The organism is Streptomyces musisoli (assembly GCF_016741855.1).
GTDB classification, from domain to species: Bacteria; Actinomycetota; Actinomycetes; order Streptomycetales; family Streptomycetaceae; genus Streptomyces; species Streptomyces musisoli.
On sequence record NZ_JAERRH010000022.1, the window covers coordinates 1 to 57671 of the forward strand.

Sequence of the window (57671 nt, forward strand, 5' to 3'; positions counted from 1 at the left end):
TCCGGGGCCAGGGCGGCGGCGAGCCGCCAGGCGGCCGGACGGTTCTCGTCGCGCAGGGCCGCCAGCGCGCCCAGGACGGGCCGCCGGTGTTCCTCCGGGACCCCGGCGGCGGCACGTTCGTGCAGCTGGGCGCCCTCGGCCAGGACCAGATCGCTGTCGATCCCCGCCGGGATCTTGATCCGGGCGTGGTGCCGCCAGGTGGTGAGCGGGTCCGACCACGCCTCCACCGTGTAGGTCCAGCGCCCGGGTTCTCCCGCGCTGACCGTGGCGCCCCAGCGGTCGGTGCCGGGGGCGAGTTCCCGCATCGGCGTCCAGGGGCCGGCCCGGCCCTCCGGGTCCCGCAGCACCACGTTCGCCGCGACGGCGTCGTGACCCTCCCGGAACACGGTGGCCGACACCTCGAAGGACTCCCCGGTCACGGCCTTGGCGGGCCTGCGGCCGTGCTGGACCACGGGACGTACGTCGAGGACGGGGATGCGGCCCACGGTGGTGGCCGCGTCCGGGGAGGACCGCTCCCCGGCGACGGGCTCGGCGGCGGCGCCGGACGGCGGCACGCCCTTCCTGCCCGTGGTCTTCCTGCCTGCTGCCTTGCTCGTGCTGCTTGTCGGGGGTGCTGACGAATGGTGCGTGGCGGGCATGACCGCTCCTGTCCGCTTCAACGTGGGTGTGGGCGGATGGATGTGGGGAGGTGGGTCCTGCGGCAGTGCTGTGGTGCGCCTGTGGGGTGTGTACCGGAGGAGCCTTCCCACCCGGTTCGGGTGGGCAATCCGGCACTTTGTTAACTACCCACGCGTATGTCTACGCACAAGACCGGTCCCTTTTTCCAGGTGCCCGGTGACCGGGTGTTGACGCACCCTCCGACACCCCGGCGGGCACGTCCCCACCGACCGCGCGGTAACCACTACCGTCGGAGGCGACGACGAGACGTACAGCTCGGTGCGTCTCACCGCAACGCGTCCCGAGGTAGGAATGTGAAGGCGATCCGTCGGTTCACCGTCCGTCCCGTTCTCCCCGACCCCCTCCGGCCGCTGAGCGACCTGGCGCGAAATCTGCGCTGGTCCTGGCATGCGGAAACACGTGACCTGTTCCAGTCCGTCGACGCCGAGGCCTGGGCCGCGGCCGGCGGCGACCCGGTACGGCTGCTGGGCAGCGTGCGGCCGGCGCGGCTGGCCGAGCTGGCCGGGGACCGGCGGTTCCTGCGCCGCCTCACCGCGGTCGCCGACGACCTCGACGACTATCTGACCGGCGAGCGCTGGTACCAGTCCCAGTCGGGCGGCCTGCCCGCCGCCGTCGCCTACTTCTCCCCGGAGTTCGGCATCACCGCCGCGCTCCCCCAGTACTCCGGCGGCCTCGGCATCCTCGCGGGTGACCACCTGAAGGCGGCCAGCGACCTCGGGGTCCCGCTGATCGGGGTCGGACTGCTGTACCGGCACGGCTACTTCCGGCAGACCCTGTCCCGGGACGGCTGGCAGCAGGAGCACTATCCGGTGCTCGACCCCAACGAGCTGCCGCTCACCCAGCTGAAGGAGCCCGACGGCACTCCGGCCGGGGTCTCGCTCGCGCTGCCGGGCGGCAGGGCGCTGCGCGCCCGGATCTGGCTGGCGCAGGTCGGCCGGGTGCCCCTGCTGCTGCTCGACTCGGACGTGGAGGAGAACGACTTCGGCGAACGCGGGGTGACCGACCGGCTCTACGGCGGCGGCAGCGAACACCGGCTGCTCCAGGAGATGCTGCTCGGTATAGGAGGTGTGCGGGCCGTGCGGACGTACTGCCGGCTCACCGGGCACCCGGTGCCGGAGGTGTTCCACACCAACGAGGGGCACGCGGGGTTCCTCGGCCTGGAGCGGATCTCCGAACTGTGCGCCGACGGACTGGACTTCGACTCGGCGCTGGAGGCCGTGCGGGGCGGGACGGTGTTCACCACGCACACCCCGGTCCCGGCCGGCATCGACCGCTTCGACCGGGAGCTGGTCGGCCGGCACTTCGGCCTGGACGCCGAACTCCCCGGCATCGACGTGCAGCGGATCCTGGCCCTGGGCATGGAGACCTACCCGGGCGGCGAACCGAACCTGTTCAACATGGCGGTGATGGGGCTCCGGCTGGCCCAGCGGGCCAACGGGGTGTCGCTGCTGCACGGGCAGGTCAGCCGGGGCATGTTCGCGGGGCTGTGGCCGGGATTCGACGCCGAGGAGGTGCCGATCACCTCCGTGACCAACGGGGTGCACGCGCCGACCTGGGTGGCGCCGGAGGTGCTGCGGCTCGGCGCCCGGCAGATCGGCGCCCAGCGGGCCGAGGACGCGCTGTCCGTCGGCGGTTCCGAGCGCTGGGACTCGGTCGCGGACATCCCCGACCAGGAGATCTGGGAGCTGCGCCGTACCCTGCGCGAACAGCTGGTGCTGGAGGTGCGGGAGCGGCTGCGTGTCTCCTGGCGGCAACGTGGCGCCGCCAACGCGGAGTTGGGCTGGATCGACGGGGTCCTGGACCCGGACGTGCTGACGATCGGCTTCGCGCGCCGGGTGCCGTCGTACAAGCGGCTGACGCTCATGCTGCGCGACCGCGACCGGCTGATGGAGCTGCTGCTGCACGAGGAGCGGCCGGTGCAGCTCGTGGTCGCGGGCAAGGCGCACCCGGCGGACGACGGCGGCAAGCGGCTGGTGCAGGAGCTGGTGCGGTTCACGGACGACCCGCGTGTGCGGCACCGGATCGTGTTCCTGCCCGACTACGGCATGGCGATGGCGCAGAAGCTCTACCCGGGCTGTGACATCTGGCTGAACAACCCGCTGCGGCCCCTGGAGGCGTGCGGCACGAGCGGGATGAAGGCGGCGCTCAACGGCTGCCTCAACCTCTCGGTGCTGGACGGCTGGTGGGACGAATGGTTCCAGCCGGACTTCGGCTGGGCCATCCCGACCGCCGACGGCGCCGCCACCGAACCCGACCGCCGGGACGACATCGAGGCGGCGGCCCTGTACGACCTTCTGGAGCAGCGGATCGCGCCGCGCTTCTACGAGCGCGGGCGCGGCGGGCTGCCCGACCGGTGGATCGAGATGGTCCGCCAGACCCTGTCCCTGCTCGGCCCGAAGGTGCTGGCCGGCCGCATGGTCCGCGAGTACGTCGACCGGCTCTACGCCCCCGCCGCCCAGGCGCACCGCGCGCTGGCCCCGGACACCGCGCGGGACCTGGCCGAGTGGAAGGCCCGGGTGCGGGGCGCCTGGCCGGGGGTGAGCGTCGACCACGTCGAGACGACCGCGACGACCGCGACGGCGGAGCTGGGCACGACGGTCGGCCTGCGCGTCCGGGTGGCCCTCGGCTCGCTGACCCCGGACGACGTGGAGGTCCAGGCGGTGTCCGGCCGGGTGGACGCGGAGGACCGCATCACGGATGCGACGGTGGTCCCCCTCAAACCGACCGGCACCCCCGACCTCGAGGGCCGCCTCGTCTACGAGGGCCCCCTCTCCCTGGACCGCACCGGCCCCTACGGCTACACGGTCCGCATCCTCCCCACCCACCGCCTCCTCGCCTCCGCCGCGGAACTGGGCCTGGTGACGGTGCCCTCGGAGGAGGTGGTGGAGGGGGCCGGGATGCTGCTGCGGTGAGATGAGCGCCGGGAGGCACCTTCGGCTCAGGACGCGCGGTGCGTTCCGGGGCCGGAGGTGCCGGCGCATTTCAGGGCCGGGGGACACCTTCGGTTCAGGACGCGTGGTGCGTTCCGGAGTTGGTGCCGGCGCCCTTCAGGGCCGGGAGGCACCTTCGGTTCAGGAGGCGTGGTGCGTTCCGGGGCCGGAGGTGCCGGCGCCCTTCAGGGCCTGGAGGAAGGGGGCGAAGGCGGTGGCGGGGAAGGTGAGGGGCGTTCTGGCGGGGTCCTTGGAGTCACGGACGGCTATGTGGGTGGGGCCCTTCGCGACCTCCACGCAGGCGTCTCCCTGCCCGCCGCCGGAGAAGGAGGACTTCTGCCAGGTGCCGGGGGTCAGCATGTTTCACAGCTCCTTCGCCAGGCGGTGAATGAAGTCACGCGAGCGATCAGGTTCGAGTGATGCTGCCTCCACCCTACGGAAGAGCGTTCGATACCGGCTGAGCTGGGCCTCGGCATCGATGTAGACGGGACCGTTCGGGCCGTCACGGACAACAGTGTCCAGCTTGGGCACCGGGCCACCCGCATAGACCATGGCGCTACCGGCACCGCCGAAGTCGTCCAGGTCGAAGGGGATGACACGCACGGTGACGTGGTCGGACTCGGAGAGTTCCAGGACTCGGTTGAGCTGACCGCGTGCCGTGGGGCGGTCCCCGACCCTGATCCGCAGAGCCGCCTCGTGGATCACTGCCTCGTAGGGGACAGGTTCCGCACGCTCGATGATGACCCTGCGCTTCATCCGATGCTCGACCCAGAGGTCCACATCGCTGCCCGAGAACTCCGGGTTGACGTAGGAGAAGAGACGCCGGGCGTAATCGGCGGTCTGGAGAAGCCCTGGAACGTGCAGGAACTCCACATCCCATCGGTAAGTGGCGTGGTGCTCCAACTCGGGCAGATCGAGGAAGGGCGTCGGTAGTTGGCCCCGGTACTCCTCCCACCAGCCCTGCGTACGATCGGAGGCGACTGCGGCCAGGGCGTCGATCAACTCTTGGTCCCGGCAAGCGTAGTTGCCCGCCATCCGACGCAGGCGTTGCTCGCTGACTCCTGAGGTGCCGGCCTCGATCTGGCTGATCTGAACGGAGTTCACGCCGAGCATCGCAGCCGCCTCCCGGGAGCTGAGCCCCGCTGCCTCGCGAAGCCTGCGCAGTTCCACGGCCAGCCGCAGTTGTCGCGCGGTGGGTTCGCGCTTGGTGCCCATCGGTGCTCCTCGCTGCAACGCACGTGCCGTCGTGACCCGTTCGTGTTCAGATTACGGGACTGGCTTGCTTGCCCTTAATTCTAATGTCTACCGTCGGTGACGTACCGCTTGCACAGCGGAAGTGCACCTCGCCGCTCTGCCACGGCACCCGCGGCGGGGCCACCGCGCGTGCGAAATCCCCTGTCATCGAACGGAGTTGCTGACGCATGCCCGAAAACGAGCCCTGGGACTACACGCTCTACATCCCGAACGACTTGAGAGCGGTGACGGTATGCCGCCGCACCCTGCGCCTCATCCTCACGCTGCACGGGCTGATCGGCCTGGTGGACACCGCGGAGCTGCTGGCGACGGAGCTGGTGTCGAACGCCGTGCGGCACACGAAGGGGCCGGCGGCGCTGAGGGTGCGCCGGACCCGGGAGGGGGTGGTGTGGATCGGGGCGTGGGACACGGACCCGGCGCCACCCCCTCCGCCCCGGATGCCGGGCCTGGCCGCAGGGCTGGAGGAGGAGGGGCGGGGTCTGGGCCTGGTGCGGGCGTGTGCCGACGGGTGGGGCTGGCAGCCGTCGGCGCGTTTCGGGGACCGGGGGAAATTCGTGTGGTGCGAACTTGCGGCGGCGTAGCTCGTTGATCACGTCGTACGGAAAGGAGAGCTGATGGTCGGCTCGTCGCACGAGGCGCTGCACCGGATCTTCCAGAAGGACCCGGCGCTGCTGACGAGGGCGTTACAGAAGGTCCTGCACGTGCCGTTCCCCGAACCGCGGGAGATCGCGGCGCTGAACGTGGACCTCACCGAGATCGAACCGGTGGAACGGCGGGTGGACACGCTGCTGCGGGCGGAGACGGACGAGGGCACGTACCTGCTGGTGGTCGAGTCCCAGGGGAAGGCGGACGAGCGGAAGCGGGGCAGCTGGCCGTACTACCTGTCCTACCTGTACGAGAAGTACCGATGCGAGCCGGTGCTGATCGTGATCACACAGAGCAGTGCCACGGCGAAATGGGCCTCGCGGCCGATCCGGCTCGGTTTCCCGGGCTGGGACTCGCTGACGGTGCGTCCGCTGGTGCTGGGCCCGGACAACGTGCCGGTGATCGCGGACGAGCGGCAGGCGGAGCGGGACGTACCTCTCGCAGTGCTGTCGGCCATGACACACGGGCGTGGTCCGAAGGCCCCGGCCATACTGGAGTCCCTGGCATCCGCCCTGCGGACCATCGACCCCGACAGTGCCGCGGTCTTCGTGCAGTTCGTCGACTCATGCCTGGCCGACCCCCAGGCGAAGCAGATGTGGAGGGACCTGATGACGGCGATCCAGTACTTCTGGCGACACCCACTGGCGGAGCAGGTGCGCGAGGAGGGGAGAGAGCAGGGGCGGGCGGAGGCCAAGGCTGAGATGATCCTGCACGTCCTGCAATGGCGCGGCATTCCAGTGCCCGACGCTGTCCGTGAGCGAGTCGAAGCGTGCACGGACCTGGACCAGCTGGAGGCCTGGGCTCAGCGGGCGGTGCACGCCACGGAGGCGGGGGAGCTGTTCACCGGGGAGTGAACGGGTGACCGTTGGGCCACTCGCTTCTCGGCCAGTGTCGTGCTTCCGCGAGCCGCGTCAAGGGCGCTCCCGTTCCGCTGCGCTCCACTCCCGCGTCGCCTTCGGCGATGGCCCTCCGGGCCACCCTTGACCCGGCCCGCTCCAGCACGGGGGAAGAAGCGAGCGAGCGGCCCGGAAGGGCGGTGGCCCAGCCCGGCACCGGGCCCTTGGGTGGGCCGAGGGCGTGCCGTAGGCGGAGGAGGCGCGGTCGCGTCTCGCATGGACGCCGGGGGCGTTCAGCGGACCACGGGCAGTGGGGGTGCGCGGTCGCGTCTCGCATGGACGCGGGTGGGCATGGCGGGGTGCGGCCGGTGGGTGGCGGTGCACGGGCCGCGCCTCACGGGAACGACGTGCCGGTGCGCAGCAGCCGGTCGCCCGGGCACGCCGAGTCCGGTGGCGGCTTGCGGCTCGTGGATGGAGGGCAGTGGTGATTGGCAGATGTGTGCCAGAGGGGGAGGGGTAAACCCGCTGGCAGGGGACTGGGGACGCCATGACGTGTGGCACGGATCTGCCAAATAGTCCGCGATCGCGGGGATGGGGGCTGATCAGCGGAAGGGGATGTTGAGCCAGGGGCTGCCGGGGCCGGACACGAGGATGCGGTGGGCCTTGACCATGTTCTGGTACCAGCTGCCGAACTCTTCTTCGTCGAAGTGGAGGGAGCGCCCGAGGATGAAGCCGGCGGCGAAGTCCTGCCACGACTTGTAGGCCAAGGCGGAGGCCCGCCCGGCCTGGATGACGGCGGACTCGGCCTCCTTCAAGGTCCCGAAACGGGCCGCGAGCCCCCACCGGGCCATGTTCGAGGCGCGCCCGAGATCCCAGGCGGCGACGGACGAGACGTACTGGTTTTCACCCAGGACACCGTCGGCGCGCATACGGGCCTCGTAGCGGGTGATCCGCCCGATGAGTCGTTGCACCCCCTCGATACCGGCCTCGACCTCGGACTCGGGCCGGGGTTCGGTCTTGGTGACGCCGTCCTCAGTGACCACGGCGGAGCCCTGGGAGTTCGCGCGGATGACGTTGGCCACGGACTGCTTCCAGTACCCCACGTCGACATGTCCGCCGAAGTCCCGGGCGATGGTGCGGCGCAGACCCATGGCGAAGTCCCATACCCTGCTGTGGGATTCAGCGGCGAGCAGGCCATTGAGAGCGGACAGCCACTCCTCGCGACTGGTGATGCCCCACCACTCCCGTAACTGTTTTCGTTCCCTGGGATAGCCCTCGCCGTGCGAGGCCATGCCGTTCCAGAAGGAATCGTTGTTCACGCACAGGAGGGCCCCACAGGCGAGGCCGTGGGCGGCGGGGCCGTACAGGGGGCCGCCGATACGAAGAGTGCGAAGGCGCGGCGACTGCTCCTGGGCGGGAGCCTGCTCCCCGTACCGGGCCCACGCCGCCGAGTGCGGGGGCGCCGAAGGGAGGAATGCCTCGCAAGGACTTCCGGGGCTGATGACGATCACCGGTGGATCGGTCGGCTGCCACACTTTGGCGAACCATTCCAGGTAGTTCCAGTCGAACACCCGGTGGGGTTCCGGCGCGGGCAGCATGCCCTCGGTGTACACGGCCCAGATCCGCCCGCCGGCGACGCGCGGGTCGTACCCGAAGACGGCGTACGTCGCGCTGGGTGTGGCATCCGCCTTGTCCTTCTGTATCTCGAAGAACAGCCTGCTATGCGCGAGCGTCCCGAAATACGCCGCCCAGTCCTCACGCGACTTCGCCTCGAACAGCGCCGGCTCGACCTCGGACGGAGGGGTCCAGGCGGAGGGCGGGGGTGGGGGAAAACCACCAGGCGGCGGACCGAACGTCACGGAATCCTTACCCTCTCGTCGAAGTCACACTGTTGCGGACTGTGATGATAGCTCCCGCTCTACAGGTCGTTGGTATCGTCACTCGGCGGACGGCATCTTGCCGAATCTTCCGATTTGGCTGATTCTTGTCTGCCATTCAGATACCTCGTGCCCCTCTTCGTCGACTGTGGATCGAGGTTCCATAAAGCGCCAAGGCTCGGAGGGGTCGAATTCTTCTGCCAGATCTTCGAGGAAAATGATCGAGTTCTGAACATGGGCGTTATCCCCGGACCTGTAGAGGGGCCAGCAGAAAATGAAGTTGATGTTCGCTGGGTCCGTGATGGATGAAATGAGACACGATGTGGCATCGTCTTCGCTTTCAAGCACTCTCAGGGACTGGGCCCAGCTTGTCTGATATTGCCCCACGTCCCAATAAGTCAGATCCATGGGAAAGGTCTCTTCGAAGTCTCCCACCGTGATGCACCCGATGGCGCCCTCGCCCGCTACGGCTCCGGATGCGGACGGCGCGGACAGCACCCGGATGGAAAAGGTGTCACTTTTTGATGTAGTTGAGGTCGCCTGTGGGCGGGGGAGCGACGCCGGTTGCCTTGGGGTGCGGGTCGGCCGGGAGCCGGGTGCCGAAGCAGTCGAAGTCACCATCGGTGACCGGCCCGTGAGGCCGTTCGCGTCGGGTGGGATTGGGCCACTAAGCATTTTCCGCTCGATTGAATGCGGTCCAGATATCGTCAACCGCTGCTCGCAGTTCTGCGTCGGACAGATCTCCTGGCTCGGCAAGATCGGGATCGACCGAGTAGTCCTCGAGAGTCATGAAGACCTGGTCGAACAGTTCCGCTAGGGGCCCTTGGACTCGTTCGCCTTTTGCTTGGGAGGCACGTCGGGCCTCCCACCAGCCATGAGCGAAGTCCGGTGCGGGCAGATTGGCCTGCGCGAAATCGTTCAGTAGCGCCAGTTGACGCGCTGCCGAACTCTGTGGGTCGACCTCAGCCGGATGAGACCACGCCGAGTGCGCTGGCGGGTAGGAGGCTGCCGTTACCGTCAGGGACGGGTGCCGGTCCGCGAGGGCGCGTGCCTGACGACCAAAACGTGCCCGTGCCGCGTCGACGCCTTCACCGACAGCCGCGGACATGAAAGTGGCAGTCCCAGCCACCAAAACGTAGCCCGGCTCCGGGAAAAGGACGGCCCCATCTCGCCGGGGCGTCCACAGGAGTGACGGTGGGCCAATGTCAGCTCTGTCCGCCCACACGGGAAGTTGGATCGCTCGGATCACTGGCGCGCCGGTGCCGGCGAGTTCAGCGCAGACGACGTGCGAGGCTCCGACGGCACGGCTGCCAGCCGTCACCCGGCGGCTCAGGGCGGCGTCCAGCTGCGTACCCACCGAGACTGGAGTCACTGTCTTGTCATGAAGCCAGTACGGGTTGAAGGTCAGGTCGTCACCCAGGAGGGCCGCGACATCTGCTAGTTCTTCTCCTGAATACGTCACCACAGAAATCCTTTGTCGACGATGCCTTGGAACTGCTTGTCCCCCAGTTTCCAAGCCGACCAGAACCTGCCGTCGGAGTGAAGCATTACCATCTTCTGCGATGCCGGGTCAATGAAGCCGATGGCTGGCCCCTGATTCCTGTAGTTGAAGCGATAAACCTTAGTGTCGCTATCGGTCATATGCTCGCGCATGGACTCTTCGAATCGATTCAGATTGGCTTTGTTCAGATTGCCTGGAGCGTCCAAGAAGTCACTCGCATGCGCGTGAAACTTCTTACTCATGACCTTCTGGCTGGAAAAGTCAGCTTTTTCGGCCCACGCGGACCGCGAACACGGAGAGAGCCCCAGAGGGTCGGTCCAGGTGTGCGGATTGTGGACGTAGGCCGTGGGGTTGGGCGCGGGAGTGAGCCCGAGCGGGTCGTGGGTGAGGTAGCGGGCGGCATCTGGGTCGTAGTGGCGGAAGTAGTTGTAGTGGAGGCCCGTTTCCGGGTCGTAGTACTGGCCTGGGAAGCGTAGGGGTGTGATGCGTTCGGTTTGGGTCAGGGGGCGTAGGCCCTGGTGGTCCCAGGTGATGGTGACCGGGTTCGGGAGGTCCTCGGACGTTGTGGTTTGTTCGCAGAGTGTTGTGCCGTCCCAGGTGAAGTCCACCCGCTCCACGATCGTTTCACCGTCGTCCGCCATGCGGAGCTTTGACGTGCGGCGGCCCAGGGGGTCGTAGGTGTAGCGCCAGCGGGTGCCGTCCGGGGTGATGACCGAGGTTAGGTGGTCCTCCGCGTCCCATTCGTAGCGCCAGGTGTCCGGCTTCCTCGATAAGCGGGTCTTCTGGCGGAGCGTGATGCGGCCCAGGGCGTCGTGTTCGTAGCGGATGTTGCCGGCTCGGGTGATGCGGGTTCCCACGTAGGAGCGGGGGCCCGTTGCCTCGCCGCCCGGGTGGTCCGACGGCCAGTTCGCCTCCGTCTGGTTGCCCGCCTCGTCGTATGCGTACCGCTCCGTCCAGCCCGACGCGTGCACCGCCGTCGAAGGACGAGACTCCGCCGATCGGGTCGGTGTGGCTGGTGCAGTTGCCCTCGCCGTCGTACGTCCAGGTCTCGGTCGTGCCGTCGGGGGCCGTGCGGCGGGTCAGCCATCCCTCGGTCGACCACTCCAGGCGGGTCGTGGCGCCGGTGGGGTCGGTGATCGCGGTCGGGAGGCCGAGGGCGTTCCGTGCGTAGCGGGTGGTCGCGCCCAGTGGGTCCGTCACCTCCACGGGGAGGCCCACGCGGTCACAGAGGACGTGCGTCGTGTTGCCCAGCGGGTCCGTCACCGACGTCAGGTGTCCGGCCTCTGTCCAGGTGAAGAGGGTCGTCTGGCCTGCCTGGTCCGTGACCGACGTGCGGTTGCCCCGGTCGTCGTACGTCTGGCGAACCACCGTGCCGTCGGGGTTGACCACCTTCACTGGGAGGCCGAGGTCGTTGTACTCCGCCTTCGACTCGCGGCCGTCCGGGCGGGTCACCCGCGTGAGGTTGCCCGCCTCGTTGTACTCGAAGGTGGTCGAGTGGCCCAGGGGGTCTGTCGTCGACAGCAGGCGGTTGTAGCGGTCGCGGACGTAGTGCGTGGTCGCGCCCACGGCGTCCGTCTCGGCGATGACCTGGCAGCGGCGGTTGATCAGGTAGTGGGTGGTGTGGCCGTGGGAGTCGGTGATGGTCGTCGTGTGCTCGCCGGTGTCCGGGTCGGCCGGGCCGTAGGTGAACGTGGAGCGGAGGTGGCCGGCGGCACCGGACTGGTGGGTGCACCGGTCCTCGTCGTCGTAGACGTAGGTGAAGTGACTGCCGTTGGTGTCCGTCCAGGAGGTGATGCGGCCGTCTTCGTCGTAGCCGAAACGGGTGGGGCGGCCGGAGGAGTTGACGACCTCCGTGAGGTGGCCGTCGGTGTAGCGGTACCGGGTCAGCTCCTGGTCGGTGCCGTCCGGGGCCGCGCCTGCCAGGTGCAGGGCGGTGACACGGCCGGCGGCGGTCGACAGCAGCAGGCGGTGACCGCCGCTGTGGACGATGGCCGAGGGTGTCCCCGCAGCGTCGTACTCGAAGGTGATCCAGTTGCCGTTGCGGTCGTCGAGCTGTTCCAGGAGTGCCAGGCCGCAAGAGCGGTCGGTGAAGTGTCGTACCTGGCCGGACTCGGGGTCGGTGAGGGTGTAGCCGTCGTCAGTGCGGTCCAGTGGCCAGCGTGGGCCGTGACTGGGCAGGGTCGGTATCCCGGGGGCCGGGTGGGGGTAGGCGAGTGTCACTCCGTCCTCGCCGACGAAGACGACGCCCTCCACGTCGATCTCCAGGCGCTGGTCGAGCGTGGAGGACCAGGCCGGGCCGAACCAGCCGCCGAGCCGGTACGACGACTCGAACTGGCGCTTGACCAGGAAGGGCAGCGTGCCGGGCAGGGAGACGTCGGTGGCCGGCAGCACCATCCGGCCGGTCGCGACGTCGACCGGGTCCTTCTCGCAGACCTTCTCGAGCGGGCGCCGCGAGACGTCCTCCGCGTCTTTTTCGACCGCGTTCCGGGCGGTCTTACGCATCCCCTGTTCGGCGAGTCCCTCCGCTCCCTCCTTCAGGCCGAGTCGCAGTCCGCCCCTGGCCAGTCCTGCGCCCTTGGTGCCGGCCATCTCGGGGAACATGCGGCCGAAGAACTCCGAGGGGTCCTTCTTGAAGCCGTCCACGGATGCCTGGACGGCGCGCTCGGGGTGGGAGACGGTGGAGACCAGGCCGGCCAGTGTCATGTTGACGTTCTGCAGGTAGGCGGCCGGGTGGGTGAGGTTGTAGGGGGCCATCGGGTTCAGGCCGCGGACGAAGTTGTACAGGCCGGCCGTGCCCTTCAGCGCGCCGCCCGCCACATGGGTCAGTTCGGTGGCGGCGCCCTGGAAGCCGTCTTCGAGGTTGCTGCCGAGACGGTCCAGGGGCGGGGGCTCGGCCGGCGCGTGGGCCAGGGCCGCCCTGACCTTGCCCTGGGCCTCGGAGGCGGCGGTGTTGCGCTGCTTGCGGGCCTCGGCCAGCTTGTGGTGAGCGGACCGCACGTCGGCCTTGCCGGGGTCCTCGAACGGCCCGGGCTTCGGGCCGGGTTCCTCGCCCGCCTCGGCCTTGGCGTTGTACGACTCCACCTTCTGCCGGTGGGTCTCGAAGGCGTCCTTGGACGCCTTCACGCCCTTGTTGTAGAGCGCCACGGCCTCCTCGGCCTGTCCTTGCGCCCACTGCACGGTGTCGGCGTAGGACTCCAGCGCCCCGGCGGCAGTCGTGCAGGCCTGCGCGGCCTGTGCCCACTTCGTTGGGTGCACACCGAACTTCTCGCGGAAGGCGTCACCGCCCTCACCCTTCCAGCCGGAGGAGTCGACCTTCTTCAGCCCCCGGCCGACCTTGTCGAACGCGGCGTGGAAGTCCCGTAAGTGCTTGGCGCTGGCCCGGATCTTCGACGGGCTGCCGTGGACGAGCTCGTCGGCCTCGTCGGTCTCGCCGAGCTGCTGCTCACCCGGCGTCGCGCCCAGGTCGGAGGCGACCCCGTCAGCCCAGTCCTCCACCACGTCGGCCCATTTGTGCGCCCCCACGTAGTCCAGAAACCGTCACCGATCTTGTCGGTGGTGTAGTCGACGCCCTCGCCGAGGAGTTTCTTGCCGCCGTCGAGGAGTCTCTCGCCGCCGCCGAGCAGCGAGTTGGTCACATGCCTCCACGTACTGGTCGGTCTCGTAGTACGTGCCCGCCGCCAGGCCCGTCTTCTCGGCGAACCCGTTGCCCTCGTCGATCAGCGACCGCACCCCCCACTCCCAGCGATCGCAGAACGACGTGAACTCGTCCGTCAGGCCCTCGTGCCCCAGCTCCAGCCCGGACAGCGCGATGTCGGAGAAACCCCGCCCGGCCCCGGCCGTGCCGACCATGCCCAGCTCCCTCAGCTCGGCCAGCGCGTCGGTCAGGCCCTTCGCGATCAGACCGAGCCCCTCCGTCGCCAGGTCCTTCCCCCCGCCCCCGCTCATGCCAGGTCCCCCGCCCCGCCGTCGACGTCCACCGCCACCTCGTCCGGCACGACCCCGCGCACCGGCGGAAACACCATCCCGTCCGCACCGTCCGCACAGTCCAGCGCCACCCCGCACGGCACCCCCGCCGCGGGAACGGCCGCGTCCAGCAGACGCGCGCCGAGGACCGTCCGATACCGCCACTCCCGGGCGGCCTCACCGCGCGCCACCGCGTAACGGGCCAGCGCCTGCTCGTCGGAGAACGCCAGGATGAAGCGGACACCGTTGAAGTCGGCCGTCAGCAGGCCGCGTTCGGTGTCCGGGCCCGGACCGTCGCCCAGCGGCACCAGGACCGGGGTGCGGCGGAACTCGCCCAGCAGGACCGCGAACGCCCGGCGCCTTCGCTCGGTGGCGTTCGAGGCGTCGGACCGGGTTGCCGCACGCTCGGGCAAACCGGTGCCCTCGGAGGCCTCCGGCGCCGGCGCGTTCCGCTGGCCGGTATGGGCCAGGTGCGTGTACTCGTACAGTCGTGACCTTGGTATTTGCGACGCGGGTCCGGCGTCGCCCCCGTGCTCGTCCACGGCCGGATCATCACATCGGCGTGTTCTGGATCGCAACGCGAGCGGGAGGCCAGGTGAGCAGGACGACCGAAAGTCGACCTGTGCGCACGGGGCGAGACGGCATCGCATGCCCCGTTTCCGGCCCCGAAGCGCAGTTCCGTGCGGCAGTCACGGACGCCCGGGGCGGCACAGCTGTCGGCGGGGGAGGAGGGTCATGCCTCGGACAGGTCGGCGCACAGTTTTCGTAGGACCGTTCCGCAGCGGCGGGCGTAGGCGTGTTGCAGGCCGCGGGTCGCCGGGCCGCCCGCGCGGGCGTACCACTTGGCGGCGCGGCTGAACGCGGCGACCGTGAGCCAGACCGTGCCGTCTCCGGTGCGGTCGACCACGAAGGCCTCCTCGCCGCACTCGGGGTGGCCTTCGAGGGTGCCGTAGGCCCATCCGGCGCGGCGGGGCTCCTCGGCCGTCCAGATGATGCGGCAGGGGGCCTTGATGACGCCGGCCAGGGTGACCGTGACATCGACCCCGGGGGCCGCACGGTCGGCCGTGGCGTCGATGCCGACGCCCAGCGCGCGGTGCATCTCCCAGGTCAGGACCGCCTCGGCGGCCCGCTGGAACACCTCCCGGCCTTCGCCGAGGCGGGTGCGGACGAGCATGGGGTGGAAGCCGGGCGGGCAGAAGGTCGGATCGTCGCGGGTCGCGCCGACCGGCTCGTAGGTGAAGGGCGCCGAGGACATGGGTCACAAGGGTAGGGCGGCACCCGGAAGGTCTTCTTCCCGGGTGCCGCCCTCAGTCGACTCGGCGAGGGTCAGGCGACGTTGACCGCCGACCAGGCCGCCGCGACGGCCTTGTACTCGGTGCTGGTGGAGCCGTACAGCGCGGACGCCGCGTTCAGGGTCGCCGTGCGGGCGGCCTTGTAGTTGGTCGTCGACGTCATGTACGTCGTCAGCGCCTTGTACCAGATCTGCAGCGCCTTGGCGCGGCCGATGCCGGTGACGGTGGAGCCGTTGGAGGTCGGCGAGTTGTAGGTCACGCCGTTGATCGTCTTCGAACCGCTGCCCTCCGCGAGGAGGTAGAAGAAGTGGTTCGCGACGCCGGACGAGTAGTGCACGTCCTTGTTGCCGACGGTGGAGGACCAGTAGTCCGCCGAGCCGCCGTCCTTGCTGGGCTTGTCCATGTAGCGCAGCGGGGTGCCGTCGCCGTTGATGTCGATCTCCTCGCCGATGAGGTAGTCACCGACGTCGTTGGAGTTGTTCGCGAAGAACTCGACACCCGTGCCGAAGATATCCGAGGTGGCCTCGTTCAGGCCGCCGGACTCGCCCGAGTAGTCCAGGCCCGCGGTGTTGGAGGTGACACCGTGGCTCATCTCGTGGCCGGCCACGTCCAGCGAGGTGAGGGGGCTCACGTTGCCGGAGCCGTCGCCGTAGGTCATGCAGAAGCAGCTGTCGTCCCAGAAGGCGTTGACGTACTGGGTGCCGTAGTGGACGCGCGAGTAGGCGCCGACGCCGTCGTTCTTGATGCCGCTCCGGCCGAAGGTGCTCTTGTAGAAGTCCCAGGTCTCCTGGGCGCCGTAGGCGGCGTCCACGGCGGCCGTCTGGTCCGTCGAGGAGCTGGAGGCGCTGCCCGTGCCCCACACGTTGTCCGCGTCGGTGAACAGGGTGCCCTTGCCGGACGTCTTGCGGGCCAGGTTGTAGGTCTTGTGGCCGCCCCGCGTGGAGTCGCTGAGCTGGTACGTCGAGCCCGACAGGGTGGTGGTGAGGCTGACGGTGCCGGAGTAGAGGCTCTTGCCGGTGCCGGTGGCGTTCTCGATGCCCTGGTACTCGTAAAGCTTCTTGCCGGTGGCGGCGTCGGTGATGACGTGCAGCTGGTTCGGGGTGCCGTCGTCCTGGAGGCCGCCGACGACGGTCTCGTAGGCGAGGACGGGCTTGCCGTCGCCGGCCCAGATCACCTTGCGGGCGCCGTCCGCGGCGGTCTTGGCGGAGCCGAGGGTCTTGGCGGCGGACACCGCCTGCTGCTCGGCCTTGGCGGCGGTGACCCGCGGCGTGAGCGAGGCCACCTTGACGGCGGACTTGTTCGCTCTGGTGACGCCCTGGGTCTTGCCGGACTTCGTGTGGACGATCAGGTCGCCGCCGAGCACGGGCAGGCCTGCGTAGGTGCGCTCGTAGCGGGTGTGGAGCGTGCCGTCGGTGTCCTTGACGACGTCCTTGACGACCAGCTTCTCCTTCGCGCCGAGACCTATGTGCTGCGCGGTCTCGGTCGCGCCCGCCTGGGCCTGCTGGATCAGGGTGGTGCGGGCAGCGGCGGACAGCGTGGTCGGGGCCGCCGCGAGCGGCTTCGCGGCGGCGGCTCCGGCCGGGGTCTGGGCGCTGGCACTGGTGGTCACACCGGTGGCGAGGAGGGCTCCGGCCGCGACAGCGGTGGCGATGGCCAGAGAGGTGCGCTTGTGACGCGCGTAGAGGGGGCTCACGCAAGCTCCTTCTTGTGGGGAGTCCAGCCAGAGTGGGGTCACTGGCCGACTGTGTGGGGTGGTGAAGTTGCTGTGCTGCGGCGGGTGGAGAGAGAGTGACATCAGGGGCGCGTACATGTCAGGACCCTGAAGTGATGTTGGCCGAAACTCGACTGTCCGAGAAACGTTTCGGGCATGTGAACGGGCGCTGCCCGAGGGTGTCGAGCCCTCGGGCAACGCCGTGGTTCCGGGCCTGTTGCGTGCGGTTTACGGGAAGGTCAGCTTCCAGCCGTTGATCGTTCCCGTGTCGTACGTGGCCTGATCCTGCACCCGCAACTTCCAGGTTCCGTTCGCCGATTCCGCCGTGGCGTTGACCGTGTAGGTCTCGTTCACGTTGTCCGCCGAGTCGCTGCCGCTGAAGTTCTTCAGGCGGTACGCGGTGCCGGACGGGCCGACGAGGTCGATGACCAGGTCACCACGCCAGGTGTGCGTGATGTCGACCGCCACCTGGAGGTTGCTCGGCGCGTTTCCGGTCCTGCCGGTGACGCTGATGTTCGAGGTGACGGCCGGCCCGTTGTCCGGGACGGACACCGGCGTGGTGTTCTCGTACGACGTACCGCCGCCGCCCCCGCCGCCGGAGCGCGAACCGACCGCGACGCCCGCCCAGGCGTCCTGCACCGCCTTGTACTCGGCGCTGGAGGTGCCGTACAGCTCGCCGGCCGCCGCCAGCGTGCCGGTGCGGGCGCCCGCGTAGTTGGTGGTGGACGTCCACTTGGTGCTCAGCGCCCGGTACCAGATCTGCAGCGCCTTGTCCCGGCCGATGCCGGTGACCGGGAGGTTGTCCGCCGTCGGCGAGTTGTAGCTGACGCCGTTGACGACCTTGGCGCCGCTGCCCTCGCTCAGCAGGTAGAAGAAGTGGTTCGCCGGGCCGGACGAGTAGTGCACGTCGACGCCGCCGATGCCCGAGTACCAGTTGTCCTTGGACGCGCCGTCCTTGCTGGGCTTGTCCATGTAGCGCAGCGGGGTGCCGTTGCCGTTGATGTCGATCTTCTCGCCGACGAGGTAGTCGCCGACGTCGGTGGGGTTGTTCGCGTAGAACTCCACACCGGCGGCCATGATGTCGCTGGTCGCCTCGTTCAGACCGCCGGACTCACCGCTGTAGTTGAGGTTGGCGGTGGCGGAGGTGACGCCGTGGCTCATCTCGTGGCCGGCAACGTCGATCGAGGTCAGCGGCTTGGCGTTGCCGGAGCCGTCGCCGTAGGTCATGCAGAAGCAGCTGTCGTCCCAGAACGCGTTCACGTACGAGTTGCCGTAGTGGACGCGGGAGTAGGCGCCGACGCCGTTGTTCTTGATGCCGCTGCGGCCGAACGTGTTCTTGTAGAAGTCCCAGGTGAGCGCCGCACCGTAGTGGGCGTCCGCGCCGGCCGTGGCGGCGTTGGAGTTGCTCCCGTTGCCCCAGGTGTCGTTGTTCTGCGAGTACAGGGTGCCGGTGCCGGAGGAGCCGTGGTTCAGGTTGTACGTCTTGTGGTTGCCACGCGCCCCGTCGTTGAGCGTGTACGTCGAGCCCGACTGGGTCGTGGTCAGCGTGACCTGCCCGCTGTACTGGGTGTTGCCGATGCCGTTCTTGATGCCCTGGTACTCGTAGAGCTTCTTGCCGGTGGCGGCGTCGGTGATGACGTGCAGCTGGTTCGGGGTGCCGTCGTCCTGGAGGCCGCCGACGACCGTCTCGTACGCCAGCACGGGCTTGCCCGTCGCCGCCCAGATCACCTTGCGGACGGTGTCCGCGGCCGATTTGGTCCCGCCGAGCGCCTTCGCCCGCTGCACGGCCTGCTTCTCCGCCGCGGCCTTCGACACCGCCGGGGTGAGGCCGGCGACCTTCAGCGTGGCCCCGGTGGCCCGGATCACGTCCATGGTCTTGCTCGCCCTGGTCTCCACGATCAGGTCGCCGCCGAGCACCGGCAGGCCGCCGTAGGTGCGCTCGTAGCGGGTGTGGAGCGTGCCGTCGGCGTCCTTGACGACGTCCTTGACGACCAGCTGCTCCTTGCCGCCGAGGCCGATCGATCTGGCGGTGGCGGCCTTCGAGGCGTCGGCGTGGCGTATCAGCTCGGCGCGCTGCGAGGGGGTGAGCTTGACCGCCGCGTGGGCCGGGTTGGCGTGACCGGCCCGCGGCGCCGCCGGAGCGGCGTCGGCCGCGCCGGACTGGACGGCGGCGGCGATCAGGGCGGCGACACCGGCGAGGGCGACGGTGGCGGTGCGGCGGTGCGTGAGGTGGGAGGTGCGTCCGCGAGAGGAATTGCTTCTCAACACTGACTCCTTCTGCGTGACCGCGGCTCGCGCGGCCAGGGGAGACCGGACGGTGGGTTGGGGCGTCCGGGCAGAACAGGGCGTTACGCGGAACCAGGTGCAGGTGCGGGTGCAGGTGCTGAACCGGCCCACATGCGCGTGCACGAGCTGTGGGGTTGCTGTGAGTCGGCCTGGGAAGAGTGGCAGGAGATCTCACGGTCTGTCAGGACCGCGTCATGAATTTGGCCGGAAATGGTCCGTTGTCCGGATGTTCATGTTCGGTATGCGAACCGGACGGCTGGGTGCGGTGCGGGGGACGGACCGGCGTGCCGCCCGCCCGTCCCGTGGACCCGCTACGCCAGGCTGTCCCGCCATGCCCGGTGCAGGTTCGCGAACCTGCCGGAACCGCCGATCAGTTCGCCGGGTCGGCCGTCCTCGACGATCCGGCCCCGCTCCATCACCAGCACCCGGTCCGCGATCTCCACCGTGGACAGCCGGTGCGCGATCACCACTGCCGTACGGCCCCGCAGCACCGTCGACATCGCCCGCTGGACCGCCCGCTCGCCCGGGACGTCCAGCGCACTGGTCGCCTCGTCCAGGACCAGCACCGCCGGGTCGGCGAGCAACGCGCGGGCGAAGGAGACCAGCTGGCGCTGGCCGGCGGAGATGCGCCCGCCACGCTTGCGGACGTCGGTGTCGTAGCCGTCGGGCAGGGCGCTGATGAACTCGTGCGCGCCGATCGCCTTCGCGGCCTGCTCGATCTCCGCGCGGCCGGCGTCCGGCCGGCCGATGGCGATGTTGTCCGCGACGGTGCCGGAGAACAGGAACGCCTCCTGCGTCACCATGACCACCCCGCGCCGCAGCTCCGCCACGGACAGCTCGCGCAGATCCACCCCGTCCAGCAGGACGCGGCCCTCGGAGGGGTCGTAGAAGCGGGCGAGGAGCTTGGCGAGTGTGGACTTGCCCGCACCCGTGGAGCCGACCACGGCGACCGTCTGCCCGGCCGGGAGCGTCAGGTCGAACGGGGGCAGCACCTCGCCGCCGGTGCGGTAGCCGAACCGGACACCGTCGAAGACCACCTCACGGCCCGGGAGACCGCCCCTCGCCGGGGGGAGCTCCCGCGAAGCCGCCGGTTCCGGCACGGACGGGGTCTGCGCCAGCAGCCCGGCGATCTTCTCCAGCGAGGCGGCGGCCGACTGGTAGGAGTTCAGGAACATCCCCAGCCGGTCGATCGGGTCGTAGAGCCGGCGCAGGTACAGCACCGCCGCCGCCAGCACGCCCAGCTCCAGCGAACCGGACGCCACCCGGTAGGCGCCCCACAGCACGATCCCCGCGACCGCCGTGTTGGCCACCAGCCGGGAGCCCACCACATAGCGGGCCATCTCCAGCAGGGCGTCGCCGTTGGTGTGCGCGTGGCGCCGGTTGAGGACGGCGAACTCGGCGTCGTTCGCGGCCTCCCGGCGGAAGGCGCGCACCGGCCGGATGCCGTTCATCGTCTCCACGAACTTCACGATCACCGCGGCGATCGCCGTGGACCGGGCCCGGTACACCCGGCCCGCCCGCCGGCGGTACACCCGGACGAGCAGGTACAGCGGCGCGAAGGAGGCCACCGCGACCGCGCCCAGACCGAGATCCAGCCACAGCAGCAGCGCCGAGATGTAGACGAAGGACAGCACGACGGTCACCAGCTCCTGGAGGCCCTCCTCGAGGAGCTCGCGCAGCGACTCGACGTCGGTGGTGGAGCGGGAGATCAGCCGGCCCGAGGTGTACCGCTCGTGGAAGTCGATGCTCAGCGCCTGGGCGTGCCGGAAGATCCGGCCCCGCAGGTCGAGCAGCACGTCCTGGCTGACCCGGGCGGACGACTCGATGAACGCGAACTGCAGCACACCGGACAGCAGCGCGCACAGCAGATAGCCGACGGCCACCGCGATCAGCGGACCGTGCCGGTGGTCGCGGAACGCGGGTACGGCGGTGTCGATGGCGTACGCCACCAGCAGCGGGCCCACCTGGACCGCGGCCTGCTGGAGAAGCAGCAGCAGCGTGGTGACCGCGGTCCCCGCCTTCAGGGGCGAGAGCAGGGAGCGCAGCAGGGCGGCCGTCGCCCCGGGCGGGGCGGGCAGCAGGTCGCGGTCGAAGGCGTCACCGCCATCGCCGCCGCCGTCGGCGGTGCCCGGCGCGCGGTGCTCGTCGTCGGCGGTGGGCGTGGAGGCGGTCGGCGCGGTCAACGGTGGTCCTCCTCGTCCCCGGACATCAGGTAGGCGTACTCGGGGTTGGTGCGAAGCAGTTCCTGGTGGGTGCCGACGGCCGCGATCCGGCCGCCCGAGAGCAGGGCGACCCGGTCGGCGAGCAGCACCGTGGACGGCCGGTGTGCCACGATCAGCGCGGTGGTGTCGGCGAGCACCTGCCGCAGCGCGGCCTCCACCGCGGCCTCGGTGTGCACGTCGAGCGCGGACAGCGGGTCGTCCAGCACCAGGAAGCGAGGCCGGCCGACCACCGCGCGGGCCAGTGCGAGCCGCTGCCGCTGGCCGCCGGACAGGCTGAGTCCCTGCTCGCCGACACGGGTGCCGGTGCCCTGGGGGAGGGTGTGCACGAAATCCGCCTGCGCCACGGCGAGCGCGCGGTCGAGGTCGGCCGCCGTGGCGCCGTCGCCCGCGCCCATGAGGACGTTCTCGCCGACGCCGGCGGAGAAGAGGGTGGGTTCCTCGAACGCGACGGCGACCTTGGCGCGCAGTTCCTCGCGCGGCACGGCCGTGATGTCGACGCCGTCCAGGGTGATCCGGCCGGCGGTGACCTCGTGCAGGCGGGGGACGAGCGCGGTGAGCGTCGTCTTGCCGCTGCCGGTGGCGCCCACCAGCGCCATGGACTCGCCGGGGTGGATGTGCAGGTCGATGTGGGCGAGCACGGGCGGGGCGTCCGGGGGCGCGTCGGGGTAGCGGAACCGGACGCCCTCGAAGCGGAGTCCGGCGCGGGCGGCCGTCGGGGGAGGGCCGTCGGCCGCCCCGGCGGCGGCACCGTCCGTGTCCGTCTCCGGCGCCTCGTCCATCACCTCGAAGTACCGTTCCGTCGCGGTCGCCGCCTCCTGGCTCATGGCCAGCAGGAACCCGATCGAGTCCACCGGCCAGCGCAGCGCGAGGGCCGTGCTCAGGAAGGCGACCAGGGTCCCGGCCGACAGCCCTCCGTCGGCCACCCGGACGGAGCCCAGGACCAGCGCCGCCCCGATGGCCAGTTCGGGCAGCGCCACGATGACGCCCCAGATGACGGCCAGCAGCCGCGCCTTGCGCAGCTCGGTGCCGCGCAGGACGGCCGCCAGCTCGTGGAACGCCCGCACTTGGCTGCGGTGCCTGCCGAAGCCCTTGACGATGCGGATGCCGAGCACGCTCTCCTCGACCACCGTCGTCAGGTCGCCGACCTGGTCCTGGGCGCGCCGCGTCACCTGGGCGTAGCGCCGTTCGAAGACCGCGCAGGTCCACATCACGGGGATCGCCGGAGCGAGGATGACGAGGCCCAGGACCCAGTCCTGCACCAGCATGATCGCCACGCCGATGACGATGGTGACGCCGTTGACGAGCAGGAACGTCAGGGGAAAGGCGAGGAACTGGCGCAGCAGCATCAGGTCCGTGGTGGCACGGGACAGCAACTGGCCGGACGCCCAGCGGTCGTGGAAGGCGACGGGCAGTCGCTGCAGCCGGCGGTACAGGGCGGCCCGCATCTCCGCCTCCACCTGTGACAGCGGCCGGGCCACCAGCCAGCGCCGTATGCCGAACAGCACCGCTTCGGCGACCCCGAGGGCGAGCAGGTACAGCGCGCCGAGCCACACCCCGGACGGGTCCCGGTCGGCGACCGGACCGTCCACCATCCACTTCAGGACGAGCGGGATCACCAGACCTGTGCAGGAGGCGACGATCGCGACGAGAGCGGCCGTGCACATCCGAGCCCGGACCGGGCGGACGTACGGCCACAGCCGCAACAGGGTGCGGACGGCGGAGCGGTCCTCGGTGGTTGCACGTGTCGTGGGCATCACCGCGAGCGTACGGACCGGCACGGATTTCACCCACCGAGTTTCGGACGCGGCCCCGGCCAAGCGGCGCGGGGCCGGCAAGGGGCGCGGGGCCGGCAAGGGGCGCGGGGCCGGCAAGCGGCGCGGGGCCGGCCCGGGGGCGCGGGGCCGGCATCAGCCGTTCGGACGACGCCGCTTCGAGCGGTCCGGCCGATGTGCCGGGTTGTGCGCGCGGGGTCCCCGGGGCATGCCATGCGTCATCCACGGAAGAAGAAGAGGCCCCGGGGACGTCGAATCCCCGGGGCTTTCCCGGTGTGCGCCTTCAGTCGCTCATCAGTGCCACTTCTGGTCCTTGTTGCCGTTGCAGCTCCACTGGATCGCAGTGGTTCCCCCGCTGAAGCTGCCGGATCCGGCAAGGCACTTCTTCGAGTTCCTGTTGAGGATCTCGTTTCCCCTGCCCTTCGTGTACCACTTCTGGTCGGGGTTTCCGTTGCAGTCCCACACCGCGATTTTGGCGCCCTGCGACGCCGAGCCGCCCCAGGTGCCCAGGCACTGGCCGTTGCCGTTGATTATCTGGTAGAAGTTCCCGAGGACGTCTTCGCCGACGTAATTGAAGGTCCAGGTCTGGTCGCGGTTACCGTTGCAGGTCCACAGGTAGCCGACGGTGCGGTCGGCTCCGTTTTTGCTTCCCAGGCACCAGCCATAACCGTTCTTCAGGCTGACACCCGCCGCCGATGCGGACGGCGCAAGCCCGACAACCGTCACCAGAGCGGCCGAGAGGGCGCCTGTCGTGATCGACGCGCGCGCAAACTTGTTCATGGCCTAAATCCTTCCAGGAATTGTCCTGATCGGGCGTCAGACCCGATAGCGAGATCGTATCCTACTGATCTTTTGACACCGTGTCAGACGGCCGGATCACGCCAGGCGTGACCGGACTCGAATCTTCCGGAGAATAGGCATGGTTGAGCATGGCGGCGTGCGCGGGCAACTGATTTGTGGACCGGCGGCGCAAGGGGACCTGGAGGCCCGGAGAATTCCTGCCGGTGCCTGGAGAAGGTGACCGTTTCCCATCCTTGACGGCGGCCCTGTCCACCATCAGGGAAATCGCCTTCCGGCATCGCCTTCCACGGCCCCCGTTCCGTCGGCTGTCCACACTCAGAGAAAGGGGCTGAATCGCACGGGGGTTGCATTCGACAGGCGTGATCCACGTCACGGACGGCTCTCGGGCAGGCTCAGGCGACCCGCAGCAGCAGCACCGCCCGCGCCGGAACCGTGATCCTGGCCCCCGCCGGATGGACCGTGCACGGCGCCTGCGCCTGCTCCTCCGCGGCGGTGTCCACGACCACCTCGTACCGCTCCGCCCACGGCGGCCCCGGCAGCACGAACCCGGTCGGCCGGTCACCCGCGTGCAGCACCGCGAGGAAGCTGTCGTCCACCACCGGCGCGCCCCGCTCGTCCCGGCCCGGGATGTCCCGCCCGGACAGATACATGCCGAGCGTGGCCGCGGGCGCGTACCAGTCGCCCTCCGTCATTTCCGCTCCCCGCGAGGTGAACCACGCCAGGTCCCGCAGCCCGTCCGCGGTCTGGGCACGGCCGGAGAAGAAGGCCCGCCGGCGCAGCACCGGATGCCGGTGGCGCAGCGCGATCAGCCGCGTGGTCAGGTCGTACAGCGCCCGCCAGCCGGGGTCCTCGAGCAGCGACCAGTCCAGCCAGCCGATCTCGTTGTCCTGGCAGTAGGCGTTGTTGTTGCCGCGCTGGGTGCGGCCGAGTTCGTCGCCGGCCACCAGCATGGGCACACCGGTGGACAGCAGCAGCGTGGTGAGGAGGTTGCGCAGTTGCCGGCGGCGCAGCGCGCGCACCCGCTCGTCACCGGTCTCGCCCTCCGCGCCGCAGTTCCAGGAGCGGTTGTCGTTCGTGCCGTCCCGGTTGTTCTCGCCGTTGGCCTCGTTGTGCTTGGTCTCGTACGACACCAGGTCGCGCAGGGTGAAACCGTCGTGCGCGGTGACGAAGTTGACGGAGGCGTAGGGGCGCCGGCCGCCCCAGGCGTACAGGTCGCTGGAGCCGGACAGGCGGTAGCCCATCTCCCGCACGTCGGGCAGGGCATGCCGCCAGAAGTCCCGGACGGCGTTGCGGTAGCGGTCGTTCCACTCGGTCCACAGGGGTGGGAAGGCGCCCACCTGGTAGCCGCCGGAGCCGATGTCCCAGGGCTCGGCGATCAGCTTCACCCGGCGCAGCACGGGATCCTGGGCGATGACCGCCAGGAACGGGGAGAGCATGTCGACGTCGTGCATCGAGCGGGCCAGCGCCGCCGCGAGGTCGAAGCGGAAGCCGTCCACGCCCATCTCGGTCACCCAGTAGCGCAGCGAGTCGGTGATCAGGCGCAGCACCTGGGGCTGGACGACGTGCAGGGTGTTGCCGCAGCCGGTGTAGTCGGCGTACCGGCGGGCGTCGCCCTGGAGCCGGTAGTAGCCGCGGTTGTCGATGCCCTTCAGGGACAGCGTCGGGCCCAGCTCGCCGGCCTCCGCGGTGTGGTTGTAGACCACGTCGAGGATGACCTCGATGCCGGCCGCGTGCAGGGCGCGCACCATCCGCTTGAACTCGCCGACCTGCTGCCCCGTCGTGCCGGAGGCCGCGTAGGCCGCGTGCGGGGCGAAGTAGCCGATGGAGTTGTAGCCCCAGTAGTTCCTCAGGCCCCGACGCAGCAGGTGGTCCTCGTGCGCGAACTGGTGCACGGGCAGCAGCTCGACGGCCGTGACGCCCAGGCTCACCAGGTGCTCGACCGCGGCCGGGTGCGCGAGCCCGGCGTAGGTGCCGCGCAGTTCCTCCGGTATGCCGGGATGGAGCTTGGTGAAGCCCCGGACGTGCAGCTCGTAGAGGACCGAGTCGGCCCACGGCGTCTTGGGCCGGTGGTCGTCGGACCAGTCGTCGTCATCGTGCACGACCACGCCCTTCGGCACGTACGGCGCCGAGTCCCGTTCGTCCCGCACGGTGTCCGCGACCTGCTGCTCCGGCCAGTCCCGCACGTGTCCGTACACCTCCGGCGGCAGCCCGAACTCGCCGTCCACCGCCCGCGCGTACGGGTCGAGCAGCAGCTTGGCCGGGTTCCAGCGGGCGCCGGTCCACGGGTCCCAGCGGCCGTCCACCCGGTAGCCGTACCGCTGCCCGGGCATCACGCCCGGCACGAAGCCGTGCCAGATCTCGTGCGTCAGTTCGGTCAGCGGGATCCGCGTCTCCCGGCCCCCCTCGTCGAACAGGCACACCCGGACGGCCTCCGCCCCGGCCGCCCACAGGGCGAAGTTGGTGCCGGCGATCCCGTCCGGCCCGACCCGGAACCGGGCCCCCAGCGGGGTCGGCGTACCCGGCCACACGGCCGGGGTGGGCGGTACGGCCCGCCGGGCGCCGTTCACCGCCGCCGGTTGCCCGCTCCCGGCGGCCGGCTCCCCGGCCGGTGCCCGCTGCTCGGCTGCGCTCGTCACTGTCGGCCCTCTTCTCAGTGGCTCACCCGAGGGGCGCGGTCGGCGTGCCGCGGAGCCGGGGAGCGTTCCGGCAACCCGGCCACCCGGCACGACCGCGCCCCGACGGCTCCCGCGCGAACCGGGGGTGTCTCCTGCGCGGAGGCTCCCCGACGTGTCGTCCTTCCCTGTGTTCTGCCCAGTGCGTGGCTCGCACTCACGTTTCCCCGGAGCGGGCCCGTCGTTGAGCCCCCCGTGAGGCACGTACAAGGACGCGCACGGCGCGCGGGGGCCGCGCTGGCGGCCCTACTGACATGGGCGGGGCTGCTCACGGGCTGCTCCGCGGACGGCCCGGGACCGCTGGGCATGGGCGGGGCACTGGGCAAACCACCTGCCCCCGAGGACGTCATCCGGGTGACTCCCGACGACGGCAGCAAGGGCGTACGTCCGGGTGACCGGCTGCGGATCCGGGTGCCCGGAGGGCGGCTGGAGAAGGTGACCGTCGTCAGGTCGCAGGACGCACAGGACTCGCCGGTCCCGGGACACGTCGCCGAGGACGGGCTGACCTGGCTGCCCGACCAGAACCGGCTGGCGCTCGCCGCCAAGTACACCGTCGACGTGGTGGCACTGGACTCCCGGGGCCGCCGCTCGGCCCGGCACACCACCTTCACCACCTACGTCCCCGACGAGCGGTTCATCGGCTACGTGACGCCCGAGAACCGCGCCACCGTCGGCACCGGGATGATCGTCTCGCTCGCCTTCAGCCGGGAGATCGAGAACCGCGCCGCCGTCGAACGGGCCGTGCGCGTCACCGCCCGGCCGCCGGTCGAGATCCGCCCGCACTGGTTCGGCAAGGACCGCCTGGACTTCCGTCCCGAGCACTACTGGAAGCCCGGCACCGAGGTCACCGTCGACCTGGGCCTGCGGGACGTCGAGGGCGCGCACGGCGTCTACGGCCTCCAGGACAAGACCTTCTCCTTCACCGTCGGCCGCAGCCAGGTGTCCCGGGTGGACGTCACCAAGCACACCATGGACGTCCGGCGGGACGGGCAGCTCCTCGCGACCGTGCCCATCACGGCGGGCGCGCCCAAGCACCCGAGCTACAACGGGAAGATGGTGGTGATGGACATGCTGGAGGTCACCCGCATGAACAGCCAGACCGTCGGCTTCGGCGGCGAGTACGACATCCCCGACGTCCCGCACGCCATGAAGCTCACCGACTCCGGCACCTTCCTGCACGGCAACTACTGGGCCCCGGACGCCCCCGGGGTGGCCAACGTCAGCCACGGCTGTGTGGGCCTCAGGGACGTCAAGGGCGGCGGCTCGGACACCCCGGCGGGCTGGTTCTTCGACCGCAGCCTCGTCGGTGACGTCATCGAAGTGGTGCACAGCAAGGACAAGACGGTCGCACCGGACAACGGACTCGGCGGCTGGAACATGCCCTGGAAGGAGTGGAAGGCGGGCGGCGCGGTGAAGTGACCGGGGGAGGGGACGCGGGTGAGGGTGCCAGGCGGAAGTTGCGACGGAACGGTGACATTCGCCTGACACCGCTCACAAAACCTGGCGGTTAATATGCGCGCAAAGAGGTGGGGAGCGGGCCTGACCTGGGCCTGGTGAGGGGAGAACAACTTGAACATGCGGCCTGTATCGGGGGCGTCGACTCAGGGGCGGCGAGGCCGTAGGGGACTGGCAGTCATAGCCGGCGCCCTGGTGCTGTCGCTCGCCGCCTGCGGCGGAGGCGGGGACTCCGACTCCGGGAGCGGGAACGGCAAGGGCAAGGGCAAGGGCGGCGAGCAGGGCGGGCAGTCCACGGCTGTCGTCAGCATCGCGCCCAAGTCCGGTGCCACCGGCGTCGACACCAGCGGCGCGCTCAAGGTCGGCGTCGCCCAGGGCAAGCTGACCGAGGTCACCGTCACGGACGAGAAGGGTGCGAAGGTCGAGGGGGCCATCACCGGGGGCGGTACGTCCTGGACGCCGTCGACCCATCTGGCCGCCGCCACCAAGTACTCCGTGCACGCGGTCGCGAAGGACTCGGAGGGCCGTGAGGCCGCCGAGGACGCCGGCTTCACCACGCTCACGCCGAAGAACACCTTCGTGGGCTCCTTCACCCCCGAGGACGGCTCCACCGTCGGCGTCGGCATGCCGTTCTCCATACGCTTCACGCGGGGCATAACCAGCCCGGACGCGGTGGAGAAGGCCATCCGCATCAAGACCGAGCCGGCCGTCGACGTCGAGGGCCACTGGTTCGGCAACGACCGCCTGGACTTCCGCCCCGAGAAGTACTGGAAGGCCGGCACCAAGGTCACCGTCGACCTCGACCTGGACGGCGTCGAGGGCCGCGACGGCGTCTACGGCGAGCAGCGCAAGACCGTGAAGTTCACCATAGGCCGCAACCAGGTCTCCGTCGTGGACGCCGAGAAGCACACGATGAAGGTCACCCAGGACGGAAAGGTCGTCAAGACCGTCCCGGTCACCACCGGCAAGCCCGGCTACGACACCTGGAACGGCCAGATGGTCATGAGCGAGAAGCTCACCGTCACCCGGATGAACGGCGAGACCGTCGGCTACGGCGGCGAGTACGACATCAAGGACGTCCCGCACGCCATCCGCCTCACCACCTCCGGCACCTTCATCCACGGCAACTACTGGGGTGGCGACGTCTTCGGCAACTCCAACGCCAGCCACGGCTGTGTGGGCCTGCGCGACGTGCGCGGCGGCTACGACAGCGGGGTCCCGGCGGCCTGGTTCTTCAACCACTCGATGGTCGGTGACGTGGTGGTCGTGAAGAACTCCCACGACCGCACGGTCGCCCCCGACAACGGCCTCAACGGCTGGAACATGTCCTGGGCCGACTGGAAGAAGTGAGTCCGACCGACGTAAAGGGCCCGGTGCTGTGAGGAACGGCACCGGGCCCAACGCCGTTAGTCGCCGTTAACCTGACTTCCATGACCGTCACTCTGGAAGTCGCCGAAGGCGTCGGCACCCTGAGGCTGAACCGGCCGCCGATGAACGCGCTGGACATCGCCACCCAGGACCGCCTCAAGGAACTGGCCGAGGAAGCCACGCGCCGCGCCGATGTGCGCGCCGTGGTGATCTACGGCGGTGAGCGGGTGTTCGCGGCGGGCGCGGACATCAAGGAGATGCAGGACATGGACCACGCCGCGATGGTCCAGCGCTCCCGCGACCTCCAGGACGCCTTCACCGCCGTGGCCCGCATCCCCAAGCCGGTCGTCGCCGCCGTCACCGGCTATGCCCTCGGCGGCGGCTGCGAGCTGGCCCTGTGCGCCGACTACCGCATCGCCGCCGACAACGCCAAGCTCGGCCAGCCCGAGATCCTGCTCGGACTGATCCCGGGCGCCGGCGGCACCCAGCGGCTGCCCCGGCTGGTCGGCCCCTCCAAGGCCAAGGACCTCATCTTCACGGGCCGTCAGGTCAGGGCCGCCGAGGCGCTGGCGATCGGCCTGGTGGACCGGGTCGTCCCCGCCGCCGAGGTGTACGAGGAGGCGCACGACTGGGCCGCGCGGCTCGCCCAGGGCCCGGCGATCGCGCTGCGCGCGGCGAAGGAGTCCGTCGACACCGGCCTGGAGGCCGACATCGACACCGGGCTCGCCGTCGAACGCAACTGGTTCGCGGGCCTGTTCGCCACCGAGGACCGCGAGCGGGGCATGCGCAGCTTCGTGGAGGAAGGGCCGGGCAAGGCCAAGTTCCTCTGACCCGTCAACCGCGTGAACTTCTCGCGACTCCCGAGGGTGGACTTGCGCCTGACGTGTCGTCTCCTCAGGGTCCCCCGATGGGGCGTTTTATGGGAGCCTTAAGACAACCTTAAATCTGTGGTGTCGAGGGAGCCTGGCGCTTGCCCCGAAGTGGGCCGTCGCCGCAGATCAGCCGTGCTGGGCCGGACATCGACATGCCATCGGCATATGCCGGGCGACCGGCGTGGCATGGGGGCGCACGGGGGGCGCATTCCTTCGGAACGCCCCCCAAGACGGCTCCGGACGGCCATCATGGGGGCATGGCGGGGCTGGAGGGCATCGAACAGCCGCGGGGACACAGCCGTGCAGCCGCGGCACGCTGGTCGCCCGCGGTCGAGGACGAACAGGCGCTCAAGGCGCTCGAACTGTTCGGCAACCCGACGGAGGCGGAGGTCCCGCTGCCGTCCCGCCCGGAATCCGCGGCCACGGCCCGCCGGCTCGCCCAGGTCGTCGTCCTGCGTACCTGGCGGCTCACCCCCAAGCTGGCCGAAGACGCCGTCTTACTCGTGTCGGAACTCGTCGGCAACGCCGTACGGCACACCGGCGCCCGCGTCTTCGGCCTGCGGATGCGCCGCCGCCCCGGCTGGATCCGGGTCGAGGTCCGGGACCCCTCGCGCGGGCTGCCCTGTCTGATGCCGGTACAGGAGATGGACGTCAGCGGCCGCGGACTGTTCCTCGTGGACAAGCTCTCCGACCGGTGGGGTGTGGATCTGCTGCCGCGCGGCAAGACCACCTGGTTCGAGATGCGGGTCGCCGACCGCTAGGACCTGCCGCCTGGACCGCCACACGCCCCGAAGCCACGCGGAGCTGCCCGGCCCGCCCCTTCGGAGCGCTGCCGCATGACCGGAGCCGCGCGGAACCGCCCAGCCCTTCGGGGCGCCGGCGCGCGACCCGAAGCCCCGCGGAGCTGCCAGGACCGCCCCTCCGGAGCGCTGCCGCATGACCGGAGCCGCGCGGAACCGCCCAGCCCTTCGGGGCGCCGGCGCACGACCCGAAGCCGCGCGGAACTGCCCGGCCCGCCCTTTCGGGGCGCTGTCGCGCGACCCGAAGTCGCGCCGATTCGGGCTAATAGCCGGTTTTTCGGTCAACTCGACCTTAAATGGTGCGGGTGACCTCCACCCCCCGCCGCGACGTGCTCCGTGCCGGCGCCGGGATCGTCGTCGGCGGTGCGCTCGCCGCCGGGTGCGGCACCGGCCAGGCCGCCCCACCCCCCGCCGCGGTCTCCACGCCCACCTCCACGCCCGCCTCCGCCCCCACCTCCCCCTCCGTATCCCCGTCCGCCGCCCCCGCCCCCCGCGCCTACCCCGGCCTGCCCGCCCAGATCACCCACGGCCCGCGCTCCCGCCCCCGGGTGGCCCTCACCTTCCACGGCCAGGGCGACCCCGCTCTCGCCCACACCCTGCTCGCCACGGCCGAGCGGCACGGCGCCCGGCTCACCGTGCTCACCGTCGGCACCTGGCTGGACGAGCACCCGGATCTCGCCCGCCGCATCCTCGACGGCGGCCACGACCTCGGCAACCACACCCAGCGGCACATCGGCATCAACACCCTGCCCGAGGCGGACGCCCGCAGGGAGATCACCGACTGCGCCCAGCGGCTGAGGCGGCTCACCGGGTCCATCGGCACCTGGTTCCGCCCCTCCCGCGCCCCGGCCGCCTCCCCGCTCGTCGCCGGACTGGCCCACACCGCCGGCTATCCGCACGTGCTGTCGTACGACGTCGACTCGCTCGACTACACCGGCCCCGGCGCGGCCGCCGTCACCCGCAAGATCCTCGCCGAGGTGCGCAACGGATCGGTGGTGAGCCTGCACTTCGGATATCCGGACACGGTCGCCGCCCTTCCCGACGTCCTGACCGAACTCGGCCGTCGCGGACTGCGCGCGGTCACCACCACGGAGCTGCTGAGCTGATGCGAACCACGAAAGCCGCCCGCCTGCTGGCCGCCGGTGCCGCCGTCACCGCCCTCACGCTGCTCTCCGCGTGCGGCGGCGGACCGGACGGCCACGAGAGCGAGGCCCACGTCAGCAAGGCACCCGTACAGCCGCGGGTGAAGGAGCCGCGGGTGAACGTGCTGCCCGGGATGCCACCGGTCGACGACCCGGCCGACCTGTACTCCGCCGACCGGCCGAACCGGCTCTCGCCCGTGGTCGAGGACTTCCCCTCCCGGGTGTACGTCCCCAACACCAACTCCGACACGGTCACGGTCATCGACCCCGCGACCTACCGGGTCGTCGAGACCATCCGGGTCGGCCGCCAGCCCCAGCACGTCGTGCCGTCCTGGGACCTGAAGACCCTCTGGGTCAACAACGACCTCGGCAACACGCTCACCCCGATCGACCCGCGCACCGGCAGGGCCGGCGCGCCGGTCGAGGTGCACGACCCCTACAACCTCTACTTCACGCCCGACGGCAAGTACGCCGTCGTCATGGCCTCCATGGACCGCCAACTGGTCTTCCGTGACGCGCACACCATGAAGGTCGTGAAGGCCGTCCCGGTCAGCTGTTACGGCGTCAACCACGCCGACTTCTCGATCGACGGACGGTACTTCATCGTCTCCTGCGAGTTCAGCGGCGAGATCCTCAAGGTCGACACCGCCGCGATGAAGGTCGTCCGCCAGGAGAAGCTGCCCCTGCACGGCGCCATGCCGCAGGACGTCAAGATCTCCCCGGACGGCAGGCTGTTCTACATCGCCGACATGATGGCCGACGGGGTGTGGATCCTCGACGGCGACAAGTTCACCCGGCCCCGGTTCCTCGCCACCGGCAAGGGCGCCCACGGCCTCTACGTCAGCCGCGACTCCCGCGAGATGTACATCTCCAACCGCGGTGAGGGCACCGTCTCCGTCTTCGACTTCACCCGCGACCGGCTCACCAAGAAGTGGCGGCTGCCCGGCGGCGGCAGCCCCGACATGGGCGGTGTCTCTGCCGACGGCAAGGTCCTGTGGCTGTCGGGCCGGTACAACTCCGAGGTCTACGCCATCGACACCCGCACCGGCGCCGAACTGGCCCGGATCAAGGTCGGCAGCGGCCCGCACGGCCTCGCCGTCTACCCGCAGCCCGGCCGCTACTCGCTCGGGCACACCGGCATCTTCCGCTGAGCCGCCGTCAGGACCCCGCTTCTGGATCGCGCCCGGCCGGGCGGTGCGGCACCGTGGCCCCGGGCCGGCCCGAACCGGAGGAAGGACCCCGGCCGGCCGGCGCGAGCAGCAGCGCCTCCGCGCCCACCGGACGGTAACCGGCCGCCTGGAACGCCCGGAGGCTGCGGGCGTTCCCCGGGGCGATCTGCGCCCACAACGGCTCCGGGGCGAGCTGCCGGGCGGCGGTCGCCAGCAGCCGTCCCAGCCCCCGGTGGCGGGCGTCCTCGTCCACCTCGACCGACACCTCCAGCCGCCCCGCGACCCCGCGGCCCATGACCAGCACCCCGCCGTCGGCGGTCCAGGCGCGCACGTCGTCCCGCCTGCGGCGGGCGTAGGCGATCCGGGGACGGTCCGCGTCCTCGATCTCCCGCAGCGCGAGCGGCGGCCCGCCCGGCAGCGGGTCGCCCACCAGCACCGCGTCGACGGTCTCGGCCCGGCGGCCGGTCCGGTCCAGCAGGGCGGTCAGGAAGCGCGGGTTCAACGTCGCCGCCAGGGCGTCGCAGTCCGTGCCGCGCAACGTCCTGCGGACCCACTCCGGGTCCTCGTCGACGAAGACCACCGAGTGCGCGGTGAAGGCCAGCACCCCGGCGTCCCGCGGCGAGGGCTGCGCAACGACCGTCGTCCCGCCGTCCGCCGGCGGGAAGACACCGGCCGTCGCCGCGTCGAGAATGTCCCGCAAGGTCGCCACAGCCGCTCCTCGAGTCTCCACCCACTGGAAGGCACAGACTTCCAGACATGACCGAAGACGGCGCCTGCCGTCGTGAACCGGCAGCCCGCCCCGCCGCACGCCGAGGACCTCGCCTGGGTGGCCGCGGCACTGCGGGCTCGCACGGGCCGTTAATCTGACCAGCGACAGTACGTCGGCACGGCATCAGAAATACGAACAAAAGGGGCGGATCGGTGGCGGACATCGAGGAAGCACGCAAGCAGTTCCAGCGGATCGACGCGGACGGTGACGGGTTCATCACCGCGGCGGAGTTCAAGTCCGCCCTGGCGCAGGAGGGTGACTGGAACGTCACCGAGACGGTCGCCGAGGCCATCATCCGGACCCGTGACCTCAACGGCGACAAGGTGCTGTCGTTCGACGAGTTCTGGACCTACCTGAACAAGTGACCCCATGACGGCGGGGGCGCCGGCCCCGGGTGGGCCGGGCGCCCCCGCCGTCGTGCCGTCACCCGCCGGGCCGGATGCGCACGCTCCAGCGGCCCTCGTGCCGCTCCAGCGTCAGTGGCAGGTCGAAGCACTTGCCGACCTGGTCGCCGGTGAGCACCGACTCGACCGGCCCCGAGGCCAGCACCCGCCCCGCGCGCAGCAGCACGGCATGCGTGGTGCCCGCCGGCAGTTCCTCCAGATGGTGGGTGACCAGCACCGTCGCCAGCGCGGGACGGTCCGCCCGCAGCTGGTGGAGTGCCTCGATCAGCTGCTCCCGGCCCGGCAGATCCAGACCGGTCGCCGGCTCGTCCATGAGCAGCAGCCGCGGCTCGGGCATCAGGGCCCGCGCGATCAGCGTCCGGCCGCGCTGCCCCTGGGAGAGCGTCGGCCAGCGGGCGTCCCGGAACGCGCCCAGTCCCAGCGTGGCCAGCAGCGCCTCGGCCCGCTCCACCTGCTCCGGGGTCGGCCGCCGGCGCGGGACCGGCTCGATGGAGTTCGTCACCCCGGTGAGCACCACGTCCCGCACCCGCAGCGGCGAGGTGAGCGGATGGCGCGGGTCGACGTGCCCCACCTGGGCGCGCAGCTCGCGCAGGTCCACCCGGCCCAGCCGGCGCCCGAGCACCTCCACCGAGCCCCGCGTCGGATGCACCAGCGCGCCGAGCAGCCGGAGCAGCGTGGACTTGCCCGCGCCGTTGGCCCCGAGCAGCGCCCAGTGCTCGCCGGCCCGGACGGTCAGGCTCACCTCCTGGAGCAGGGACGTGCCGTCCCGGACGACATGCACGTCCCGCGCACGCAGCACCTCGGTCATCGCAGCCCCCGGTTCACCGCGGACAGCACCGCCTGCACGGCGGCCGACGGGCCCGTGCCCGCGCCCCAGGCCGTGACGCCGTTCACCCGGCACTCGGCGAAGGCCGCCGTCCCGTCCTGAGCGAAGTCCAGGACGTCGACCGTGAGACCGGCGCCGGCCAGCGCGTCGACGAACGCGGTCAGCGGGCCGGTGCCCGTGCCCTCGTGGTCGCCGGTCCGGTCACCGGCCTCCAGGGTGCAGACGAAGCGGTGGACGCCGGGCGCCTCCTCGTGCGTGGACCAGGCGTGCAGCCGTACGGCACCCTCGGTCAGGTAGGCCGCCTGGAACAGCTCGTACAGCTCCTTCGGCGTGGCCTCCCGGCCGCTGTCGTCCGTCGCCTCCTGCACGATCCTCGCGAACTCGGGCCGCATGCCCGGCGGGAGGTCGATCCCCGCGTGCCGGTTCAGCAGATACGCCACCCCGCCCTTGCCCGACTGGGAGTTGACGCGGATCACCGCCTCGTACGACCGCCCGAGGTCGGCCGGGTCGACCGGCAGGTACGGCACCGCCCACGGCGCCTGCCGCTCGGGCACCCCCGATTCCGCCGCCCGGCGGGCGTGGTGGGCCAGGCCCTTGCCGATCGCGTCCTGGTGGGTCCCGGAGAACGCGGTGTGGACCAGTTCGCCGGCGTACGGGTGCCGCGGGTGCACGGGCAGCCGGTTGCAGTGCTCCACCGTCTCCCGTACGGCGTCGATGTCGCCGAAGTCGACCATCGGATCGACCCCTTGGGCGTAGAGGTTCAGGGCCAGGGTCACCAGGTCGACGTTACCGGTGCGCTCGCCGTTGCCGAAGAGGCAGCCCTCCACCCGCTGGGCTCCGGCCAGCACGGCGAGTTCGGCGCAGGCGACCCCCGTGCCGCGGTCGTTGTGCGGGTGCACCGAGAGGATCACGCTGCCACGGCGGGAGAGGTTGCGGTGCACGTACTCGATCTGGTCGGCGTAGACGTTCGGGGTGGCGATCTCCACGGTCGCCGGGAGGTTGTGGGTGACCGGACGGTCCGGGCTCGCGTCCCACAACCGGGTCAGCCCGTCGCACAGTTCGAGCACGAAGTCGGGCTCGGTGAGGTTGAAGGTCTCGGGGGAGAACTGGAAGCGGACGCCGGGCGCGTCCCCGGCCCGCCGGGCCATGTGCTCGGCGGCCCGGCGCACGGTCCGCCGCACCTCGTCCCGGTCCCGGCCGAGCACCACGTCCCGCCACACCGGCGAGGTCGCGATGTACAGGTGGACGACGGCCCGGGGCAGGCCCTCGATCGCGTCGAAGGTCCGGTCGATCAGGTCGGTCCGGGCGGGCGTGAACACGACGGGCGTCACGTCGTCCGGTACCGCCCCGCCGTCCACGAGGTGGCGCACGAAGCCGAAGTCCGTCCGGCTCGCGGACGGGTAGCCGATCTCGATCTCCTTGAAGCCCGTCGTGACGAGCAGGTCGAAGAAACGGCGCTTCCGGGGCGTGTCCATCGGTTCGGCGAGCGCCTGGTTGCCGTCCCGCAGGTCGACGGGGACCCACAGGGGGGCGCGCTCGATGCGGGCGGAGGGCCAGCGCCGGTCGCCGGCGGGGACGTGCACGCGCTCCTGGTAGGGGCGGTAGCGGTGGTACGGCATGGGGCTGGGCCGCTGCGGGTTCCAGCTCGGGGTGGTGGTCATCGTCTGCTTCTGCCTCGGGCTCGTCGGACGGTGACCGGCAGCACGAGGCCCCGCGGCGGGGCGCCGGTCGCGTCAGACCCCGCCGCGGCAGCCGAGGAGAAGCAGACCGCGGAACGTCATGCGAGGTACGCTAGCGACACCTCAGCTCCTCAGACAAGTGAGAATCACTCCGTACACCCCGTACCCGCGCCCGTACCTCCGGAACAAGTTGGTGACCCCGATGCAGCTCGGCGCCCTCCGCCCCAGCCCGCTGGTCGAACAGGCCGCGCAGCGCCTGCGGGAGCAGATCGCCGCCGGTCACTGGCCGGTCGGCGGCAAGCTGCCCGGCGAGACGACGCTGGCCAGGGAACTCGGGGTCGGCCGCTCCACGGTCCGCGAGGCCCTGCGCGCCCTCGCCGGCGCCGGCCTGGTCCGACCCCGGCACGGCGCCGGGGTCTTCGTCATCGCCACCGAGCCCGCCGAGGACTGGCCCGCCCGGCTGCGCCGGGCCACGGTCACCGACGTCTACGAGGTCCGTGTGGGCGTCGAGGTGCAGGCCGCCCGGCTCGCCGCGCACCGGCGCACCCCGGACGACGTCGAGGCGCTGCGGACCGCGCTGGAGGGGCGCCGCACGGCGGCCGCCGGTGACGACCCCGGCTTCGTGGACGCCGACATCGCCCTGCACGCGGCCGTGGTCGCCGCCGCCCACAACCCCGTACTGGCCGACCTGTTCACCGAGTTCGTCCCCGTCCTGCGGGAGGGGCTGGTGGCCCTGCTGGACCTGACCCGGCTGCGCGAGGAGAACCCCGGCACCGGGGACGACAGCCACGCGGCCCTGGTCCGGGCGATCACAGACGGGGACGCGGAGAAAGCGGCGACGACCCTGCTCACCGAACTGGAGTCCACGCTCGCCCTGTTGCGCGAAACACACTGAGACCGAGGCCCACCAGAGGCCCAAGAAACCGCACGCCCACCCACGACGGCCCCCCACACACCCACTGCCCGCCACCCCCCCACGAGGGGCGCGGGGAACTGCGCAAAAACCCACGACGCACCCGCACACACCCACTGCCCGCCACCCCCCCCACGAGGGGCGCGGGGAACTGCGCGAAACCCCACAACGCACCCGCACACACCCACCGGCCCTTGCACCCTCGCACCCTTTCATCCCGCCGCGGCCACCCTCCGGTACCGCCCCGGCGGCACCCCGAACTCCCGCTTGAACGCCTTCGCGAAGGCGAACTCCGAGGTGTATCCCGTGCGTTCGGCCACCTCGCGCAGGGACAGGTCGTCGTGGCGCAGCAGCCGGCCCGCCGTGGTCATCCGCCACCACGTCAGGTAGGCCAGCGGCGGCTCACCCACCAGCGCCGTGAACCGGCGCGCGAACGCCGCGCGGGACAGTCCGCCGACCGCGCCCAGCTGCGCCACCGTCCAGTCGCGGGCCGGCTCGCCGTGGATCGCGCGCAGCGCCGTCGCGACCGCCGGGTCGGCCAGCGCCGCCGCCCAGCCCCGGTCCCGGCCCGCGGCGCGCTCGCTCTCCCACCAGGCCCGCAGGCTGTACAGCAGCAGGGTGTCCAGCAGCGAGGTGACGATCGCGTCGGTGCCCGGCCGCTGCTCCTCCAGCTCCATCCCGAGCAGTTCCACCGCCGCCCGCAGCGAACGGTGCCCGCCGACCCGGGCGGGCAGGTGCACCACCTCGGGCAGCTCGGCCAGCAGCCGGTGCGCCCGGTCCCGGTCGAGCCGGTAGGCGCCGCACAGCGTGACGGTGTCCGGGCAGTCCTCGCGCGGTTCCCCCGACGGCCCGCTCCAGGTGCCGTCGGGCAGCAGCCGTACCTCCTGGAGGGGGACGTCGAGCTCGCTGGCCAGCGCGTGCCCCTGCCCGTGCGCGAGGAAGACGACGTCCCCCGGCGCCAGCGCCACCGGGTCCCCATCCTGCGGGATCAGCCAGGCCGAGCCGCGCAGCATCACATGGAACCCGGCCTCGTGGGTGGCGCCGAACCGCAGGCCCCAGGGCGCGTACTTGTACCGGCGCGAGGAGTGCGGCCGGCCGGTCCGCATGGCGGCCACCACATCACTGAGCACGTCCATGCGCCGACCCTAGAGCACACGTCCGGCCACGGAAGACGATCGGACATAAAACCAAGATCGGGGGACATGGAGCGTCTCTCATGGCGGCCGTAGCGTCGATGGCATGTCAATCACCGCACGCACCGTGCTCTTCGACGAACTCGGCGGCCCCGGCGTCCTCAGGGTCGAGCCGGTCGAACTGCCCGCGCCCGGCCCGGGCGAGGTCCTGGTGAAGGTCGAGGCGCTGGGCCTCAACCGCGCCGAGGCGATGCTCCGTTCCGGCACCTACTTCTACCTCCCGCCCCTGCCCGGCTCCCGCAACGGCTACGAGGCGGCCGGCGAGGTGACGGCGGTCGGCCCCGAGGTGACCGCCTTCGCGCCGGGCGACCTCGTGCTGTCGGCGGCCAACTTCAACCTCGGCTCCCACGGGGTGTACGGCGACCACGTGCTGCTCCCGGAGACCTCGCTGGTGCCCCGCCCGGCCGGTACCGACGCGGTCGACGCCGCGGCCGTCTGGCTCACCTACACCACCGCCTACGGCGCCCTGGTCGAGCGGGCGCGCCTGGCGGCCGGCGACCACGTGCTGATCACCGGGGCGTCCAGCGGGGTCGGCACCGCCGCGATCCAGGTGGCCCGGCGGGCCGGGGCGATACCGATCGCCACCACCCGCACCGAGGGCAAGCGGCGGGCGCTGCTGGACCTCGGCGCCGAACACGTCATCGTCACCGAGCGGGAGGACGTGACCGAGGAGGCCCTGCGGGTGACCGGCGGCCGGGGCGCCGGCATCGTGCTGGACGCGATCGGCGGACCGTACCTGCGGGAGCTGGGCGCGGCGACGGCCACCGACGGCACGCTGATCAGTTACGGCTGGCTGGCCGAGCGCCCCACGGAACTGCCGATGCAGTGGCCGCTGACCGTCCACGGCTACAGCAACTTCGTCCTCACCGGCAGCGCGGAGGGCCGCCGCCGCGCCGGCCACTACATCGCCTCCGGCCTGGCCGACGGCACGCTCCGCCCGGTGATCGGTGAGGTCTTCGACGGCCTGGACCGGATCGTGGACGCCCACCGGCTGATGGAGTCCAACGCGCACACCGGAAAGATCGTCGTACGGATCTGAGGCCGCGGCCGGCGCCGGGCGGTCCGCAGGACTTGACCGCGGGCACCCGTTCGGGCCGGCGACCGGAATAGCCCGCGTTCCCGCGAGGTTGGACGACAGAAGAATGCACATGCATGAATTATTCGGAGGGTCGGACATGAAGATCGGCATCATCGGCGCGGGGAACATCGGCGGCAACCTCACCCGGCGGCTCACCGCCCTCGGCCACGACGTCTCCGTCGCCAACTCCCGCGGTCCCGAGACACTCAGGGAACTGGCCGAGGAGACCGGCGCGACCGCGGTCCCGGCGGCGGACGCCGCGAAGGGCGCCCAGGTCGTGGTCGTCACGGTCCCGCTGAAGGCGGTACCGGGACTCCCCGCCGGCCTGCTGGACGGCGCGGCCGAGGGCGCCGCGGTGATCGACACCGGCAACTACTACCCCCAGCGCGACGGCCGGATCGCGGCCATCGAGGACGAGGGCCTCACCGAGAGCCGCTGGACCGAGCAGCACCTCGGGCACCCGGTGGTCAAGGCGTTCAACGGCACCTACGCCCAGGACATCCTGGACCGCCACCGCCCCGCGGGCGACCCGGACCGCATGGCCCTCCCGGTCGCCGGCGACGACGAGGCGGCCAAGCGGACCGTCCGCGACCTGATCGGCGAACTGGGCTTCGACACGGTCGACGCCGGCACCATCGCCGACTCCTGGCGCCAGCAGCCCGGCACCCCGGTGTACGGCCTGCGCGGGGACGCGGCGGCGGTACGGAAGGCCCTGTCCGAAGCCTCCCCGGAACGCCCGGCGGACTTCCGGGCCTGACCCGGCCCGCCGGGGCTGCTACGCGCCGTCGGCCCACGTCTTCAGCGCGGCCTTGCTCGCGAATTTCGCCACGTCCTTGTCGTGGGGTTCGCTGGTGTACTGGTGGAACAGCCACTTGGCCTCGATGCGGGGCTTGCCGGCGGTGACGTAGTCGGCGATCCAGAGGCCGTCGCCCGCGTAGGAGGTCGTGTCGACCGTCAGCCAGAAGTGACGGTTCGCGTACAGCACGACCCGGTTGTCCGGTCGTGCCTCCTTCAGCCTGCGGATGAAGCGGTCCTTCTCCGCGTTGCTCGCGTGGGTGCCGTCACCGGTGGTCTCCCAGTCGACGGCGAGGAGGTCGCCGGGGCGGTCCGGGGCGTGGCGGAGGAAGTAGTCGGCCTGGGCGGTGAGGTTGCCGGGCCACAGGAAGTGGTAGAAGCCGACGACCAGCCCGGCGTCACGGGCGGTCCTCGTCTGCGCGGTCAGGCGGGGATTGACGTACGAATGCCCCTCCGTCGCCTTGATGAAGACGAAGGAGAGGCCGTCCGTGCCGTAGGAGGTGGACTGATAGGCGCTCACGTCGATGCCGTGGAGCATGGGGTACTCCCAAATGTGCCGGTGGGGGGACAGGAGTCGACTGCTATATGCCCCGGTCCGGCGTGAGCGATCCCGTTCGTGTGGAAAACGTCAGCCCCGGGTCACCACCGACCCCAGCACCGAAGCCGGCTTCGCCGACCAGTCCGAGGTGATGAGGCTCGCGTGGTTCCCGGCCAGCAGGGCGAGCCGCGCGGCGACCTCGGCGTCCGTCGGGTCGGTGGAGGAGATCGCCGGGGCCACGCTGTGGGCGCCCGTCGCGATCAGGATGTAGTGGTTGGCGGAGTAGAACGAGGTGTCGTACCCCTTGTCGACGTAGGACGCCGCGTCACCGTCGAAGAACACGAACCAGGGACGGATCGAGGCGTCGTACCTGCTGGTGCGCGGGTCGCCGTTCTCGGCGCCCAGGACGACCGGGAAGGCCTGGGCCGCGGAGATGCCGCCGGCCGCGGACAGGTCGCGCAGATGGTCGCCGTACTCCTCGTCCGTCCAGTAGTGGTCGAACGGGTTGGCCTGCTCCACCGTCCCCGGGATCAGGTCGAAGACGAACTTGCCCCTGAGGGAGTCCCGGGTGGCCCAGGCGTTGGCCTTCGCCGCCGCGTCCAGCGTGTCGTACGTCCCGCCGAGCAGGTCCGCCGGCTTGTAGACGCTGCTGCCCAGCTTCTGCGCGACGAGCGTGTCGAACTCGTCCGGCCCGAGGCCCGCCTTGTCGTTGAAGCCGACCTTCATCTCGACCTTGACGACGATCGGCGGGTGGTCGGGGTGGAGCCGGCTCCAGGTGGCCATGTCGTCCAGGCAGCCGCCTAGGTCCTGGTTGCGGCTCTTGCTGTACAGGTCGCCGGGGGTCTTCGCCGCCTCGCAGTTGTTGTCGTTGCCCAGCGGGTTGCTGTGGCTGACCCGCCAGCGGTGGGTGAGGCTGTCGACGTAGACGTCCAGTTCCAGCAGCGAGGCGCCGGAGTCCAGGGCCTGGGCGAAGTACGTGTACTTGGCCTTGTCGTAGGCGTTGTGCGTGCCGATGGCCGTCGTCTCGGAGAACTTCGGCGACGCCGCGTGGGCGTTGCCCGGAACGACCGCCAACGAAGCGGCGACACCCAGGAGCACCGCCGGTCGTCTCATCCCGCCCATTCCCGAACTCCCTTTTTCCGACATCGAGTTGGCGGAAGCGTAGGGCCGAGTGGTTACCATGCGGTAGCCCAGGGGGGAACATCGGTGCCGGGGCGCTGCCTGCGGTGGCCGCGGCTCAGCCCACCAGGCCGAGGCGGACGGCGGTCACGCCGGCCTCGAACCGGCTGGAGGTGCCGAGCTTCTCCATGATCTGGTTCATCACACGGCGCAGGGTGCGGTCCGAGCAGGCCAGCCGGCGGGCGATGGTCTCGTCCTTGGCGCCGGTGGCCAGCAGCGCCAGCACCTCGCGCTCCTGCGCGGACAGTTCGAGTCCGGGCCGCCCTCGTTGGGGGTGCCGCTCGGTGTGCGGCCGGGCGAGGTCCCAGGCGTGCGTGAACACCCTGACGAAACACTGTGCGACGGGCGTGCTGTGCAGGATGACGTCGCCGCCCTCGCCCTGCGGGCCCGGCCCCGCCCCGATGACGACGATCGCGCGGTCCAGGATGTTCATGTGGAGCGGCACCGTCGTGGCGACCCGCACCTCGGCCCCCGCGTCGGTCAGCGCGTTCAGGTAGCGGGCCGGTGCGTGTGAGCGCAGGGCCTGCTGGGAGGTCAGCATGCGCATCCGGATCCCGTTCGCCACCATCTCCCGGTCCCGGACGAGACTCGCCTCCAGGACCTGGGCGTCGGGGAAGGAGTTGCGCATCGCCAGCAGCTCCTCCCGGCCGAGCGCGTCCAGTTCCTCCAGCCGCTTGCGGGTGTGCTCGCGGTCCGTGAAGTACTCCGTCTCCACGGCTTCCCGGGCGTCGAACCGCGGGGCCGCCGCCAGGGACAGGACGTCCTCCATCGCCCGGGCGTCACGGGCGAGTTCCTCGGCCGTCTCGCGCAGGCGGCGCCGGTGCTCGGAGACGAGGTGCCGCAGGGCGCGATCGGGAGGGCTGAGCCGGTCACCGCCCGGAGCCAGCAGCCGCCGGTCCGTCAGCCACCGGGCCAACTCGGCGGGCATCCGCCCGAGTTCCTCCCGCTCCGCTTCGGCATCCCTCGCTCCCGACATCGCGATCCGCTCCACCATGGCCAGATAGGCCTCTTTCGCCCGGGAGTCGGTCGGCTGCCGCCCCGGCGGAGGGTTCTGCGCCGCATGCATGCGGCGCACGATACGGGCGCCCCGCACGGGAGGCCAGAGACGCCGTCGCGGCCGGCTCCCGGCCTGGCCGGGAGCGGACGTGCCGGTTTCGGCCAGGGGCGGGGGGCACCACCCTGCCGTTAACCTCTTGCCCGCCCGCCCGACTCCTCGCGTCCCCGGTGCGCCTCCCCTGCCACATCCGCGCCGAAGGCCGCCGAGGGGGGTGGGTGCGCGCTCCTGATCCGGCCGGTCCCGCGATGCGAGGCTTGACATGGGCTTGGCATGCGCATGCTCACCATGGCGATGCGGTGCGACCCGACCGGATCCCCACGCTCACCACTAGTTTCCTCACACCCCACAAGGAGACACGGTGCCACGGCTACGAAGAATCACCCTGGCAGGCCTCTCCCTCGTCACGGCCGCCGCGGGCCTCGCGGCGCTGCCGGCGAGCGCCGGGGCGGCCCCCGCGGACCACCGCACGACGGCGGCCCAGGCCCCCGCCCTGACCGCGGCGGCGCCCGACATCGACGTCACCCGGGTACAGGCGCACCTCACCGAACTGAACGCCATAGCCGGCCGCAACGGCGGCAACCGCAGATCGACCACCCAGGGCTACCGCGACTCGGTCGCCTATGTGAAGGGCAAGCTCCAGGCGGCCGGATACACCGTCACCGAGCAGCCCTGCACCTCCGGCTGCACCAGCGGCGCCGGCCCCAACCTCATCGCCGAGTGGCCCCAGGGCGACGCGTCGAAGGTGTACATGTTCGGCTCCCACCTGGACAGCGTCTCCGCCGGACCCGGCATCAACGACAACGGCTCCGGCAGCGCGACCCTCCTGGAGGTCGCGCTGAAACTCGCCGAGACCAGCCCCTCGATGGCGGCGCGCGTCCGCTTCGGCTGGTGGACCGACGAGGAGCAGGGCCTGAACGGCTCGGACTTCTACGTCCGTTCGCTGACCTCCGCCCAGCGCTCGGCGATCAAGGCGTACTACAACTTCGACATGGTTGCCTCGCCCAACGGCGGCTACTTCATCAACCACGTCACCTCCGCCGCCGCCGCACCGATGAAGGCGTACTGGGACTCGCTGAACCTCCAGCCCGAGGAGAACACCGAGGGCGCCGGCCGGTCCGACGACTACTCCTTCGAGAACTACGGCATCCCGACCTCCGGCTACGCCATGGGCGCGAGCGCCCGCAAGACCTCGGCGCAGGCGGCCAAGTGGGGCGGCACGGCGGGCGCCGCCTACGACGGCTGCTACCACTCCTCCTGCGACACCACCGCCAACATCAACGCCACCGGGCTGAACCGCAGCGCCGACGGCGTCGCCTACACGCTGTGGAAGCAGGCGGTCTCGGACACCACCCCGGCGAACGACTTCTCGGTCTCGGCGAGCCCCGCCACGGGCAGCGCCGACCCCGGCACCTCGCTGACCACCACCGTCGCCACGACCACCACCAGCGGCTCGGCACAGACGGTGAACCTGACCGCCACGGGCGCCCCGGCGGGCGTCACGGTCGCCTTCAGCCCGGCCTCGGTGACCTCCGGGTCCTCGTCCACGGCGACGATCTCCGTCGGCTCCTCCGTGCCACCCGGCACGTACCCCCTCACGATCACCGGCACCGGTTCCACCACGCACACCGCGCCGTACACGCTGACCGTCAAGGGCGCGGGCGGCTGCACCGCGTCGCAGGTGATCTCCAACGGCGGTTTCGAGAGCGGGACGTCGCCGTGGACGGGTGACACGGGCGCCATCGGTTCGTTCAGCGGCCAGTCCGCGCACTCCGGGTCCCGGTACGCCTGGCTGGCGGGCTACGGCCACGCGGCCACCGACACCGTCAGCCAGACGGTGACCGTACCGTCCGGCTGCACGAAGGCGACCCTGAAGTACTGGCTGCACATCGACACCGACGAGTCGGGCACCACGGTCTACGACACCTTCCAGGTCAAGGTCGACGGAACCGCCAAGCAGACGTACTCCAACGCCGGCGCGGCCACCGGATACACCGAACGCACCCTGGACCTGACCCCGTACCTCGGCCGGCAGATCACGCTGACCTTCACCGCCACCGAGGACTCCAGCCTCCAGACGAGCTTCGTCGTCGACGACGCCACCCTGACGACCGGCTGAGCCCGGACGAGACACGAAAGGGGAGGCGGACTCACCGGAGTCCGCCTCCCCCCCAAGGCTCCCGCCGCGGGCCGTCCCGTCCCGCCGCACGGCGCGTCCCGTCCCGCCGCACGGCGCGTCCCGGCCCGCCGCACGGCGCGTCCCGGCCCGCCGCACGGGGCGTCCCGGCACGGCCCCGGCACGCCCCGGCCGGGTCAGCACTCGATGATGTTCACCGCGAGCCCGCCCCGCGCCGTCTCCTTGTACTTCACGCTCATGTCCGCGCCGGTGTCCTTCATGGTCTTGATGACCTTGTCCAGGGACACCTTGTGCGAGCCGTCGCCGCGCATCGCCATCTTCGCGGCCGTGACCGCCTTCACCGCGGCCATGCCGTTGCGCTCGATGCACGGGATCTGGACCAGGCCGCCCACCGGGTCGCAGGTCAGCCCCAGGTTGTGCTCCATGCCGATCTCGGCCGCGTTCTCCACCTGCTCGGGGGAGCCGCCGAGGACCTCGGCGAGGGCGCCCGCGGCCATCGAGCAGGCGGAGCCGACCTCGCCCTGGCAGCCGACCTCGGCGCCGGAGATGGAGGCGTTCTCCTTGAAGAGCATGCCGATCGCACCGGCGGCCAGCAGGAAGCGGACGACGCCCTCCTCGTCGGCCCCGGGGACGAAGTTGATGTAGTAGTGCAGGACCGCCGGGATGATGCCGGCCGCGCCGTTGGTCGGTGCGGTGACGACCCGGCCGCCCGCCGCGTTCTCCTCGTTCACCGCCATCGCGTAGAGCGTGATCCACTCCATGGCGTGCGCCAGCGGGTCGCCCTCGGCGCGCAGCTGGCGGGCCGAGACGGCGGCACGGCGGCGGACCTTCAGACCGCCGGGCAGGATGCCCTCGCGGGACATGCCGCGCTGCACGCACTCGCGCATCACCCGCCAGATCTCCAGCAGGCCGGCCCGGATCTCCTCCTCGGTGCGCCAGGCCCGCTCGTTCTCCAGCATCAGGGAGGAGATCGACAGGCCGGTCTCCTTGGTCAGGCGGAGCAGCTCGTCACCGGTGCGGAACGGATACTTCAGGACCGTGTCGTCCAGCACGATGCGGTCCGCGCCCACCGCGTCCTCGTCCACCACGAAGCCGCCGCCGACCGAGTAGTACGTCTTCGACAGCACCTCGGCACCCGCGGCGTCGTACGCCCAGATCGTCATGCCGTTCGCGTGGTAGGGCAGCGCCTTGCGGCGGTGCAGGACCAGGTCGTCGTCGAAGGAGAACGGGATCTCGTGCTCGCCGAGCAGCGAGATACGGCCCGCCTGCTTGATCGTCTCCACCCGCTCGTCGGCCGTCTCCACGTCCACCGTGCGCGGTGAGGCGCCCTCCAGGCCGAGCAGCACGGCCTTCGGGGTGCCGTGGCCGTGGCCGGTGGCGCCGAGCGAGCCGTACAGCTCGCAGCGCACGGACCCGACGGAGTCCAGCAGGTCCTCGTTGCGCAGCCGGCGGGCGAACATGCGCGCCGCACGCATCGGGCCGACGGTGTGGGAGCTGGACGGGCCGATGCCGATCGAGAACAGGTCGAAGACCGAGATGGCCACGGATGACTCCTCAATACGGGGGTGGTGCAAAGGGTGGTACAGGGGTGCGGGCACCGCGCACCCCGGTACTACCAGTGTGCGCGGTGCCCCGCGAAAGGTGACTTACTTGTTCAGGCCCGGGTACAGCGGGTGCTTGTCGGCGAGCGCCTTCACGCGCGCCTTCAGGGCCTTTGCGTCGTACGACTGCTTCAGCGTCTCGGCGATCACGTCCGCGACCTCGGCGAAGTCCTCGGCCGTGAAGCCGCGGGTGGCCAGGGCCGGCGTACCGATGCGCAGGCCCGAGGTGACCATCGGCGGGCGCGGGTCGTTCGGGACGGCGTTGCGGTTGACCGTGATGCCGACCTCGTGGAGCCGGTCCTCGGCCTGCTGCCCGTCCAGCTCGGACTCGCGCAGATCCACCAGGATCAGGTGCACGTCCGTGCCGCCGGACAGCACGTTCACGCCGGCCTCGCGGGCGTCGGCCGCCGTCAGCCGCTCGGCGAGGATGCGGGCACCCTCCACGGTACGACGCTGGCGCTCCTTGAACTCCTCGCCCGCCGCGACCTTGAAGGAGACCGCCTTCGCCGCGATCACGTGCTCCAGGGGACCACCCTGGAAGCCCGGGAACACGGACGAGTTCAGCTTCTTCGCGAAGTCCTTCTTGGCGAGGATGATGCCGCCGCGCGGGCCGCCGAGCGTCTTGTGGGTCGTGGAGGTCACCACGTCCGCGTGCTCGACCGGGTTCGGGTGCAGACCCGCCGCGACCAGGCCCGCGAAGTGCGCCATGTCGACCCACAGGTACGCCTCGACCTCGTCGGCGATCCGGCGGAACTCGGCGAAGTCCAGCTGACGCGGGTACGCCGACCAGCCGGCGATGATCACCTTGGGGCGGTGCTCCTTGGCGAGCCGCTCGACCTCGGCCATGTCGACCAGGCCGGTCGCCTCGTCCACGTGGTAGGCGACCACGTCGAACTGCTTGCCGGAGAAGTTCAGCCGCATGCCGTGGGTCAGGTGACCGCCGTGCGCCAGGTCCAGGCCGAGGATGGTGTCCCCGGGCCGGGCCAGCGCGAACAGGGCCGCCTGGTTCGCGGAAGCGCCGGAGTGGGGCTGGACGTTGGCGTACTCGGCGCCGAACAGCTCCTTGACCCGGTCGATCGCGATCTGCTCGGTGACGTCGACGTGCTCGCAGCCACCGTAGTAGCGGCGGCCCGGGTAGCCCTCGGCGTACTTGTTGGTCAGGACCGAACCCTGCGCCTCCATGACCGCGAGCGGCGCGAAGTTCTCGGAGGCGATCATCTCCAGGGTCGACTGCTGGCGGTCCAGCTCGGCGTCGACCGCGGCGGCGACCTCCGGGTCCAGCTCGTGCAGGGGCGTGTTCAGGACAGTCATGGGGCTACGACTCCTCAGCCGGCGGTGAAGGCGGTGTACTCGTCCGCGGAGAGCAGCTCGGCCGGCTCCTCCGTGACGCGTACCTTGAACAGCCAGCCGCCCTCGAAGGGGGCGGAGTTCACCAGCGACGGGTCGTTGACGACGTCCTCGTTGACCTCGGTGATCTCACCGGTGACCGGCGAGTACAGGTCGGACACCGACTTCGTCGACTCCAGCTCGCCGCAGGTCTCGCCCGCGGACACCGTGGAACCGGCCTCGGGGAGCTCCACGAAGACGACGTCGCCGAGCGCGTTGGCGGCGTGCTCCGTGATGCCGACCGTCGACACGCCGTCCTCGGCGGCCGACAGCCACTCGTGCTCCTTGCTGTAGCGCAGCTGCTGGGGGTTGCTCATGGCCTGAATTCTCCTGTACGCGCGGGAGTGCTGATGACGGGGGGACTGCGGAAACCGCTGGTGAGCGGTGGAGTGTGCGCAGGGTCACGCGTCGGCCACCGGGCCGGGGACCCGCGGATACGCGAACGCGCTCAGTCTCTACTTCTGGCGCTTGTAGAACGGCAGCGCCACGACCTCGTACGGCTCGTGGCTGCCGCGGATGTCCACGCCGACGCCCTCGGCGCCCGGCGCCGCGTGCGCGGCGTCGACGTAGGCCATGGCGATCGGCTTGCCCAGGGTGGGGGAGGGGGCACCGGAGGTGACCTCGCCGATCACCTCGCCGCCGGCGACGACGGCGTACCCGGCGCGCGGGATCCGGCGGCCCTCGGCGACCAGGCCGACGAGGACGCGCGGGGGCTCGGAAGCGGCCCGCTCGGCGGCCTGCGCGAGCGCCTCACGCCCGACGAAGTCGCCTTCCTTCTCGAACTTCACCACGCGCCCGAGCCCGGCGTCGAACGGGGTCAGGGAGGTGGTCAGCTCGTGCCCGTACAGCGGCATGCCCGCCTCCAGGCGCAGGGTGTCCCGGCAGGACAGGCCGCACGGCACCAGGCCGACGCCCTCGCCGGCCTTGGTCAGCGCCTGCCACAGCTCCACGGCGTGCTCGGGCTTCACGAACAGCTCGAAGCCGTCCTCGCCGGTGTAGCCGGTGCGGGCGATCAGCGCCGGGACGCCGGCGACCGTGCCGGGCAGGCCGGCGTAGTACTTCAGGCCGTCCAGGTCGGCGTCGGTGAGGGACTTGAGGATCCCGGGGGACTGCGGGCCCTGCACGGCGAGCAGCGCGTAGGCGTCCCGGTCGTCACGGACCTCGGCGTCGAAGCCGGCGGCGCGCTCGGTCAGCGCGTCCAGCACCACCTGGGCGTTGGAGGCGTTCGCCACGACCATGTACTCGGTCTCGGCCAGGCGGTAGACGATCAGGTCGTCGAGGATGCCGCCGTCGGCCTGGCAGATCATGGTGTAGCGGGCGCGGCCGACGCCGACGGAGGCGATGTTGCCTACCAGGGCGAAGTTCAGCAGGGCGGCGGCCTCGGCGCCGGTGACGGTGATCTCGCCCATGTGGGAGAGGTCGAAGAGCCCCGCCTTCGTCCGCACGGCGACGTGCTCGTCGCGCTCGGAGCCGTAACGCAGGGGCATGTCCCAGCCGGCGAAGTCGGTCATCGTCGCACCGAGCGAACGGTGCAGCGCATCCAGCGCGGTGTGACGGAGTTCGGTACTGCTCATCGGTCGGTCGTCTCCCAGGGCACAGGGATGGGGCGAGGAACGTTCCTCCCCATCTGTCATCGGAACCTGAGAGGTTCGCCAGGACCGCCACAGGGACGATCACGGCTTGCACCTTGGGTGGAGCCACTTCGCAGCGGCCCGCTTTTCAGATGTGCCTCGCCCGCGCGGTAACGGGGCCTGAGAGATTCAAGGGAGGGACTTGCTCCTTCGGCGCCCCGGAAGGTCCAAGGGACCCGGGGACTCTCCCGCGCGGATTCAAACGGCCGGTATGCAGTTGGCGCGCACATCATTGCACGGCAGGCCCCGGCCATCCAGAGCAGCCCTTTGTAACCGAGCTGTGGCAGTACGCACACGAAGCACCGACCCTTGCCCATTACCTTCTCTTTACATACAACGGGCAAGGGGATGACCGAGCCCACTGGGGAGGACGATCACGGTGAACAGGACATCGGCCTACGCCACCGACGCCGGCGTCGCGGTACCGAAGCAGCCCTCCGCCCCGGCCCGCGAGAGCCGCCCGGACCGCCCCGCCCCCGTCGTCCGCGACCTGCGCGAGCGCGCGGGCCACAGTCCGCACGCCCTTCTCTTCGGCCCCCGCGACCTGGTGGTGATCACCGGTCTGCCCGGCAGCGGCAAGTCCACCCTGATGCACCGCGCGGTCACCGGCCGGCGCGTCGACTCCCAGGACACCCGCGACCGCTGGGACGCCCGCACCCCCCGCTGGCTCCCCTACGCCCTGTACCGCCCGCTGGTCCGCCTCGCCCACTACGCCGGACTGCGCCGCGCCCTGCGCACCGGCGAGGGAGTCGTCGTGCACGACTGCGGCACCCAGCCCTGGGTGCGCGCCTGGCTGGCCCGCGAGGCCCGGCGCCGCGACGCCACCCTGCACCTGCTCCTCCTCGACGTCACCCCCGAGGCGGCCCGGCAGGGCCAGCGCGAGCGCGGCCGCGGCGTCTCCGCCTACGCCTTCCACCGCCACCGCCGGGCGACCGCCCGCCTGCTGCGCGCGGCGCAGCAGGGGGAACTGCCCGCCGGCTGCGGCGCGGCCGTGCTGCTGGACCGGGACGCGGCGGACGTCCTCGGCCGCGTCGGCTTCACTCGGTGAGGAGCTGTCACCGCCACCCGCTAGCCTTCTTGCTCACAGCAGTGGTTCCCAGCAGGCGGTAGGCAGATGGACTTCCCGGCGGACTTTCCCACGGACTTCCCGGCACAGGCGCACCCCCACCCGCACGGCGGTTGGCCCGGCAACGAGCTGGAGGAGGTGCTGTCGGCCTCCCTCGGCATCCCCTCGGCGGGCGGCCGGATCGTCGAGGTCCTCGGCCGCAGCTTCCTGTGGATCCCCCTGCCCAACGGAGGGGGCCCGGACAGCGGCCCGCTGGACCTGCCGACGCTGGAGATCGACGGCCAGGCGTACGTCCCGGTGTTCAGCTCCGAGGAGCAGCTGCGCCAGGTGGCCGGCTCCCACATGTCGTACACCATCGCCCCGGCGATGGAGTTCGCCCGCGGCCTGCCCCCGCAGGTGGGCATCGCCGTCAACCCCGAAGGCGTGGTCGGCATACCCCTGCCGCCCGAGGCCGTGGCCGAGCTGTGCCGAGCGGGCCGCACCCCGCTCGACGGCCCCGGCACCGGCGGCCGGGTCCGCCTCTTCGAGCCCGACTGGCAGGACGACCCGGTCGACTTCCTCTCCGCCGCCTCCGCCGAGTTCGCCGAGACCGGCGTGGTCCTCACCGCCCGCCGCTGCCTGGCGGCCGTCGAGGCGGCCGACCCGGTGCTGTTCGTGGGCGTCGAACTTGCCCAGTGGGAGGGCGACCTGCGCGCCCGGCCGCTGGAGGCCCTGGGCCGGGCCCTCGGCAAAGTCCCGGTCAAGTGGCCGGTCAACCTGGTCCTGCTGGACGTGACCGACGACCCGGTGTCCGGCTGGCTGAAGACGAACGTCCGCCCCTTCTATCAGCACGGCCACTGAACACGCCCCGGGAGCGCGGCGAACCACCACGCACCCGCACCCGCGCACGAACCCGAGGCCGTACCCCGGTGGGCGCTTAAGCTGTCTCCGAACGCGGGGCACTGATGAAGAAGGGCCGGTACGACAGGTGAGCGCGAGCCACAGCGGCAGCGTCGAGCACATGCTGCGCCAGGTCACGCCCGGACGCTACGACGCGTACGAGGCCTTGCTGCGCGCCCTCGCCACCCCCTCCACCGGCCAGATCTGGATGCTCCTGTGGCACGGCCAGGCCGGCTCCCCGGACGCCCAGTACGGGAACATGGAGGTGGACGGCTGCCACTACGCCCCCTGCGTGACCTCCGCCCAGGAGCTGTCGGCCAGTGGCTGGAGCCGTTCCTACGAAGTGGTCGACGGCCTGGACGTCGCCCGCACCCTCTACCCGGACCACTACGGCCTCTGGCTGAACCCGCACGCCCCGGGCGGCGGGGTCGGCATCCCCTGGCTGGACCTGCGGCGCATCGCCGCCGGTCTGGAGCGCCAGCCCGCCGGCCCCCTGCGCCTGTCGGAGCCCGGCATCGAGATCCCGCAGTTCTACGCCCTGCTCGCACAGAACGCGCACCGCACCCCCGCGCTCCGCTCGCTGCGCCGCGCCTGGGTGCAGCCCGCGCTCGGTGCGCCGTACCTCGCCCTCGGCCTGGACGTGTACGACACCTCGCCCGCCGCGGTCGACTCGGTCCGCGCGATGATGCAGCAGTCCGTCGGCGCGGTCCCGGAGGGCCTGCCGGTGTCGACGGTCGCGATGACAGACGGCCACGACCCGGTGGTGATGTGGATGCGGGCCAACGCGCGTCCCTTCTACGACCGCGAGGCGCACGCCCCCGCACCGCGGCCCCAGCTCCAGCTTCCCGCCCCGCCGCAGACCCCGGCGGGCGGCTACGGCTATCCGCCGGTGCACGGCGGCTACTGAGCGGCCGGGCCGCGCGACGGCCCCCCGGCGACCGGGCCGCCTGCACGGGCGGAGAACTGGTCCGCGCGGCACGCGTCCTGGACCGGATCGCAGGATTTCCGCCGCCGGCAGGCCTCTGCGCGCGTAGACATCGACCGTACGTCCCGAACCGCGCAAATTCGCCTTTCTGCCCCAACTGGACCGCGTCCGAGAGTCGTTACCCACTGTTCGGATAACGGAATCCCCCGGACTGCATCACGGTTGCGCATACATTCGCCGCCACATCTGGCGGGTGATCGCAGCGACGCTGAAGACTCGCGACTCAGACACGAGGCGGAGGCCTCGTGATCGATGGCAAGTCGACAAAGCCGCAATCCGCGGCAGGCGCAGGCCGGTCACCACCGGCGAGAGGGGTCGCTCACCGTGACCGCACCGATCGAGACCACCGGGGCGGCAGCCGAGGCACAGCCGGAGGCTGTGCTGGAGGGTGCCGGTAAGGGGCAGATCGAGGGTCGTTCCCTGGGCCAGATCGCCTGGACCCGGTTCAAGAAGGACAAGGTCGCCGTCGCGGGCGGCGTCATCGTGATCCTGCTGATCCTCCTCGCTGCCCTCTCGCGTCCCCTCCAGGCCATGCTCGGCCTCGACCCCAACGCCTTCAACCAGGACCTGATCGACCCCAACACCTCGCTGCCCAAGGGTAGTTGGGGCGGCATGAGCGCGGACCACCCGCTCGGCGTCGACCCGAAGTTCGGCCGGGACATCGCCACCCGCATCCTGGAGGGCTCCTGGGTGTCGCTGGTGGTCGCCTTCGGCGCCACCATCCTGTCCAACGTCATCGGCGCGATCATGGGTGTCGTCGCCGGCTACTACGGCGGGCGGGTCGACTCGATCATCAGCCGGCTGATGGACACGTTCCTCGCCTTCCCCCTCCTGCTGTTCGCCATCTCCATCTCCGCCACCCTTCAGGGCGGCGCCTTCGGCCTCGAGGGACTGCCGCTCCACCTGAGCGTGCTGATCTTCGTCATCGGCTTCTTCAACTGGCCGTACCTGGGCCGGATCGTGCGCGGTCAGACCCTCGCCCTGCGGGAGCGCGAGTTCGTGGACGCCTCCCGCGGCATGGGCGCCAAGGCCCCGTACATCCTGTTCCGGGAACTGATGCCGAACCTGGTCGGCCCGATCATCGTCTACTCGACGCTGCTCATCCCGACCAACATCCTCTTCGAGGCGTCCCTGAGCTACCTCGGCGTCGGCATCCAGCCCCCGCAGGCTTCCTGGGGCGGCATGCTGCGCGAGGCGGTCACCTACTACCAGGTCGACCCCCAGTTCATGATCGTCCCCGGACTCGCCATCTTCGTGACCGTCCTGGCGTTCAACCTGCTCGGTGACGGTCTCCGCGATGCTCTCGACCCGCGCAGCCGCTGAGTCCTGCCGCAGAGAGCCCGAAAAGTTTCCGACAATGGAGGGGAAAGCGCCCATCATGCGAAGGTCAGCGCTGGCCGCGATCGCGGCCATCGGCACCGCCAGCCTGTTTCTTGCGGGTTGCAGCAAGGCCGATGACAACAAGAACGAGAACGGCACCAAGTCGGCCGGGGCCAACGCCGCGACCAAGGGCGTCGTGAACGCGTCGGACAAGAAGGGCGGGACGCTCACCTACGAGCTGTCCGACGTCCCGGACTCGTTCGACCCGGGCAACACGTACTACGCGTACATGTACAACCTCAGCCGGCTGTGGGCCCGCCCGCTGATGACCTTCCAGCCCGGCGCCGGCGAAGAGGGCAACACCCTCGTCCCCGACCTCGCGGCGAGCAAGGGCGTCCCGAGCGACGGCGGCAAGACCTGGACGTACAAGCTGCGTTCGGGCCTGAAGTACGAGGACGGCTCGCCGATCACCTCGAAGGACGTCAAGTACGCCGTCGAGCGCTCCAACTTCGCGCGTGACGTGCTCTCCCTCGGCCCGAACTACTTCCAGCAGTTCATGGCCGACGGCGACAAGTACAAGGGCCCCTACAAGGACAAGAGCGCCAAGGGCCTGTCCTCCATCGAGACGCCGGACGACACCACCGTCGTCTTCCACCTGAAGCAGGCCTTCCAGGAGTTCGACTACCTGGTCGCCGCCCCGCAGACGGCCCCGGTGCCCCAGGCCAAGGACACGGGCGTCGACTACGTCAAGCACATCGTGTCGTCGGGCTCCTACAAGTTCCAGAGCTACGAGGACGGCAAGCAGGCCGTGCTCGTGCGCAACGAGAACTGGGACGCCAAGACCGACCCGCTGCGCAAGCAGCTGCCGGACAAGATCGTCGTGAAGCTGAAGGTCAACCCGGAGACCATCGACCAGGACGTCATGGCCGGCAAGGCCATCGACCTGGCCGGTACGGGTGTCCAGGCGGCGACGCAGGCCCAGGTGCTCACCGACACCGCCAAGAAGGCGAACACGGACAACACCTACGGTGGCCGTCTCGTCTACATGGCGATCAACACCACGGTCGCGCCGTTCGACAAGGTCGAGTGCCGCAAGGCCGTGCAGTACGCCGTCGACAAGGTCTCGGTGCAGACCGCCGAGGGCGGCCCGATCCGCGGTGACATCGCCTCCACGGTGCTGCCCCCGGACATCCCGGGCTACGCCAAGTCCGACGTCTACGCGACCAAGGACAGCAAGGGCGACGTCGCCAAGGCCAAGGAGCAGCTGAAGGCCTGCGGCAAGACCTCGATCTCCACCAACATCTCGGCCCGCTCGGACCGTCCGCAGGAGATCGACGCCGCCACGGCGATCATCAACTCGCTGAAGAAGGTCGGCATCAACGCCACCCTCAAGCAGTACCCGTCCGGCAAGTACTTCACCGACTACGCGGGTGTGCCGAAGTTCACCAAGAAGCAGAACATCGGCCTGGAGATGATGCAGTGGGGCGCCGACTGGCCGTCCGGCTACGGCTTCCTGCAGCAGATCCTGAACGGCAAGGCGATCAGCCAGTCCGGTAACACCAACCTGTCGCAGTACGACAACAAGGACGTCAACGCCCTGCTGGCCAAGGCGATCGGCACCCAGGACAACGCCGAGCGCAACAGCCTCTACACCCAGATCGACAAGAAGACCATGGACGACGCCGTCCTGGTCCCGCTGACCTACTTCAAGGTCCTGCTGGGCCGCCCCACGACCTACACCAACCTGGTTTCCACGGCGGCCTTCAGCGGTCAGTACGACTACCTCAACATCGGCGTCGCGTCGAAGTAGCAGCCCCGGAAGGCAGGTGAAGGCATTGGTGCCCGCGGGCTTCGCGGCCCGCGGGCACCAGCGCCGGTCCCCGTGATCTCGTACATCCTCCGCCGGACGTTCGCGGCAGTGATCCTGCTGCTGGTCGTCTCCGCGGTCACCTTCGCCATCTTCTTCCTGCTGCCGAGGCTCGCCGGCCAGACAGCGGACCAGCTGGCGCAGCAGTACATCGGCAAGAGCCCGTCGAAGGCGGACATCGCCGCTGTCAAGCACAACCTCGGTCTGGACCAGCCTGTCTACGTCCAGTACTGGCACTTCATCAAGGGGATCGTGGCCGGCTCCACCTACGACCTCGGCCCCACCACGGTGCACTGCGATGCACCCTGCTTCGGCTACTCCTTCAAGAACCACCAGGCCGTGTGGCCGGAGCTGACCTCCCGTCTTCCGATCACACTCTCGCTCGCCGCCGGCGCCGCCCTGCTGTGGCTGGTCTCGGGTGTGGTCGCCGGTGTCATCTCCGCGCTGAAGCCGCGCTCGGCCGTCGACCGCGCCTTCATGGGCATCGCGCTCACCGGCGTCTCGCTCCCCATGTTCTTCACCGGCAACCTGGCGATCCTGCTCTTCAGGTACCAGGTGCCGATCTTCGGTGACGAGTACGTGCCGCTCACGGAGAACCCCTCGCAGTGGGCCAACACCCTGATTCCGGCGTGGTGTTCGCTCGCCCTGCTGTACTCCGCCATCTACGCCCGGCTCACCCGCTCGGGCATGCTGGAGACGATGAACGAGGACTTCATCCGCACGGCCCGTGCCAAGGGTCTGCGGGAGGGCACCGTCATCACGCGGCACGGACTGCGCGCCGCTCTCACCCCGATCATCACGGTCTTCGGCATGGACATCGGCCTGCTGCTCGGCGGTGCCGTGATCACGGAGTCGGTGTTCTCGCTGCACGGCATCGGTGAGTACGCGGTGCAGGGCATCACCGACAACGACCTGCCCAAGATCCTCGGCGTGACCCTGCTCGCCGCCTTCTTCGTCGTGATCGCAAATCTTGTGGTGGACGTGCTCTACGCCGCCGCCGACCCGCGGGTGAGGCTCTCGTGACCGAACTCTCCAAGACCGGCGCCGCAGTGGGCGAGCCCACCTCCGGCCGCCAGGCACCCGAAGCCTTCCTGGAGGTCCGCGACCTCAAGGTGCACTTCCCGA

Annotated in this window: 47 protein-coding genes, 1 pseudogene and 2 riboswitches (1 of these 50 running past the window's edge); of the genes and pseudogenes, 21 read left to right on the forward strand and 27 right to left on the reverse strand. The window is 70.7% G+C overall.

What is annotated here, in order from left to right; translation table 11 throughout:
- Positions 1-638, reverse strand: a 638-nt coding sequence (locus JK361_RS34445) for a maltotransferase domain-containing protein (RefSeq protein WP_201825931.1), incomplete at its 3' end; no start/stop codon positions are given.
- Between the two features lie 333 nt (positions 639-971).
- Between JK361_RS34445 and JK361_RS34450 the strand changes: the two genes are divergently transcribed.
- Positions 972-3590, forward strand: coding sequence for a glycosyltransferase family 1 protein (locus JK361_RS34450; protein ID WP_201825936.1), 2619 nt, complete (start codon positions 972-974; stop codon positions 3588-3590).
- Positions 3591-3749: 159 nt separating this feature from the next.
- Here JK361_RS34450 and JK361_RS34455 read toward each other — a convergent pair whose 3' ends face one another.
- Both JK361_RS34455 and JK361_RS34460 read right to left on the reverse strand, forming a co-directional pair.
- A complete protein-coding gene (locus JK361_RS34455; RefSeq protein WP_201825938.1) occupies positions 3750-3968 on the reverse strand; it encodes a DUF397 domain-containing protein in 219 nt (72 codons plus the stop codon).
- Between the two features lie 3 nt (positions 3969-3971).
- Positions 3972-4823, reverse strand: coding sequence for a helix-turn-helix domain-containing protein (locus JK361_RS34460; protein ID WP_201825940.1), 852 nt, complete (start codon positions 4821-4823; stop codon positions 3972-3974).
- A 206-nt stretch (positions 4824-5029) separates the two neighbouring features.
- On the opposite strand from JK361_RS34460, the gene JK361_RS34465 reads away from it, so the two are divergent.
- Complete coding sequence (locus JK361_RS34465) at positions 5030-5443, forward strand: ATP-binding protein (RefSeq protein WP_201825942.1); 414 nt, start codon at positions 5030-5032, stop codon at positions 5441-5443.
- Between the two features lie 33 nt (positions 5444-5476).
- Entirely contained in the window at positions 5477-6361 is an 885-nt protein-coding gene (locus tag JK361_RS34470; RefSeq protein ID WP_201825944.1) for an RpnC/YadD family protein, read from the forward strand.
- 584 nt (positions 6362-6945) lie between these two features.
- Here the strand turns inward: JK361_RS34470 and JK361_RS34475 are convergent.
- The 13 genes and pseudogenes from JK361_RS34475 to glgX form a co-directional block, all read right to left on the reverse strand.
- Positions 6946-8202 carry a DUF1266 domain-containing protein gene (locus JK361_RS34475; protein WP_201825947.1) on the reverse strand — a complete coding sequence of 419 codons (1257 nt, stop codon included), beginning with the start codon at positions 8200-8202 and terminating at the stop codon, positions 6946-6948.
- A 78-nt stretch (positions 8203-8280) separates the two neighbouring features.
- Positions 8281-8655, reverse strand: coding sequence for a hypothetical protein (locus tag JK361_RS34480; protein WP_307787387.1), 375 nt, complete (start codon positions 8653-8655; stop codon positions 8281-8283).
- Positions 8656-8887: 232 nt separating this feature from the next.
- Positions 8888-9682: a hypothetical protein gene (locus JK361_RS34485; RefSeq protein WP_201825949.1), complete on the reverse strand. Its 795-nt coding sequence runs from the start codon at positions 9680-9682 to the stop codon at positions 8888-8890.
- Positions 9679-13243 (reverse strand): annotated as a pseudogene (locus JK361_RS42465) (putative T7SS-secreted protein). The gene JK361_RS34485 and the pseudogene JK361_RS42465 overlap by 4 nt, the downstream one beginning before the upstream one ends.
- 15 nt (positions 13244-13258) lie before the next feature.
- A complete protein-coding gene (locus tag JK361_RS34495) occupies positions 13259-13666 on the reverse strand; it encodes a hypothetical protein (RefSeq protein ID WP_372448770.1) in 408 nt (135 codons plus the stop codon).
- Positions 13663-14097 (reverse strand): hypothetical protein, encoded by a 435-nt coding sequence (locus JK361_RS34500; RefSeq protein WP_236054032.1) that lies wholly within the window; start codon positions 14095-14097, stop codon positions 13663-13665. The genes JK361_RS34495 and JK361_RS34500 overlap by 4 nt, the downstream gene beginning before the upstream one ends.
- Before the next feature lie 320 nt (positions 14098-14417).
- Entirely contained in the window at positions 14418-14939 is a 522-nt protein-coding gene (locus JK361_RS34505) for a DUF1990 domain-containing protein (protein WP_201825952.1), read from the reverse strand.
- A 71-nt stretch (positions 14940-15010) separates the two neighbouring features.
- The gene (locus tag JK361_RS34510) at positions 15011-16669 is read right to left on the reverse strand and encodes a M4 family metallopeptidase (RefSeq protein ID WP_201825954.1); all 1659 of its coding nucleotides are present in this window, start codon (positions 16667-16669) and stop codon (positions 15011-15013) included.
- Between the two features lie 246 nt (positions 16670-16915).
- Entirely contained in the window at positions 16916-18952 is a 2037-nt protein-coding gene (locus JK361_RS34515; protein ID WP_201825956.1) for a M4 family metallopeptidase, read from the reverse strand.
- 332 nt (positions 18953-19284) lie between these two features.
- Positions 19285-21156 (reverse strand): ABC transporter ATP-binding protein, encoded by a 1872-nt coding sequence (locus tag JK361_RS34520; RefSeq protein WP_201825958.1) that lies wholly within the window; start codon positions 21154-21156, stop codon positions 19285-19287.
- A complete protein-coding gene (locus JK361_RS34525) occupies positions 21153-22949 on the reverse strand; it encodes an ABC transporter ATP-binding protein (protein WP_201825960.1) in 1797 nt (598 codons plus the stop codon). Before JK361_RS34525 ends, JK361_RS34520 begins: the two co-directional genes overlap by 4 nt.
- A 312-nt stretch (positions 22950-23261) precedes the next feature.
- Positions 23262-23747: an RICIN domain-containing protein gene (locus tag JK361_RS34530; protein ID WP_201825962.1), complete on the reverse strand. Its 486-nt coding sequence runs from the start codon at positions 23745-23747 to the stop codon at positions 23262-23264.
- A 413-nt stretch (positions 23748-24160) separates the two neighbouring features.
- A complete protein-coding gene (glgX, locus tag JK361_RS34535) occupies positions 24161-26404 on the reverse strand; it encodes a glycogen debranching protein GlgX (protein WP_201825963.1) in 2244 nt (747 codons plus the stop codon).
- 231 nt (positions 26405-26635) lie between these two features.
- Here glgX and JK361_RS34540 point away from each other — a divergent pair, with 231 nt between their 5' ends.
- The 6 genes from JK361_RS34540 (at position 26636) to JK361_RS34565 (ending at position 33228) form a co-directional block, all read left to right on the forward strand.
- On the forward strand, positions 26636-27859 hold the full coding sequence (locus tag JK361_RS34540) for a L,D-transpeptidase (protein ID WP_201825965.1): 1224 nt from the start codon (positions 26636-26638) through the stop codon (positions 27857-27859).
- Between the two features lie 156 nt (positions 27860-28015).
- Positions 28016-29245 carry a L,D-transpeptidase gene (locus tag JK361_RS34545; protein ID WP_201825967.1) on the forward strand — a complete coding sequence of 410 codons (1230 nt, stop codon included), beginning with the start codon at positions 28016-28018 and terminating at the stop codon, positions 29243-29245.
- Between the two features lie 80 nt (positions 29246-29325).
- A complete protein-coding gene (locus JK361_RS34550) occupies positions 29326-30093 on the forward strand; it encodes an enoyl-CoA hydratase/isomerase family protein (RefSeq protein WP_201825969.1) in 768 nt (255 codons plus the stop codon).
- 299 nt (positions 30094-30392) lie between these two features.
- Positions 30393-30896, forward strand: a complete 504-nt coding sequence (locus JK361_RS34555; RefSeq protein WP_201825971.1) for an ATP-binding protein — start codon at positions 30393-30395, stop codon at positions 30894-30896.
- Between the two features lie 335 nt (positions 30897-31231).
- Positions 31232-32041: a polysaccharide deacetylase family protein gene (locus JK361_RS34560; protein WP_201825973.1), complete on the forward strand. Its 810-nt coding sequence runs from the start codon at positions 31232-31234 to the stop codon at positions 32039-32041.
- Positions 32041-33228: a YncE family protein gene (locus tag JK361_RS34565; protein WP_201825975.1), complete on the forward strand. Its 1188-nt coding sequence runs from the start codon at positions 32041-32043 to the stop codon at positions 33226-33228. Before JK361_RS34560 ends, JK361_RS34565 begins: the two co-directional genes overlap by 1 nt.
- Positions 33229-33235: 7 nt before the next feature.
- On the opposite strand, the gene JK361_RS34570 is transcribed toward JK361_RS34565, so the two are convergent.
- Positions 33236-33955 (reverse strand): GNAT family N-acetyltransferase, encoded by a 720-nt coding sequence (locus tag JK361_RS34570; protein ID WP_307787389.1) that lies wholly within the window; start codon positions 33953-33955, stop codon positions 33236-33238.
- A gap of 212 nt (positions 33956-34167) precedes the next feature.
- Between JK361_RS34570 and JK361_RS34575 the strand changes: the two genes are divergently transcribed.
- A complete protein-coding gene (locus tag JK361_RS34575; protein WP_201825977.1) occupies positions 34168-34380 on the forward strand; it encodes an EF-hand domain-containing protein in 213 nt (70 codons plus the stop codon).
- A 58-nt stretch (positions 34381-34438) separates the two neighbouring features.
- On the opposite strand, the gene JK361_RS34580 is transcribed toward JK361_RS34575, so the two are convergent.
- Together JK361_RS34580 and JK361_RS34585 are read right to left on the reverse strand one after the other, a co-directional pair.
- Positions 34439-35227: an ABC transporter ATP-binding protein gene (locus JK361_RS34580; RefSeq protein WP_201825979.1), complete on the reverse strand. Its 789-nt coding sequence runs from the start codon at positions 35225-35227 to the stop codon at positions 34439-34441.
- Positions 35224-36906 carry a 2-isopropylmalate synthase gene (locus tag JK361_RS34585; protein WP_201825981.1) on the reverse strand — a complete coding sequence of 561 codons (1683 nt, stop codon included), beginning with the start codon at positions 36904-36906 and terminating at the stop codon, positions 35224-35226. The genes JK361_RS34580 and JK361_RS34585 overlap by 4 nt, the downstream gene beginning before the upstream one ends.
- A 220-nt stretch (positions 36907-37126) precedes the next feature.
- Here JK361_RS34585 and JK361_RS34590 point away from each other — a divergent pair, with 220 nt between their 5' ends.
- Positions 37127-37819: a FadR/GntR family transcriptional regulator gene (locus tag JK361_RS34590; RefSeq protein WP_201826092.1), complete on the forward strand. Its 693-nt coding sequence runs from the start codon at positions 37127-37129 to the stop codon at positions 37817-37819.
- Positions 37820-38049: 230 nt separating this feature from the next.
- Here JK361_RS34590 and JK361_RS34595 read toward each other — a convergent pair whose 3' ends face one another.
- Complete coding sequence (locus JK361_RS34595; protein WP_201825983.1) at positions 38050-38973, reverse strand: AraC family transcriptional regulator; 924 nt, start codon at positions 38971-38973, stop codon at positions 38050-38052.
- A 103-nt stretch (positions 38974-39076) separates the two neighbouring features.
- Here JK361_RS34595 and JK361_RS34600 point away from each other — a divergent pair, with 103 nt between their 5' ends.
- Both JK361_RS34600 and JK361_RS34605 read left to right on the forward strand, forming a co-directional pair.
- Positions 39077-40069, forward strand: a complete 993-nt coding sequence (locus JK361_RS34600) for a zinc-dependent alcohol dehydrogenase family protein (protein ID WP_201825985.1) — start codon at positions 39077-39079, stop codon at positions 40067-40069.
- A gap of 136 nt (positions 40070-40205) precedes the next feature.
- Positions 40206-40865: an NADPH-dependent F420 reductase gene (locus JK361_RS34605; protein WP_201825987.1), complete on the forward strand. Its 660-nt coding sequence runs from the start codon at positions 40206-40208 to the stop codon at positions 40863-40865.
- Positions 40866-40883: 18 nt separating this feature from the next.
- On the opposite strand, the gene JK361_RS34610 is transcribed toward JK361_RS34605, so the two are convergent.
- The 3 genes from JK361_RS34610 to JK361_RS34620 form a co-directional block, all read right to left on the reverse strand.
- Entirely contained in the window at positions 40884-41441 is a 558-nt protein-coding gene (locus JK361_RS34610) for a glycoside hydrolase family 25 protein (RefSeq protein ID WP_201825989.1), read from the reverse strand.
- Positions 41442-41531: 90 nt separating this feature from the next.
- Positions 41532-42554 (reverse strand): phosphatidylinositol-specific phospholipase C domain-containing protein, encoded by a 1023-nt coding sequence (locus JK361_RS34615; protein WP_236054046.1) that lies wholly within the window; start codon positions 42552-42554, stop codon positions 41532-41534.
- A gap of 124 nt (positions 42555-42678) precedes the next feature.
- Positions 42679-43686, reverse strand: coding sequence for a helix-turn-helix transcriptional regulator (locus JK361_RS34620; protein ID WP_201825993.1), 1008 nt, complete (start codon positions 43684-43686; stop codon positions 42679-42681).
- A gap of 349 nt (positions 43687-44035) precedes the next feature.
- Between JK361_RS34620 and JK361_RS34625 the strand changes: the two genes are divergently transcribed.
- On the forward strand, positions 44036-45793 hold the full coding sequence (locus tag JK361_RS34625; protein ID WP_201825995.1) for a M28 family peptidase: 1758 nt from the start codon (positions 44036-44038) through the stop codon (positions 45791-45793).
- Between the two features lie 194 nt (positions 45794-45987).
- Here the strand turns inward: JK361_RS34625 and JK361_RS34630 are convergent, their stop codons facing one another.
- From JK361_RS34630 to gcvT, 4 genes are all read right to left on the reverse strand, one after another.
- Positions 45988-47355, reverse strand: a complete 1368-nt coding sequence (locus tag JK361_RS34630) for an L-serine ammonia-lyase (protein ID WP_201825997.1) — start codon at positions 47353-47355, stop codon at positions 45988-45990.
- 102 nt (positions 47356-47457) lie between these two features.
- The gene (glyA, locus tag JK361_RS34635; RefSeq protein ID WP_222996816.1) at positions 47458-48723 is read right to left on the reverse strand and encodes a serine hydroxymethyltransferase; all 1266 of its coding nucleotides are present in this window, start codon (positions 48721-48723) and stop codon (positions 47458-47460) included.
- 14 nt (positions 48724-48737) lie between these two features.
- Positions 48738-49115, reverse strand: a complete 378-nt coding sequence (gcvH, locus tag JK361_RS34640) for a glycine cleavage system protein GcvH (RefSeq protein WP_201825999.1) — start codon at positions 49113-49115, stop codon at positions 48738-48740.
- Between the two features lie 138 nt (positions 49116-49253).
- Positions 49254-50372, reverse strand: a complete 1119-nt coding sequence (gcvT, locus tag JK361_RS34645; protein WP_201826001.1) for a glycine cleavage system aminomethyltransferase GcvT — start codon at positions 50370-50372, stop codon at positions 49254-49256.
- A 43-nt stretch (positions 50373-50415) separates the two neighbouring features.
- Positions 50416-50527, reverse strand: a riboswitch (glycine riboswitch).
- A riboswitch (glycine riboswitch) is annotated at positions 50528-50630 on the reverse strand.
- A 178-nt stretch (positions 50631-50808) separates the two neighbouring features.
- Between gcvT and JK361_RS34650 the strand changes: the two genes are divergently transcribed.
- The 7 genes from JK361_RS34650 to JK361_RS34680 all read left to right on the forward strand — a co-directional run.
- The gene (locus tag JK361_RS34650) at positions 50809-51477 is read left to right on the forward strand and encodes an AAA family ATPase (protein WP_201826003.1); all 669 of its coding nucleotides are present in this window, start codon (positions 50809-50811) and stop codon (positions 51475-51477) included.
- A 66-nt stretch (positions 51478-51543) separates the two neighbouring features.
- Positions 51544-52335 carry an enhanced serine sensitivity protein SseB gene (locus tag JK361_RS34655; protein WP_201826005.1) on the forward strand — a complete coding sequence of 264 codons (792 nt, stop codon included), beginning with the start codon at positions 51544-51546 and terminating at the stop codon, positions 52333-52335.
- Between the two features lie 160 nt (positions 52336-52495).
- The gene (locus tag JK361_RS34660; RefSeq protein WP_201826095.1) at positions 52496-53281 is read left to right on the forward strand and encodes an enhanced serine sensitivity protein SseB C-terminal domain-containing protein; all 786 of its coding nucleotides are present in this window, start codon (positions 52496-52498) and stop codon (positions 53279-53281) included.
- 402 nt (positions 53282-53683) lie between these two features.
- Positions 53684-54682 carry an ABC transporter permease gene (locus JK361_RS34665; RefSeq protein ID WP_201826007.1) on the forward strand — a complete coding sequence of 333 codons (999 nt, stop codon included), beginning with the start codon at positions 53684-53686 and terminating at the stop codon, positions 54680-54682.
- A 55-nt stretch (positions 54683-54737) separates the two neighbouring features.
- Positions 54738-56489 carry an ABC transporter substrate-binding protein gene (locus JK361_RS34670; protein WP_443732169.1) on the forward strand — a complete coding sequence of 584 codons (1752 nt, stop codon included), beginning with the start codon at positions 54738-54740 and terminating at the stop codon, positions 56487-56489.
- 72 nt (positions 56490-56561) lie between these two features.
- Positions 56562-57569 carry an ABC transporter permease gene (locus tag JK361_RS34675; RefSeq protein WP_201826011.1) on the forward strand — a complete coding sequence of 336 codons (1008 nt, stop codon included), beginning with the start codon at positions 56562-56564 and terminating at the stop codon, positions 57567-57569.
- On the forward strand, positions 57566-57671 hold the beginning of the coding sequence (locus JK361_RS34680) for an ABC transporter ATP-binding protein (protein WP_201826013.1). It continues 989 nt past the right edge of the window; 106 of the gene's 1095 nt are visible here — the first part of the coding sequence; its start codon is at positions 57566-57568; its stop codon lies beyond the right edge, outside the window. Before JK361_RS34675 ends, JK361_RS34680 begins: the two co-directional genes overlap by 4 nt.

Bases quoted from the DNA above. Each gene is read 5' to 3' on its own strand.
- JK361_RS34670 (WP_443732169.1), top strand. From the start codon at position 54,738: ATGCGAAGGTCAGCGCTGGCCGCGATCGCGGCCATCGGCACCGCCAGC.
- JK361_RS34660 (WP_201826095.1), top strand. From the start codon at position 52,496: ATGCTGCGCCAGGTCACGCCCGGACGCTACGACGCGTACGAGGCCTTG.
- JK361_RS34565 (WP_201825975.1), top strand. From the start codon at position 32,041: ATGCGAACCACGAAAGCCGCCCGCCTGCTGGCCGCCGGTGCCGCCGTC.
- JK361_RS34585 (WP_201825981.1), bottom strand. From the start codon at position 36,906: ATGACCACCACCCCGAGCTGGAACCCGCAGCGGCCCAGCCCCATGCCG.
- JK361_RS34560 (WP_201825973.1), top strand. From the start codon at position 31,232: ATGGTGCGGGTGACCTCCACCCCCCGCCGCGACGTGCTCCGTGCCGGC.
- gcvH (WP_201825999.1), bottom strand. From the start codon at position 49,115: ATGAGCAACCCCCAGCAGCTGCGCTACAGCAAGGAGCACGAGTGGCTG.
- JK361_RS34530 (WP_201825962.1), bottom strand. From the start codon at position 23,747: ATGAACAAGTTTGCGCGCGCGTCGATCACGACAGGCGCCCTCTCGGCC.
- JK361_RS34590 (WP_201826092.1), top strand. From the start codon at position 37,127: ATGCAGCTCGGCGCCCTCCGCCCCAGCCCGCTGGTCGAACAGGCCGCG.
- glyA (WP_222996816.1), bottom strand. From the start codon at position 48,723: ATGACTGTCCTGAACACGCCCCTGCACGAGCTGGACCCGGAGGTCGCC.
- JK361_RS34505 (WP_201825952.1), bottom strand. From the start codon at position 14,939: ATGTCCTCGGCGCCCTTCACCTACGAGCCGGTCGGCGCGACCCGCGAC.
- JK361_RS34470 (WP_201825944.1), top strand. From the start codon at position 5,477: ATGGTCGGCTCGTCGCACGAGGCGCTGCACCGGATCTTCCAGAAGGAC.
- JK361_RS34610 (WP_201825989.1), bottom strand. From the start codon at position 41,441: ATGCTCCACGGCATCGACGTGAGCGCCTATCAGTCCACCTCCTACGGC.
- JK361_RS34525 (WP_201825960.1), bottom strand. From the start codon at position 22,949: ATGCCCACGACACGTGCAACCACCGAGGACCGCTCCGCCGTCCGCACC.
- JK361_RS34550 (WP_201825969.1), top strand. From the start codon at position 29,326: ATGACCGTCACTCTGGAAGTCGCCGAAGGCGTCGGCACCCTGAGGCTG.
- JK361_RS34655 (WP_201826005.1), top strand. From the start codon at position 51,544: ATGGACTTCCCGGCGGACTTTCCCACGGACTTCCCGGCACAGGCGCAC.
- JK361_RS34495 (WP_372448770.1), bottom strand. From the start codon at position 13,666: ATGAGCGGGGGCGGGGGGAAGGACCTGGCGACGGAGGGGCTCGGTCTG.
- gcvT (WP_201826001.1), bottom strand. From the start codon at position 50,372: ATGAGCAGTACCGAACTCCGTCACACCGCGCTGGATGCGCTGCACCGT.
- JK361_RS34465 (WP_201825942.1), top strand. From the start codon at position 5,030: ATGCCCGAAAACGAGCCCTGGGACTACACGCTCTACATCCCGAACGAC.
- JK361_RS34615 (WP_236054046.1), bottom strand. From the start codon at position 42,554: ATGAGACGACCGGCGGTGCTCCTGGGTGTCGCCGCTTCGTTGGCGGTC.
- JK361_RS34620 (WP_201825993.1), bottom strand. From the start codon at position 43,686: ATGCATGCGGCGCAGAACCCTCCGCCGGGGCGGCAGCCGACCGACTCC.
- JK361_RS34600 (WP_201825985.1), top strand. From the start codon at position 39,077: ATGTCAATCACCGCACGCACCGTGCTCTTCGACGAACTCGGCGGCCCC.
- JK361_RS34595 (WP_201825983.1), bottom strand. From the start codon at position 38,973: ATGGACGTGCTCAGTGATGTGGTGGCCGCCATGCGGACCGGCCGGCCG.
- JK361_RS34605 (WP_201825987.1), top strand. From the start codon at position 40,206: ATGAAGATCGGCATCATCGGCGCGGGGAACATCGGCGGCAACCTCACC.
- JK361_RS34545 (WP_201825967.1), top strand. From the start codon at position 28,016: ATGCGGCCTGTATCGGGGGCGTCGACTCAGGGGCGGCGAGGCCGTAGG.
- JK361_RS34580 (WP_201825979.1), bottom strand. From the start codon at position 35,227: ATGACCGAGGTGCTGCGTGCGCGGGACGTGCATGTCGTCCGGGACGGC.
- JK361_RS34460 (WP_201825940.1), bottom strand. From the start codon at position 4,823: ATGGGCACCAAGCGCGAACCCACCGCGCGACAACTGCGGCTGGCCGTG.
- JK361_RS34555 (WP_201825971.1), top strand. From the start codon at position 30,393: ATGGCGGGGCTGGAGGGCATCGAACAGCCGCGGGGACACAGCCGTGCA.
- JK361_RS34455 (WP_201825938.1), bottom strand. From the start codon at position 3,968: ATGCTGACCCCCGGCACCTGGCAGAAGTCCTCCTTCTCCGGCGGCGGG.